Annotated in this window: 62 protein-coding genes and 4 pseudogenes (1 of these 66 cut by a window edge); 30 read left to right on the forward strand and 36 right to left on the reverse strand. The window is 58.1% G+C overall.

Going from position 1 to position 54,276, the window contains the following annotated elements; all coding sequences use genetic code 11:
- Positions 1-580: the 3' portion of a metalloprotease TldD gene (tldD, locus tag CGZ77_RS10035; RefSeq protein WP_036495424.1), read on the forward strand. The gene continues 911 nt to the left of window position 1, outside the view; the window shows 580 of its 1,491 coding nt (coding positions 912-1,491); its start codon lies off the left edge, out of view; its stop codon occupies positions 578-580.
- Positions 581-713: 133 nt separating this feature from the next.
- Here tldD and CGZ77_RS10040 read toward each other — a convergent pair whose 3' ends face one another.
- Positions 714-938: a sulfurtransferase TusA family protein gene (locus tag CGZ77_RS10040; protein ID WP_009424911.1), complete on the reverse strand. Its 225-nt coding sequence runs from the start codon at positions 936-938 to the stop codon at positions 714-716.
- Between the two features lie 133 nt (positions 939-1,071).
- Here CGZ77_RS10040 and CGZ77_RS10045 point away from each other — a divergent pair, with 133 nt between their 5' ends.
- Complete coding sequence (locus tag CGZ77_RS10045; RefSeq protein WP_009424910.1) at positions 1,072-1,674, forward strand: CNP1-like family protein; 603 nt, start codon at positions 1,072-1,074, stop codon at positions 1,672-1,674.
- Between the two features lie 576 nt (positions 1,675-2,250).
- Here CGZ77_RS10045 and CGZ77_RS10050 read toward each other — a convergent pair.
- From CGZ77_RS10050 to CGZ77_RS10085, 9 genes and pseudogenes are all read right to left on the reverse strand, one after another.
- Positions 2,251-3,292: pseudogene (locus CGZ77_RS10050) on the reverse strand (DDE-type integrase/transposase/recombinase); the annotation flags it as partial.
- A gap of 174 nt (positions 3,293-3,466) precedes the next feature.
- A complete protein-coding gene (locus tag CGZ77_RS10055) occupies positions 3,467-4,924 on the reverse strand; it encodes a dihydrolipoyl dehydrogenase (RefSeq protein ID WP_009425347.1) in 1,458 nt (485 codons plus the stop codon).
- 164 nt (positions 4,925-5,088) lie between these two features.
- Positions 5,089-5,844, reverse strand: a complete 756-nt coding sequence (locus CGZ77_RS10060) for a glutathione peroxidase (protein WP_009425346.1) — start codon at positions 5,842-5,844, stop codon at positions 5,089-5,091.
- Between the two features lie 164 nt (positions 5,845-6,008).
- Positions 6,009-6,797, reverse strand: a complete 789-nt coding sequence (locus tag CGZ77_RS10065) for a 1-acylglycerol-3-phosphate O-acyltransferase (RefSeq protein WP_009425345.1) — start codon at positions 6,795-6,797, stop codon at positions 6,009-6,011.
- Between the two features lie 12 nt (positions 6,798-6,809).
- On the reverse strand, positions 6,810-7,070 hold the full coding sequence (locus CGZ77_RS12145; RefSeq protein WP_157058104.1) for a hypothetical protein: 261 nt from the start codon (positions 7,068-7,070) through the stop codon (positions 6,810-6,812).
- A gap of 210 nt (positions 7,071-7,280) precedes the next feature.
- Entirely contained in the window at positions 7,281-8,039 is a 759-nt protein-coding gene (locus CGZ77_RS10070) for an ABC transporter ATP-binding protein (protein WP_094031157.1), read from the reverse strand.
- A gap of 107 nt (positions 8,040-8,146) precedes the next feature.
- Positions 8,147-9,109 (reverse strand): iron chelate uptake ABC transporter family permease subunit, encoded by a 963-nt coding sequence (locus CGZ77_RS10075; RefSeq protein WP_009425142.1) that lies wholly within the window; start codon positions 9,107-9,109, stop codon positions 8,147-8,149.
- Entirely contained in the window at positions 9,099-10,067 is a 969-nt protein-coding gene (locus CGZ77_RS10080) for an ABC transporter permease (RefSeq protein WP_009425143.1), read from the reverse strand. Before CGZ77_RS10080 ends, CGZ77_RS10075 begins: the two co-directional genes overlap by 11 nt.
- Before the next feature lie 240 nt (positions 10,068-10,307).
- On the reverse strand, positions 10,308-11,270 hold the full coding sequence (locus tag CGZ77_RS10085; protein WP_094031158.1) for a siderophore ABC transporter substrate-binding protein: 963 nt from the start codon (positions 11,268-11,270) through the stop codon (positions 10,308-10,310).
- Between the two features lie 315 nt (positions 11,271-11,585).
- Here CGZ77_RS10085 and CGZ77_RS10090 point away from each other — a divergent pair, with 315 nt between their 5' ends.
- The 11 genes from CGZ77_RS10090 (at position 11,586) to mutM (ending at position 19,293) form a co-directional block, all read left to right on the forward strand.
- Positions 11,586-12,056 carry a hypothetical protein gene (locus CGZ77_RS10090; RefSeq protein WP_157058125.1) on the forward strand — a complete coding sequence of 157 codons (471 nt, stop codon included), beginning with the start codon at positions 11,586-11,588 and terminating at the stop codon, positions 12,054-12,056.
- Between the two features lie 82 nt (positions 12,057-12,138).
- Positions 12,139-12,525, forward strand: coding sequence for a DoxX-like family protein (locus tag CGZ77_RS10095; RefSeq protein ID WP_036496105.1), 387 nt, complete (start codon positions 12,139-12,141; stop codon positions 12,523-12,525).
- A 39-nt stretch (positions 12,526-12,564) separates the two neighbouring features.
- Entirely contained in the window at positions 12,565-13,035 is a 471-nt protein-coding gene (locus CGZ77_RS10100; RefSeq protein WP_009751825.1) for a DUF2269 domain-containing protein, read from the forward strand.
- Positions 13,036-13,101: 66 nt separating this feature from the next.
- Entirely contained in the window at positions 13,102-13,539 is a 438-nt protein-coding gene (locus CGZ77_RS10105; protein WP_094031159.1) for a hypothetical protein, read from the forward strand.
- A gap of 340 nt (positions 13,540-13,879) precedes the next feature.
- Complete coding sequence (locus CGZ77_RS10110; protein WP_036496103.1) at positions 13,880-14,710, forward strand: NAD-dependent epimerase/dehydratase family protein; 831 nt, start codon at positions 13,880-13,882, stop codon at positions 14,708-14,710.
- A gap of 280 nt (positions 14,711-14,990) precedes the next feature.
- A complete protein-coding gene (acpS, locus tag CGZ77_RS10115; RefSeq protein ID WP_036496100.1) occupies positions 14,991-15,368 on the forward strand; it encodes a holo-ACP synthase in 378 nt (125 codons plus the stop codon).
- 49 nt (positions 15,369-15,417) lie between these two features.
- Entirely contained in the window at positions 15,418-16,206 is a 789-nt protein-coding gene (locus CGZ77_RS10120; RefSeq protein WP_009751821.1) for a PdaC/SigV domain-containing protein, read from the forward strand.
- A 94-nt stretch (positions 16,207-16,300) separates the two neighbouring features.
- Positions 16,301-16,792, forward strand: coding sequence for a 2-amino-4-hydroxy-6-hydroxymethyldihydropteridine diphosphokinase (gene folK / locus CGZ77_RS10125; RefSeq protein WP_036496122.1), 492 nt, complete (start codon positions 16,301-16,303; stop codon positions 16,790-16,792).
- A 115-nt stretch (positions 16,793-16,907) separates the two neighbouring features.
- A complete protein-coding gene (locus CGZ77_RS10130) occupies positions 16,908-17,555 on the forward strand; it encodes a deoxynucleoside kinase (RefSeq protein WP_009751819.1) in 648 nt (215 codons plus the stop codon).
- 64 nt (positions 17,556-17,619) lie between these two features.
- On the forward strand, positions 17,620-18,408 hold the full coding sequence (panB, locus tag CGZ77_RS10135; protein WP_009751818.1) for a 3-methyl-2-oxobutanoate hydroxymethyltransferase: 789 nt from the start codon (positions 17,620-17,622) through the stop codon (positions 18,406-18,408).
- Positions 18,409-18,471: 63 nt separating this feature from the next.
- Positions 18,472-19,293 (forward strand): bifunctional DNA-formamidopyrimidine glycosylase/DNA-(apurinic or apyrimidinic site) lyase, encoded by an 822-nt coding sequence (gene mutM / locus CGZ77_RS10140; protein ID WP_009751817.1) that lies wholly within the window; start codon positions 18,472-18,474, stop codon positions 19,291-19,293.
- 94 nt (positions 19,294-19,387) lie between these two features.
- Here the strand turns inward: mutM and argA are convergent, their stop codons facing one another.
- From argA to pyrE, 3 genes are read right to left on the reverse strand one after another with little or no spacing between them, the layout of a single operon-like run.
- Positions 19,388-20,731, reverse strand: coding sequence for an amino-acid N-acetyltransferase (gene argA / locus CGZ77_RS10145; protein ID WP_094031160.1), 1,344 nt, complete (start codon positions 20,729-20,731; stop codon positions 19,388-19,390).
- A 3-nt stretch (positions 20,732-20,734) separates the two neighbouring features.
- Entirely contained in the window at positions 20,735-21,205 is a 471-nt protein-coding gene (locus CGZ77_RS10150) for an MJ0042-type zinc finger domain-containing protein (protein ID WP_009751815.1), read from the reverse strand.
- A gap of 38 nt (positions 21,206-21,243) precedes the next feature.
- A complete protein-coding gene (pyrE, locus tag CGZ77_RS10155) occupies positions 21,244-21,891 on the reverse strand; it encodes an orotate phosphoribosyltransferase (RefSeq protein WP_009751814.1) in 648 nt (215 codons plus the stop codon).
- Positions 21,892-22,060: 169 nt separating this feature from the next.
- On the opposite strand from pyrE, the gene CGZ77_RS10160 reads away from it, so the two are divergent.
- From CGZ77_RS10160 to bioB, 10 genes and pseudogenes are all read left to right on the forward strand, one after another.
- Positions 22,061-22,837: an exodeoxyribonuclease III gene (locus tag CGZ77_RS10160; protein ID WP_009751813.1), complete on the forward strand. Its 777-nt coding sequence runs from the start codon at positions 22,061-22,063 to the stop codon at positions 22,835-22,837.
- Entirely contained in the window at positions 22,827-23,006 is a 180-nt protein-coding gene (locus tag CGZ77_RS12310; protein ID WP_009751812.1) for a hypothetical protein, read from the forward strand. Before CGZ77_RS10160 ends, CGZ77_RS12310 begins: the two co-directional genes overlap by 11 nt.
- A pseudogene (locus CGZ77_RS12150) lies at positions 23,007-23,114 on the forward strand (ABC transporter permease); the annotation flags it as partial.
- Positions 23,114-23,806: an ATP-binding cassette domain-containing protein gene (locus CGZ77_RS10170; RefSeq protein WP_198142886.1), complete on the forward strand. Its 693-nt coding sequence runs from the start codon at positions 23,114-23,116 to the stop codon at positions 23,804-23,806. The pseudogene CGZ77_RS12150 and the gene CGZ77_RS10170, both read left to right, overlap by 1 nt.
- A gap of 310 nt (positions 23,807-24,116) precedes the next feature.
- Entirely contained in the window at positions 24,117-24,731 is a 615-nt protein-coding gene (locus CGZ77_RS10175; protein WP_009751810.1) for a CadD family cadmium resistance transporter, read from the forward strand.
- A 46-nt stretch (positions 24,732-24,777) separates the two neighbouring features.
- Entirely contained in the window at positions 24,778-24,984 is a 207-nt protein-coding gene (locus tag CGZ77_RS10180) for a hypothetical protein (RefSeq protein WP_009751809.1), read from the forward strand.
- 216 nt (positions 24,985-25,200) lie between these two features.
- Positions 25,201-25,860 carry a hypothetical protein gene (locus CGZ77_RS10190; RefSeq protein ID WP_094031163.1) on the forward strand — a complete coding sequence of 220 codons (660 nt, stop codon included), beginning with the start codon at positions 25,201-25,203 and terminating at the stop codon, positions 25,858-25,860.
- 143 nt (positions 25,861-26,003) lie between these two features.
- Positions 26,004-26,327, forward strand: coding sequence for a PepSY domain-containing protein (locus CGZ77_RS10195; RefSeq protein WP_094031164.1), 324 nt, complete (start codon positions 26,004-26,006; stop codon positions 26,325-26,327).
- A gap of 63 nt (positions 26,328-26,390) precedes the next feature.
- Positions 26,391-26,924 carry an alpha/beta hydrolase gene (locus CGZ77_RS10200; RefSeq protein ID WP_094031165.1) on the forward strand — a complete coding sequence of 178 codons (534 nt, stop codon included), beginning with the start codon at positions 26,391-26,393 and terminating at the stop codon, positions 26,922-26,924.
- 243 nt (positions 26,925-27,167) lie between these two features.
- Positions 27,168-28,217 carry a biotin synthase BioB gene (gene bioB / locus CGZ77_RS10205; protein ID WP_036496096.1) on the forward strand — a complete coding sequence of 350 codons (1,050 nt, stop codon included), beginning with the start codon at positions 27,168-27,170 and terminating at the stop codon, positions 28,215-28,217.
- Between the two features lie 113 nt (positions 28,218-28,330).
- On the opposite strand, the gene CGZ77_RS12510 is transcribed toward bioB, so the two are convergent.
- Positions 28,331-28,978 carry a hypothetical protein gene (locus tag CGZ77_RS12510; protein ID WP_232504834.1) on the reverse strand — a complete coding sequence of 216 codons (648 nt, stop codon included), beginning with the start codon at positions 28,976-28,978 and terminating at the stop codon, positions 28,331-28,333.
- On the opposite strand from CGZ77_RS12510, the pseudogene CGZ77_RS10215 reads away from it, so the two are divergent.
- Positions 28,940-29,134, forward strand: a pseudogene (locus tag CGZ77_RS10215) (ABC transporter ATP-binding protein); the annotation flags it as partial. The gene CGZ77_RS12510 and the pseudogene CGZ77_RS10215 overlap by 39 nt on opposite strands.
- 342 nt (positions 29,135-29,476) lie before the next feature.
- On the forward strand, positions 29,477-30,796 hold the full coding sequence (locus CGZ77_RS10220) for an MFS transporter (RefSeq protein WP_094031166.1): 1,320 nt from the start codon (positions 29,477-29,479) through the stop codon (positions 30,794-30,796).
- Between the two features lie 178 nt (positions 30,797-30,974).
- Here the strand turns inward: CGZ77_RS10220 and CGZ77_RS12155 are convergent, their stop codons facing one another.
- From CGZ77_RS12155 to CGZ77_RS10250, 7 genes are all read right to left on the reverse strand, one after another.
- Positions 30,975-31,127 carry a hypothetical protein gene (locus CGZ77_RS12155; RefSeq protein ID WP_009751799.1) on the reverse strand — a complete coding sequence of 51 codons (153 nt, stop codon included), beginning with the start codon at positions 31,125-31,127 and terminating at the stop codon, positions 30,975-30,977.
- A 38-nt stretch (positions 31,128-31,165) separates the two neighbouring features.
- The gene (locus CGZ77_RS10225) at positions 31,166-31,816 is read right to left on the reverse strand and encodes a hypothetical protein (protein WP_009751798.1); all 651 of its coding nucleotides are present in this window, start codon (positions 31,814-31,816) and stop codon (positions 31,166-31,168) included.
- A gap of 23 nt (positions 31,817-31,839) precedes the next feature.
- On the reverse strand, positions 31,840-33,867 hold the full coding sequence (uvrB, locus tag CGZ77_RS10230) for an excinuclease ABC subunit UvrB (RefSeq protein ID WP_094031167.1): 2,028 nt from the start codon (positions 33,865-33,867) through the stop codon (positions 31,840-31,842).
- A gap of 89 nt (positions 33,868-33,956) precedes the next feature.
- Positions 33,957-34,220, reverse strand: a complete 264-nt coding sequence (hfq, locus tag CGZ77_RS10235) for an RNA chaperone Hfq (RefSeq protein ID WP_009426117.1) — start codon at positions 34,218-34,220, stop codon at positions 33,957-33,959.
- A 100-nt stretch (positions 34,221-34,320) separates the two neighbouring features.
- Positions 34,321-34,797 (reverse strand): transcription elongation factor GreA, encoded by a 477-nt coding sequence (greA, locus tag CGZ77_RS10240; protein WP_009426112.1) that lies wholly within the window; start codon positions 34,795-34,797, stop codon positions 34,321-34,323.
- Between the two features lie 183 nt (positions 34,798-34,980).
- Positions 34,981-35,490, reverse strand: coding sequence for a single-stranded DNA-binding protein (locus CGZ77_RS10245; RefSeq protein ID WP_009426111.1), 510 nt, complete (start codon positions 35,488-35,490; stop codon positions 34,981-34,983).
- Positions 35,491-35,494: 4 nt separating this feature from the next.
- Complete coding sequence (locus CGZ77_RS10250) at positions 35,495-36,877, reverse strand: MFS transporter (protein ID WP_036496092.1); 1,383 nt, start codon at positions 36,875-36,877, stop codon at positions 35,495-35,497.
- Between the two features lie 222 nt (positions 36,878-37,099).
- Here CGZ77_RS10250 and trpS point away from each other — a divergent pair, with 222 nt between their 5' ends.
- Positions 37,100-38,110 carry a tryptophan--tRNA ligase gene (gene trpS, locus CGZ77_RS10255; protein WP_036496089.1) on the forward strand — a complete coding sequence of 337 codons (1,011 nt, stop codon included), beginning with the start codon at positions 37,100-37,102 and terminating at the stop codon, positions 38,108-38,110.
- A 95-nt stretch (positions 38,111-38,205) separates the two neighbouring features.
- A complete protein-coding gene (locus tag CGZ77_RS10260) occupies positions 38,206-39,093 on the forward strand; it encodes a prephenate dehydrogenase (protein ID WP_009426106.1) in 888 nt (295 codons plus the stop codon).
- A gap of 328 nt (positions 39,094-39,421) precedes the next feature.
- Here CGZ77_RS10260 and CGZ77_RS10265 read toward each other — a convergent pair whose 3' ends face one another.
- From CGZ77_RS10265 to CGZ77_RS12520, 5 genes and pseudogenes are all read right to left on the reverse strand, one after another.
- Positions 39,422-39,832, reverse strand: coding sequence for a DUF2846 domain-containing protein (locus CGZ77_RS10265; protein WP_157058124.1), 411 nt, complete (start codon positions 39,830-39,832; stop codon positions 39,422-39,424).
- Positions 39,833-40,124: 292 nt separating this feature from the next.
- Positions 40,125-41,414 (reverse strand): annotated as a pseudogene (gene ligA / locus CGZ77_RS10270) (NAD-dependent DNA ligase LigA); the annotation flags it as partial.
- A gap of 145 nt (positions 41,415-41,559) precedes the next feature.
- A complete protein-coding gene (locus tag CGZ77_RS12515) occupies positions 41,560-43,038 on the reverse strand; it encodes a cell division protein ZipA C-terminal FtsZ-binding domain-containing protein (protein ID WP_009427457.1) in 1,479 nt (492 codons plus the stop codon).
- 84 nt (positions 43,039-43,122) lie between these two features.
- Positions 43,123-43,671, reverse strand: coding sequence for a 1,6-anhydro-N-acetylmuramyl-L-alanine amidase AmpD (gene ampD, locus CGZ77_RS10280; RefSeq protein ID WP_009427458.1), 549 nt, complete (start codon positions 43,669-43,671; stop codon positions 43,123-43,125).
- Between the two features lie 80 nt (positions 43,672-43,751).
- Positions 43,752-44,015: a hypothetical protein gene (locus CGZ77_RS12520; RefSeq protein ID WP_232504835.1), complete on the reverse strand. Its 264-nt coding sequence runs from the start codon at positions 44,013-44,015 to the stop codon at positions 43,752-43,754.
- Here CGZ77_RS12520 and CGZ77_RS12525 point away from each other — a divergent pair.
- Together CGZ77_RS12525 and mltG are read left to right on the forward strand one after the other, a co-directional pair.
- Positions 44,014-44,271: a hypothetical protein gene (locus tag CGZ77_RS12525; protein ID WP_232504836.1), complete on the forward strand. Its 258-nt coding sequence runs from the start codon at positions 44,014-44,016 to the stop codon at positions 44,269-44,271. The two genes, CGZ77_RS12520 and CGZ77_RS12525, sit on opposite strands and share 2 nt — an antisense overlap.
- 60 nt (positions 44,272-44,331) lie before the next feature.
- Positions 44,332-45,327: an endolytic transglycosylase MltG gene (mltG, locus tag CGZ77_RS10290; RefSeq protein WP_009427460.1), complete on the forward strand. Its 996-nt coding sequence runs from the start codon at positions 44,332-44,334 to the stop codon at positions 45,325-45,327.
- A 178-nt stretch (positions 45,328-45,505) separates the two neighbouring features.
- On the opposite strand, the gene CGZ77_RS10295 is transcribed toward mltG, so the two are convergent.
- The 10 genes from CGZ77_RS10295 to CGZ77_RS10340 all read right to left on the reverse strand — a co-directional run bounded on the left by CGZ77_RS10295 (position 45,506) and on the right by CGZ77_RS10340 (position 53,034).
- Positions 45,506-46,459, reverse strand: a complete 954-nt coding sequence (locus CGZ77_RS10295) for an IS110 family transposase (protein ID WP_009427462.1) — start codon at positions 46,457-46,459, stop codon at positions 45,506-45,508.
- Between the two features lie 469 nt (positions 46,460-46,928).
- Complete coding sequence (locus CGZ77_RS10300; RefSeq protein ID WP_009427463.1) at positions 46,929-48,065, reverse strand: zonular occludens toxin family protein; 1,137 nt, start codon at positions 48,063-48,065, stop codon at positions 46,929-46,931.
- Positions 48,066-48,077: 12 nt separating this feature from the next.
- Positions 48,078-48,356: a DUF2523 domain-containing protein gene (locus tag CGZ77_RS10305; protein ID WP_009427464.1), complete on the reverse strand. Its 279-nt coding sequence runs from the start codon at positions 48,354-48,356 to the stop codon at positions 48,078-48,080.
- Position 48,357: 1 nt separating this feature from the next.
- Positions 48,358-50,079 carry a virulence factor TspB C-terminal domain-related protein gene (locus CGZ77_RS10310; RefSeq protein WP_094031168.1) on the reverse strand — a complete coding sequence of 574 codons (1,722 nt, stop codon included), beginning with the start codon at positions 50,077-50,079 and terminating at the stop codon, positions 48,358-48,360.
- A gap of 14 nt (positions 50,080-50,093) precedes the next feature.
- The gene (locus tag CGZ77_RS10315) at positions 50,094-50,381 is read right to left on the reverse strand and encodes a hypothetical protein (protein ID WP_009427466.1); all 288 of its coding nucleotides are present in this window, start codon (positions 50,379-50,381) and stop codon (positions 50,094-50,096) included.
- 10 nt (positions 50,382-50,391) lie between these two features.
- Entirely contained in the window at positions 50,392-50,616 is a 225-nt protein-coding gene (locus tag CGZ77_RS10320) for a major capsid protein (protein WP_036496815.1), read from the reverse strand.
- Between the two features lie 73 nt (positions 50,617-50,689).
- On the reverse strand, positions 50,690-50,902 hold the full coding sequence (locus tag CGZ77_RS10325; RefSeq protein WP_009427468.1) for a hypothetical protein: 213 nt from the start codon (positions 50,900-50,902) through the stop codon (positions 50,690-50,692).
- A 3-nt stretch (positions 50,903-50,905) separates the two neighbouring features.
- A complete protein-coding gene (locus CGZ77_RS10330; RefSeq protein WP_009427469.1) occupies positions 50,906-51,217 on the reverse strand; it encodes a hypothetical protein in 312 nt (103 codons plus the stop codon).
- A gap of 12 nt (positions 51,218-51,229) precedes the next feature.
- Positions 51,230-52,582 (reverse strand): replication initiation factor domain-containing protein, encoded by a 1,353-nt coding sequence (locus CGZ77_RS10335; protein WP_083479461.1) that lies wholly within the window; start codon positions 52,580-52,582, stop codon positions 51,230-51,232.
- Positions 52,583-52,728: 146 nt separating this feature from the next.
- Complete coding sequence (locus tag CGZ77_RS10340) at positions 52,729-53,034, reverse strand: hypothetical protein (protein ID WP_036496817.1); 306 nt, start codon at positions 53,032-53,034, stop codon at positions 52,729-52,731.
- A gap of 188 nt (positions 53,035-53,222) precedes the next feature.
- Here CGZ77_RS10340 and argB point away from each other — a divergent pair, with 188 nt between their 5' ends.
- Positions 53,223-54,113, forward strand: a complete 891-nt coding sequence (gene argB, locus CGZ77_RS10345; protein WP_009427472.1) for an acetylglutamate kinase — start codon at positions 53,223-53,225, stop codon at positions 54,111-54,113.
- The last annotated feature ends 163 nt before the right edge of the window (positions 54,114-54,276 follow it).

Below are 54,276 nucleotides of genomic sequence, written 5' to 3' on the forward strand. Positions count from 1 at the left end.
CAAAGACGTAACCGTGGTCGATCAGGGCGACATCGCCCACCGTCGCGGTTCGCTCAACATCGACGACGAAGGCAACGAAACCGGCCGCACCACCCTCATCGAAGACGGCATCCTCGTAGGCTATATGCAAGACGAAACCAACGCCCGCCTGATGGGCGTTGCACCCACAGGTAACGGCCGCCGCGAAAGCTACGCCTCCGCCCCCATGCCGCGCATGACCAACACCTTTATGGAAAACGGCAGCTACGGGCCGGACGAAATCATCGCCTCCATCGGCAAAGGCATCTACGCCGTGAATTTCGGCGGCGGCCAGGTCGACATCACCAGCGGCAAATTCGTGTTTTCCGCCTCGGAAGCCTGGTGGGTGGAAAACGGCAAACCGCAATACCCCGTGAAGGGCGCAACCATCATCGGCAACGGCCCCGAAGTGCTCAAACACGTTTCCATGATCGGCAACGACACCGCGCTCGACAGCGGCGTAGGCGTGTGCGGCAAAGACGGCCAAAGCGTGCCCGTAGGCGTAGGCCAGCCCACGCTGCGTATCGACGCGGGCTTAACCGTCGGCGGCAGCGAAATTTAAGTCCGTCCCCGCCTACGCGGGAATGACGTTTCTGAAAAACAGTTTCGGCACAGCAAAACCCGTCCGACACAAAAACAAAGAGGCCGTCTGAAACCCCGCAACAGGGTTTTCAGACGGCCTCTCCGCATCCGCGCTACTTGCGCCGCAACACCATACGGAACACACCGTCCGCCTCGTCCGAAGCCAAAAGGGCATGCCCCGTCTGGCGGCAGAACGCGGCAAAATCGTCGGGCGCACCCGCATCCGTCGCCTCCACCGTCAGCACCTCGCCGCTCGCCAAAGCCGCCAGCGCCTTCTTCGCGCGCAAAATCGGCAGCGGGCATTTCAAACCCTTCACATCCAGATAATGTCCGTCCATCAAACGCTCCTCACACAAAAAAGCCGCGGATTATAGCCCAAGCCCCCGCGCGGCACACAGCCCGCCGCAAAACCGCCGCCCACCCTGCCGCCGGTGTTACAATCCGCTGCATTTCCCACCCCTAAGGACAGCCATGACCCGCACCCTCCTGCTCAGCCTCCTCCTCGCCGCCCCGCTGGCACACGCCAGCGAAAAAGAAACCGACTACAACACCCGCTACGTCGAAACCGAAGCCGACCGCCGCCGCGCCGCCTTCACCGAAACCGAAGAGCCCCTGCCCCTCTTCCCTGCCGCCGACGGCTGGACCGAACTCTACGTCTCCCCCACCTACCCCGGCCAACTCCTCATCGACCGCGACAGCATCCACCCCGCAGCCGACCGCACCGTGCGCTACGTCCTCAACCTGCGTCCGCAGCGCGGCGGCACCGACAACATCAGCGCTGAAGCCCTCTACTGCGCCGCCACCTCCCTCAACATCCGCGACAGCAAAAAAAGCGCCTACAAAACCTACGCCTACGGCGACCCCGTCAAACGCCGCTGGATAGCCGCCCGCAACGCCCGCTGGCAAAACCTCGGCGGCCGCCCCGACAGCGCCGCCGCCGTGCGCGAAACCCTCTACCGCATCTGGTGCCACGACGGCACACCCGAAACCCGCGAAGGACTGCTGCGGCGTCTGGACGAACGCGGCGGCAAAAACGCCGCATCCGGCAGACAAAACCGCAAAGAAAGCGACTGAGCCCGCCGCATCGGATAGGCCGTCTGAAAGCGAAGCTGCAACAAAGTCAAAAGCAGATTCAAGCGCTTTCAGACGGCCTTTTTGCAAACAGCAGATATTGAAACCTTTGCAAAACCCCAACTCCCTGCCAAACGGCATCATTCCCGCACAGGCGGGAATCTTGCTTAATGTCAAAACATTTCTGACAAAACCCTATATTGCTTAAACCCTGAAAAGACTCCCGCCTGCGCGGGAATGACGGAATTCATTGCCGTTCACGCTGTATTTGGGGTTTTGCAACAATTCCACATTAAACGCACACACCGCCGGGCGGCACACCCTACCGCCGTACCGCAAGCAGAGGCCGTCTGAAACCTGTCGGAGCAACAGAGTCCCCTCTCCCGCCAGTACCCTTCGGGGCATAAAAGGGAGAAGGCTAGGGTGGGGGCTTGCGATGCTTCGGCAACTTTTGCGGAAACGGCACAAAAGCAGTTCTGCACACTGCCACCTCCTCCCCAACCCTCCCCTGCGCCCCAGTGTACAGACCGGACACATAGGTAACACCTGTGCGGGGACATGGGTAACAGTTTTTCGGGCAGTTTGGCAGAAGTCGTTCAGGTCAATCCGGCCGAGGCGGTAGAAACAGAAATAGATTTCGTACACACCGTCTTCGCTTTGTACCGGACGGCAGGCTACGGTTTGTCCGACCAGCCCTTTGCCGATGCGTATCTGCCGACCCGGCAGGCTGATTTGGCCGTTGGTGTCCGTTTTGCGCACCAAGTCTCCCGGCAGGTATTCGACCGGTGCCAAGTGTTCGGGAAATTCCCTCGGGCTGCTGCGGTAGTGTTGCGGAGGAGTGTCCGATCCCGCCGAAGGTTCTGCCTTTGAGCACTTCGGCTTTCAGGCTGTGGTGGAAACGTTCGTCTTTGCCGTTGGTCTGCGGGTGCAGCGGACGGCTGCGGCCGGGACGGATGCCCAGTCGGATAAGCCATGCGGCCAGGCGGGTCAGTCCGCCTTGTGCGCTGTCGCCCCGGGGTGCGCCGTTGTCGGTGTTGATTCTGTCGGGCAGTCCGTATTGTCTGAATGCTTCGGTCAATGCTGCCTGTACGCCTTCCCTGTGCTCGTTTGCCGGGGCGCGCAGGATGATGTTGTAGCGCGATCGGTCGTCGATAACGGTCAGCGGGTGGCAGCGGCCGCCGCCGGTGGCGAAATGGCCTTTGAAATCCATCTGCCACAATGCGTTGGGGTAGGGATGCCCGAAACGCTGCCGGTTGTGTGCCGCATGGGTGTTTTCGTGAATGATGCGTCCGTTGCGGTGCAGTATGGAGGTGATGGTGCTGGGGGCGATGTGTATGCCGTGCTCGCGCTGCAGTATGCGGGCGATTTTGCGGCCGCCCCATGCGGGATGTTCGTCGCGTACGGCGAGTACCTGCTGTTCGGTTCGGCTGCCTGTCTGCTTCGGGCTGTTGTGCGGACGGCGGGATTGTTCTTGGGTGCTGTCGCGTTTGAGCCATTTGTAGGCGGTTTTGCGGCTGATGCCGAATTGTCGGCACAGACGGCTGATGTTGCGGTCGGGTTGTCGGGCTAGGGTTAAAAATTCCTGTCGTTCTCGGGACACGGTGGTTTCTCTCCAAGGCATGGTAGGGATTCCGTCTGTTGGGACGGGGGAAGTGTTACCTATGTCTTCGTACGGGTGTTACCTTTGTGTCCGGTCTGTACACTGTGGCGCAGGGGAGGGAGTAAAATGCCGATGCAGCCGAGAGGCCGTCTGAATGTGGCCTTTCCGTGTCGGCTGCGGACGCTGTGCGGGCGTTCAGTCTCCGGCGCATTCCTGACATTCGGTGTGGTGGTCGCCGCCGATTTTGAGTTTGGCCATGACGTCGCGCAGGGCGGTGCGCAGGCCTTCTTCTATCACGGGGTGGTAGAAGGGCATGTCGAGCATTTGCGGTATGGTCATGCGCATTTGGTGCGCCCAGGCGAGGAGGTGGGCGAGGTGTTCGGCGTCGGGGCCGACCATTTCGGCGCCGATGAAGCGGCCGCTGCCTTGTTCGGCATAGACGCGCAGGCGGCCGCGGTTGACGAGCATGACGCGGCTGCGGCCTTGGTTGCGGAAGGAGACTTCGCCGACGGCGACGCATTCGGGGTTTTTGTAGCGTTCGCGCATTTGGGCGTATTTCATGCCGACGGTGGCAATCTGCGGGTCGGTAAACACGACGCCGATAAGGCTGCGGCGCAGGCCGTTTTCGATGTGCGGGTAGCGGCCGGCGTTGTCGCCGGCGATTTTGCCCTGGTCGCTGGCTTCGTGCAGCAGGGGGAGCTGGTTGGAGGCGTCGCCGGCGATGAAGATGTGCGGGATGCTGGTCTGCATGGTGAGCGGGTGGGCTTGGGGCACGCCGCGCGCGTCGCGTTCGATGGCGAGGTTTTCGAGGCCGATGTTGTCGGTGTTGGGGACGCGGCCGGCGGCGGCGAGCAGGTATTGGGCGGTGAAGACGCCGCTCCCGCCGTTTGTGCGGTCGCGCCAGTTGACGACGACGTCGCCCGCTTCGTTGCGGCCGACTTCGGTGTCGGCATCGAGGTGGAGGACGAGTTCGCCACCGAAGATGTTTTTGGCTTCGGCGAGGACTTCGGGGTCGGAGATGCCGCCGAGGGAGCCGCTGAGGCCGAAGATTTCGACGCGCACGCCCAGACGGGTGAGCGCTTGGCCGAGTTCGAGGCCGATGACGCCGGGGCCGAAGACGGCGACGCTTTCGGGCAGGGTGTCCCATGAGAAGACGTCGTCGTTGACGATGAGACGGTCGCCCGCGGCTTCGCGCCATTGGGGCAGGACGAGGGGGCGGGAGCCGGTGGCGATGACGATGCGATCGGCGCGGATTTGTGTATGGTCGTCGATTTGCACGGTGTGTTCGTCGATGAAGCGGGCGTGGCCGATGATGCGTTTTTCAGACGGCCAGGCTTCTACGTCTTCGAGCACAAAGCCGACGAAGCGGTCGCGTTCGGTTTTGACGCGGTTCATGACTTCGCGGCCGTCGACTCGCACGCTGTCTTTATCGAGATGGACGCCGAAGGGGTCGGTGTGCAGGGCGTGGTAGCGGGCGTCTGCGGCGGCGATGAGGAGTTTGGAGGGCATGCAGCCGACGCGGGCGCAGGTGGTGCCGAAGGTGTGGCTTTCGATGAGGTAGGCATTGTCGGTGTGCATGAGGGCGTTGCGGAACGCGCCCATGCCGGCGGTGCCGCCGCCGATGACGACGACGTCTGCGGTGAGCTGTTTCATGTGGTTTCCTTTCAGACGGCCTGTGCCGTGGCGGCGCGGCCTGCGGGTGGGTGTGAAAAAGAGTTATCCGGGTAACGCGGCCTGTCTGCGGCGGCGTTACCCGGATAACCCTTGGCGGTTATCCGAGAGGGCTGTTATGGCGCAGCCCTCGGTTTCAAACGGTTTTATCGGTTTTTCGCCAGCCAGGCTTCCAAGTCGTCGCTGCCGCCGATGTATTGGCCGCCGATGAAGACTTGCGGTGCGGAGGTTTTGCCGGTGATGGCGCGCACGGAAGTGGTGGTGGCGTCGCGGCCGAGGACGATTTCTTCGTAGGCCAGGCCTTTGTCTTGCAGAGCCTTTTTCGCTTTGGCGCAGAAGGGGCAGCCGGGTTTGGTGAAGATGGCAACAGAGGGCTGCTCCTGCCAGGACGGATCGATATATTTGAGCATGGTGTCGGCATCGGACACTTCGAAGGGGTCGCCGTCTTTTACGGGTTCGATGAAGGCTTTGGTGACTTTGCCGTCTTCGACCAGCATGGAGTAGCGCCAGGAGCGGTCGCCGAAGCCCAGGCCTTCTTTGCTCACCAGCATGCCCATGCCGCGGGTGAAGTCGCCGTTGCCGTCGGGTACGACGGTGATGTTTTCGGCTTCCTGGTCGGCCAGCCAGGCGTTCATGACGAAGGTGTCGTTAACCGATACGCACAGGATGCTGTCGACGCCGCGGGCGAAGAATTCTTTGGCCAGCTCGTTGTAGCGCGGCAGGTGGGTGGAGGAGCAGGTGGGTGTGAACGCGCCGGGCAGGGAGAAGACGACGACTTTTTTGCCTTTGAACAGATCGTCGGTGGATACGTCTACCCATGCGTCGCCCTGACGGGTGTGGAATACGACGGAAGGAACGGTGCTGCCGACCAGTTCGGCTTCGGTTTTGATGTTGATGCTCATGGAAGTCTCCTGAAACAAACGGGTTGTAAAAAGTTTGGGCTGCGGCGCAGCCTCTGTATGAAAACGGAGTGAAAACACAAAACGGTATATGGGATGCCGCGCATTTTAACGGCGGCGGCATGATTTGTATAATTTATTGTTCAAATTTTTTTGATTGCAAACCGCTATTCATTGCCGCCGTTTTGCAGCGGCGGGGCGGATTGTACGCCTATCTTGTCCACCATGCTGCCGACGGCGGCCTCCACGCGGTCTTTCAGGGCGAAACGGTCGCCCTCGGGGGGGATTTGCGGCAGGAAGTCGACGCGGATTTGGATTTCGGGCATCGACACGATGCGCCACAGGGTGACGGGCAGGGAAACATCGCTGAACGCAGGGCGGTCGGTGCGGCGGTTGCGGCCGTCGTAATAGCGCAGCGCCAGAGGCTGCACGTTCACGCCCGCGTCGATGGCCGACTGGAACAGCGCGGCTTTGAAGGGCAGGATGCCGTCGCCGCTCGATGTGCGCGCTTCGGGGAAGAAGCAGACGTTTTGGCCTTTTTCCAGCGAGCGGACGATGGCTTCGTTGATAACGTTGATGTCTTTGCGGCTGCTGCGGTCGATGAAGACGGTGTCGGCGTTGCGGGCGGCGCGGCCGACAAGCGGCCAGCGTTCGAGTTCCTTCATGGCGATGAAGCTGCTCGGGCATTGCGCGGTGATGGCGAAGATGTCGAGGAGGGAAACGTGGTTGGCCGCCACCAGCACGCCCTGCGGCGTTTCAGACGGCCTGTCGCGCACGTCGAGCCGCACGTTGAGGATGTTGAGCGCGTTGTTGCAGATAGCGGCAAATTCGGCGTTGCGCACACTTTGCGGCGCACCGTCGAGCCTGCGGATGCGGCGTACTGTGGCAATCAGCCAGCCCGCCATTTTGAACAGGCGGCAGATGCGGGTGGCAAAGGGCGTGGGGCGGAGCGGCATGGCGGCGGGCAGTCAGACAAAAGGCGCGATGGTAATTTCAGACGGCCTGCCGTACCAGTGCTTTTGCGGTTTTTTGCACAGACGCGGGAGGCCGTCTGAAAACGGTTTTTCAGACGGCCTTTTTGTCCGCAAATAACGGCGTCGGGGTTTCGGACGGCCTTTCAGGCTGCTGTGCCGTTTGTGGCCGTCTGAAAGGCCGAAACCTGCCGCTGTGTGACGCTTTGCCCCTCCCCCGCGCTGGCGCGGAGGATCGGGGAGGGTGGCATTTCGCAAAAATGCTTTTGCTGCCGCAGTTCCCGCAAAAGTTTCCGCAGCGGCGCACCCTCCACCCTAGCCCTCCCCCGCGCGGGCGGGGGAGGGAATCAAGGGGCGAAAACGGCCTGAAAGCAAAAAGGGGAACCGTCTGAAAAGGGTGGCCGTCTGAAAAACCTGCTTCGCAGGTTTTTCAGACGGCCTTTTGCCGCGGGCTGCACAGTCGGCGGTTCAAATATGGTGGATAACGAGTTTCTTGCCTTTGTAGTCGAGCACGTCGACGTCCATGTCGAACAGTTCGCGGATGTTGTCGGGGGTGAAGATTTTGTCGGGGGTGTCGGCCATGAAAACCGCGCCGTTTTTCATGGCGACGACGTAGTCGGCGTAGGCGGCGGCCTGGTTGATGTCGTGCAAAACGACGACGGTGGTGCGCTTGTGTTCGTCGGTGAGGCGGCGCAGCAGGCGCATGAGGGCGCGGGCGTGGTACATGTCGAGGTTGTTGAGCGGTTCGTCGAGCAGGACGTAGTCGGTCTGCTGGCAGAAGACCATGGCGATCATGCCCCTCTGACGCTGGCCGCCGGAGAGTTCGGTGAGGTAGCGTTCGGCGAAGTCGCGCAGTTGGAAGGCGTCGAGGGCGTTTTCGACGATGGCGTAATCGTTTTCAGACGGCCTGCCCTGGTGGTAGGGGTAGCGGCCGAACATGAGCAGGTCGCGCACGCTGATGCGGCTGACGATGCTGTTGTCTTGGGTGAGGATGGAGAGGATTTTGGCCAGTTCGGCTGTGGGGGTGGCGGCGACGTCGTGGCCGCCGACGCTGATGCTGCCTTGTTTGAGGGGTTGCAGGCGGGCGGCGAAGGACAGGAGGGTGGATTTGCCCGCGCCGTTGGGGCCGATGAGGGCGGTGATGCCGCCTTGCGGGATGTCGAGGCTGATGTCGCGGAGGATGGGGCGGCCGCCTATGCTGTGGCCGACGTTGCGGATTTGTATCATGGTGGTTTTTTCGGGTCGGGTTGTTGGGGAGGCCGTTTCTGAACGGGTTTTCGCTTCGTTGAAGCTTCGATTTCAGACGGCCTTTCTGTGGCAGGCCGTTTGGAAGCCTATTTTTTCTTTTTCAGCACCAGCCAGAGGAAGACGAGGCCGCCGGCAAATTCGATAACGACGCTCAGCACGGCTTTCATGCCGAGGAGGTGTTCGAATACGGTTTGGCCGCCGACAAGCAACACGGCGGCGGTGAGGAAGACCATGGGCAGGCGCAGGCTGTGGCGGACATGTGGGCTGAAGCGGTCGGCCAGGGCGACGACGAGCAGGCCGAAAAAGCTCACCGGGCCGACGACGGCGGTGGCGGTGGCGGTGAGGGTGGCGATCCACAGCAGTATCCATAAGGTGTTGCGCGTGTAGTCTATGCCGAGGTTGACGGCCTGGTCGCGGCCGAGCAGGTGGACGTCGAGGCGGTGGCGTTCGCGCCAGAGGAAGACGGCGCTGGCCGCCGCAATCACAAAGCCGACGGCGAGCAGGTTGGTATGGATGGTGTTGAAATTGGCGAAGCTGTTGCTCTGCACGGCGGCGAATTCTTCGGGGTCGATCAGGCGTTTGAGCAGCGCCGAGAGGCTGCGGAAGAAAACGCCGAAAATCACGCCGATCAGTATCATCCGCGCCAGATCGCGGCCGCCCTGCCGCAGCAAAACGTTAAACAAGAGCAGTGAGCCGCCCATCATTGCCGCCAGTTCCAGCGCGAATTTGCCGTTTACCGGCAGCGCACCGTAGCCGACACCGCCCAGCAGCACCACCAGCAGGGTTTGCAGGAACAGATAGAGGGAGTCGAAGCCGAGGATGGCGGGCGTGAGGATGGGGTTGTTGGTGAGCGTTTGGAACAGCAGGGTGGACACGCCGACGGAGTAGGCGGCCAGAAGCAGCCCGGCCAGCGTCGTGCCGCGCCGCTGCAAGACGAAATCCCAGCTGCCGTGCACGTTGAGCATGAGGAACAGGGCGCAGGAGGCGATCAGCAGAATCAGGGCAACCCACAGCGGACGGCGGCTTGCGGACGGATTTTCAGACGGCATGGGCGGGTTTCCTCATCAGAAGATAGAGAAACAGCACGGTGCCGAGCACGCCGAAAACGGTGGACACCGGAATCTCGAAGGGATAGCGCACGGTGCGGCTGACGATGTCGCACAGCAGCACCATGCCCGCGCCGATCAGGGCGACGGCGGGCAGGCTGCGGCGCAGGCGGTCGCCCATCAGGCGGCTGACGATATTGGGCACGACCAGGCCGATAAACGGGATGTTGCCCACCGTCACCACCACCAGCGAGGTAATCAGCGCGACGATAATCAGCCCCGCCCACAACACCGCCGTGCGGTTCAGGCCGAGGTTGACGCTCACCGCCTCGCCCAGCCCGGCGATGGTGAGCTGGTCGGCAATCACATAGGCCAGCACGGCGACGATGCCGCCCAGCCACAAGAGTTCGTAACGCCCCTGCAAAATCCCCGAAAAATCGCCCGCCTGCCACACATCGAGCATCTGCATCATCTCGTTTTCATAGGCGACAAACAGCGTCAGCGACTCGATTACGCCGCCGAAAATAATCCCCACCAAGGGCACCATCAGCTGCGCCGTCGGCGGCAGGCGCGAAATCAGCGCCATAAACAGCAGCATGCCCGCCATTGCCGCAGCGGCGGCTGACGACATTTTCAGCATCACGCCCGCCGCCGGATAAACCAGCGTCAGCAGCACCAGCGCCAAGGCCGCGCTCTGGCTCGCGCCCACCATCGACGGCTCGACGAAACGGTTGCGCATCAGAATCTGCATAATCATGCCCGCCACCGCCAGCGACGCGCCGCTGAGCACCACCGCCAGCGTGCGCGGCAGGCGGCTCACCACCATCAGCATCATGCTGTCGGACGGCGAAAAAAGCTGCGACCAGCGGAAATCGGCCACGCCGATAGACAGGCTGAGGCCGAAGAGCAGCAGCAGCGCGGCAAAAGCGGCCGCATAAAGGGAAAAGGGATTTTTTATCATCGTATCAGAAGGGTTAAAGGGCTTTCAGACGGCCTCTGCCGCAACGGGAGGCCGTCTGAAAACACAGCTTCGGCGCAGCCGAAAACAAAACGGCAGTTGATGATTGTCTGCATCGCGCGCAAACGGTTGGGAAAACAGAAAACGCCGCCGCTTCGGGCGTCTTGTCCGTTACGGCTTTCCCTGCCGGAAAACGTTTTTCAGACGGCCTCCGCCAAGAGGAGGCCGTCTGAAAGCACAGATTTACTTCGCCGCGTCAAACGCGTCTTTAAGCTGCTTGGTCGAGTTCAGCAGCTCCTGCGCGCCGCCGGTGGCGAGGTAGGTTTCCGGCAGCAGATACACCACTTGGCCTTTTTTCCACGCCGTTGTTTCGGCAATCAGCGGGTTGTTCAAAACATCTTTCGCCGCCTGTCCCTCCTCGCCGATGGCGGCGGTGCGGTCGAGGACAAACAGCCAGTCGGGGTTTTTCTCTTTCACATATTCGAAGGAAACGGGCTGGCCATGCGAGCCTTCTTTAATCGCTTCGTCCACGGGCGGCACGCCGATGTCTTTGTGTATCCAGCCGCCCAGGCGCGATTGTGCGCCGAAGGCCGACAGTTTGCCGCCGTTCACCATCAGCACCAGTCCCTTGCCTTTGCCCGCAGCCGCCGCTTTGGCCGCTTCAAAGGATTGGTTGATTTGTGCTTTCAGCGCGTCGGCCTCGGCCTTTTTGTTGAAAATCGCACCGAAGGCGTCGATGCGCTCGTCGGCGCTTTGACGCATATTGTTGGAATCTATGCCCATTTCGATGGTGGGCGCGAGTTTGGCCAACTCGTCGTAAGCCTTGGCCATGCGCCCGCCGATAATGACGAGCTGCGGGTTGTAGGCATTCAGCGCTTCATAGTCGGGATCGAACAGCGTTCCTGCCTTCACCGCGTCTTTTACCGCAGGCTGCAAGTAGTCGAGGCTCAGCGTATTGGGCGCGGCGCCGACTTTCACACCCAGCGTGCTCAGTGTGTCGAGCGCGCCCAAATCGTACACGGCGATGCGCTCGGGATTTTGCGGCACGGCAGCCTCGCCGCGCATGGTTTTCACGGAAACCGAGCCTGCGGGCGCGGCCTGCTGCGCGGATGCGGGCGCCTGCGCGGCGGCACCTTCCTGCTGCCCGCCGCAGGCGGCCAGCGCGGCGGCGCAGCACAGGGCAAGTAAAGTGTGGCGGAATATCATCGAATCGCTCCTTATGGATAAACAAACACAATGCCGCAAATGCGGCAGGCCGTCTGAAACCGCGTTTCAGACGGCCGATAAAATTAAGAGCGATTTTCACATAAAACCGCCCGCGCTGACAATTCGCATCCTTTCGCAAACGCCATCCCGCGCCCATGTCTCCAAAAGGCATGGACGGATGGCAGACAACCCGTTTTCACACTGGCAGATTTATTTTAATTTCTGTATTGACAGAAATTTTAAAATACCAATAAAATGCCGCAAAACCGACCCGAGGCATCCGCCGCCACCGCCACCGCAACAAGGAAACCCGCCATGAATGAATCCGTCCGCCCCGCACCATCCCCCGCCAAACCCTATCCGCGCGCCGGTGTGTTTTGGATTTCGCTGTTGTGCGGCGCACCCTTGGGCGCGCTTTGGTTGGGAGGTGCAACCTTCTTCGCCGCGCTTGTTGCCGGCGAAATGTCGTTTTCAGAAACCTTTGCCGGCGTGCTGGTTCTGCCGTTTTTCCTGATTTTCGGCACGGTGCTCGGCTTCGTGCCCGCCGCCGTGCTGGCCTGCATTCTGACGCTTTGGCGGCCGTACCGCAGCGCGGCCAACACGTTTCTGACGGCGGCGGCGGGAGCGGCGGTGTCCGCGCTGTTCGGCTTTGTTCTGCCGTATCTCGGTTTTGGCGGAGACACTCCCTCAGCCGACAGCTTCGTAATCTATACCTTCGCCCTCGCGGGCGGCCTGAGCGCGGCGACGCTGGCGCGACTGGTGCTGCCGAAGCCGAATGACGAGTAGGCCGTCTGAAACGCCCGCCGCCGTCCCGCAAATTTTTTTGACCCGTTATTTCTGTTTTGACGGAAATTTAGAAAGACAAATAATGAACACCACCCCGCGCATCCCCGCTTATCTGCCCGCCTCACTCGGCCTGTTGTGGCTGTGGAGCGGCCTGCAACCGGTGCTGACCGCGCCGCAGCAATCGCTGGAACTGCTCGCGGCAGTGGGTTTTCAGACGGCCTTCCGCTATCCCGTTTTGCTGGCGGCTTCGCTGCTGGACATCGTCTTCGGCCTGCTCTGCTTCACCCGCGCCCGCCGCCTGCCGCTTTTTTGGGCGGCGCAGGCGGCGACGGTGACGGCATACAGCCTCATCACCGCCTTTGCCCTGCCCGCCATGTGGCTGCACCCCTTCGCGCCGCTGGTGAAAAACCTGCCGACAGCCGCGCTGATGCTGTTTTTGGCGCAGGCCGCACGGCAGAAGGCCGTCTGAAACCTGCCTGCCGCAACTCTTAAATAAAAGGAGTAAATCATGAACACTTATCTGATAGTCAAAACCCTGCATATCCTGTCGGCCACGCTGATGGTGGGCACGGGCTTCGGCACGGCGTTTTACCTGTTTTGGGCAAACCGCAGCGGCTCGGTGGCGGCACAGTCGGTGGTGGCCAAATGGGTGGTGAAGGCCGACTGGTGGTTCACCACGCCCGCCGTGGTTTTCCAGCCGCTGTCGGGCTGGTGGCTGATGTCGCAGGCGCATTTGTCCTTCGACACGCGCTGGATCGCCTGGACGCTCGGCCTCTACCTGCTCTGCGGCGCGTGCTGGCTGCCGGTGGTGTGGCTGCAGCTCAAGATGGCGAAAATCGCCCGCGATGCCGCCGCTGCGGGGGCAGAAACCATGCCGCCGCGCTATTTCCGCTATGCGCGGGCTTGGGAGCTGCTCGGTTATCCCGCCTTCTGCGCCACGCTCGTTATCTATTTTCTGATGGTGTTCAAACCGGCTTAGGCCGTCTGAAAACAACAAACCCGTCCCCGTCTTCATTTATCTTCATTTAAAGAAAGGAAACCCGCCATGCAAAACCTCACCATTATCCTGACCGCCGTTGCCGTCTCCCTCACCGTCTCCGCCGTCTGCTGGTTTGCCGTCGGCAGCGTCCTGCGCCGCGTCACCGCCTTTTTGTGCGACGACGGACGCGAAGGCGTGAAAGAAACCGGCGGCCTCTTCTGGCAGCGGATCTATGGAAGTCTCAGCGTCTTCGTCCCCCTGCTGTTCGTGTTGCTGTTCGCCCCGAACTTCGAACGCGGCCTTGCCGACAACCTGCTCTACGCCCTGCGCTGGTCGGTGTTCGGCGGCGTGTCGCTGCTGCTCGCCCTCGCCTATCAGGTGAGCCGGCAAATCCGTTTCAACAGCCGGGCCAAACAGCTGCCCTCCGCCGCGCCCTCCGCTTACCGCCTGCAACAGCTCGCCGAACAGAAAAACCCACCCGAAACGCCGCAAAAGGCCGTCTGAAAAACAAAGTACTCGGCTTTCAGACGGCCTCTAGGGCGCGTTGACATTCAGCTTGCGAAGCGGTTTTTTGAGGAAAAATTCGCGCCTGCAAGGAAAAAAGCGCAGCAAGATTGAACATCTTGCGAGCATTTTTGACGCGGCAGGCGTGGATTTTTACCAAAAATACCGCCGCAAGGCTGATTGTCAACGCGCCCTAGGAAACAAAAAACACTACGTCCCGCCGCAAACGCACCTTCAGACGGCCTCCGCCGCCCAAGCAGGGTGTGTTGCGCAGCAACGCACGCGGTTTGAACGTTCGCGGGAAACGCCCCTCCTCCAACCGTTGCAAAAGAAAGAACCCATGAACATCCTGCTCCTCGGCGGCAGCGGCTTTATCGGCCGCCGCGCCGCCCGCCGCCTGCGCGAAGCGGGTCACAGCGTCCGCACGCCGCCGCACGCCGAACTCGACCTGCTGCGCCCCGACAAAGCCGCCGCCGTGCCGCTGCTCGAAGGCTGCGGTGCGGTGATGAACTGCGTCGGCATCATGAGCCGCCATGCCGACATTTTGGAAACCGTCCACCACACCACGCCCGCCCTGCTCGCCGCCTGGGCGAAAGAAGCGGGCGTGCGCCGCTGGGTGCAGCTCTCCGCGCTGGGCGCAGACCCCGCCCATGCCGTCGCTTTTCTTGCGAGCAAAGGGCGCGGCGACGCGGCCGTGGCCGCCGAATTGGACAGCGCAACCGCCCGCCCTTCCGTCGTGTACGGGCGCGGCGGCACAAGCTGCGAACTGTTTGTCAAACTCGCGCGCCTGCCCGTGCTGCCCCTGCCCGCAGGCGGCGCGTTCGCTTTGCAGCCCGTGCACGCCGAAGACGTTTCAGACGGCCTCTGCCGCCTGCTCGATGCCCCGTCGGGCGCGGTCGTCAACATGACAGGCCGTCTGAAAACCACCCTCGCGGCCTATCTCGCCATCCTGCGGCAAACCCTGCACGGCAAACCGCCCGCCAAAGTCCTGCCCGTCCCCCTTGCCCTGCTGCGCCCCGCCCTGCCGCCGGCCAATATTCTGAGCAACGGTTTTCTCAGCCGCGACAGCATCCGCCTGCTGCAACAGGGCTCGTGCGCCGACTGCGCCGGCTTCGCCGCCCTGCTCGGACGCGAACCGCTCGGCGCGGACGGATTCGCCCGTTTGCCATAGTTTCGATTAAAATCTGCGGCCGTCTGAAAGAGAAGTAAACGCAGCAAAAACCTTTCAGACGGCCCCAACCGTTTTTCTATAGTGAAACAACACGAAAATCTACGGCGTTGCTGCGCCTTAGCTCGAAGAGGGCGGTTTGCTAAGGCATTAAAAATGCTTTGCTAAGGCATTAAAAATGCCAAGCAAACCTGCCCCGTATTACTCATACTGTCTGCGGCTTGCTGCCTTGTATCTTTCCGCGTTGTTTCACTATATTTGTCAAAAAACAAGGATAAACCCCATGATCTACGGCATCGGCACCGACATCGTCGCGGAAAAACGCATCGAAACCCTCTACAAAAAACACGGCCGCGCCTTCGCCGAGCGCGTGCTGCACCCGGCCGAGCTGCCCGAATTAGAGGCCGCCGCCCGCCCCGCCGCCTTCCTCGCCAAACGCTTCGCCGCCAAAGAAGCCGTTGCCAAAGCCCTCGGCACGGGCATACGCGGCGCCGTGTCCTTCCGCAATATCGGCGTCGGCCACACCGCGCAGGGCAAACCGGAAACCGTCTTCGCCCCGCCGCTGCAAGCCTTTCTCGACGAAATCGGCGTCGCGCGCGTCCACCTGAGCATCGCCGACGACAGCGGCACCGTTACTGCCTACGCCGTTGCCGAAAAATAATTTATCCCCGACAAAGGCTGTCTGAACAACCAAGCAAAAGGAAAACACCGTGAACAAAATCCTCCCCGCCCTCCTCGCCGCCGCCCTCGCCCTGCCCGCCGCCGCGCAGCCGCCGAAAATCAAAACCGCGGAATTCACCGCCAAATACTGCCCCAAACCCACGGCCGACAGCAGATGCAGCGAGTTCACCGTCTCCCGCCCCGTCTTCGCCGACCAAGCGCAAAACGCCTTTGCCGAAAACCTTATCCGCAAAATGTCGGTTACAGACGGCCTCAAAACCCTCAGCAAAGCCGCCGCCCTGCGCGAACTGAAAAAACGCGTCGACGAATTCCGTGATAACGAAGGCTACCCGCGCCACCAATACATCGCCGAAGTCTCCCTCGAAGGCTACACCCCCCACTACTACGTCCTCTCCACCACCGACTACGAATACTCCGGTGGCGCGCACGGCGCGGGCGACGGCGGCAGCTACGTTATCCCCCGCAGCGGCAAACCCGTCCCCCTCAAACTCGCCGACATCCTCCTGCCCGGCAAAAAAGCCGCCTTCGCCGCCCTGCACCGCCAAGGCATGCTCGACTACTATCTGCAAGAAGGCGGCAAAACCCGGCAGGAACTCGAAGCGGATTTCGACGACAAAAACAGCCCCCACCACCTCACCGACGAACACCTGGAAAACTGGACTTTCGACAAAAACGCCCTTTCCTATACCTACGGCACATACAGCTTCGGCAGCTACATCGACACCCCATCCTTCATCCTACCCGCCGACAAACTCCAAGGCATCGTCAAACCCGAAATCCTGCGCGAACTCAAAGCCTACCGCGAAGTGAAACGGTGATTTCCCGAAAGGCCGTCTGAAAGCGATGCTTCAACAAAACCAAAGCCTTTCAGACGGCCTCATCACCCCCTTCCATAACACCCGAAAGCCGCCCATGCCCGACACCCGCCCCGCCACCGCCGCCATCGCCTTCGGCAGCAACCTCGGCGCATCCGCCGACACCGTCGCCCAAGCCGCAGGCCGTCTGAAAGCGCACCCGCAAATCCTCTCCCTGCGCCTCTCCCCCCTCTACCGCACCGCCCCCGTCGGCTATACCGACCAGCCCGATTTCACCAACGCCGCCGCCATCATCGAAACCACCCTCGCCGCCCGCGAACTGCTCGATCTGCTGCAACAAATCGAGCATGACTTCGGCCGCGAGCGCCCTTTTGCCAACGCCCCGCGCACCCTCGATTTGGACATCATCGACTACGCGCACACCGCATCCTCCGACCCCGCCCTCGCCCTGCCGCACCCGCGCGCCCACCTGCGCGCCTTCGTCATGCGCCCCCTCGCCGACCTCGACCCTGCCTACCCAATCGGACAACACGGCACGGCAGGCGCGCTGGCCGATGCCCTCGGCAGCGACGGCATCCGTCTCCTATAAACAAACACAGACCCGCAGGCCGTCTGAAAACCTTTCAGACGGCCTGCCTGCTGTTGGAAAGCCCGCGCCCGAAGCCGTATAATCCGCCCCTTTGCCGACAAACAGGAAACAGGCGATGGATTACCGATACATAGTGGTCGAAGGCTCGATAGGCAGCGGCAAGTCCGAACTCGCGCGGCGGCTGGCGGGTTATTTCGACGCGCTCTACCTCACCGAAAGCCCCGAAACCAACCCCTTTCTCTCACTCTTCTACGAAAACGCCGCCAACCACGGCCTGGCCACAGAGCTGCATTTCCTGCTGCGCCGCGTGAAGGCCATCGACATCATCAACGCCGAAGAAGCCAGAGGCGGCCGCGTCGTTGCCGATTTCCTGCTGGAAAAAGACCAGATTTTCGTGCCCGTCGTGCTCGACGACGACGAAAACGCCAACGAACAAACCCTGTTTTGGGAAGCCAAACACCGCATCATGCCCGAGATGCCCGTTCCCGACCTCGTCATTTATCTGCAAACCGCCGACGAAGCCGCCGACAAACGCCTGATTTCGCGCGGCGGCGGCACATTCAACCTCTTCCCCGCAGGCTACCTCGGCCGCATCCACGAAGAATACCGCCGCTTTTTCCACCTCTACGACAACGCCCCGCTGCTCATCGCCAACAACGACGAAATGGACTTCACCGGCAACGACGATCATTTCGAGCTGCTGCTGCGCACCATCAGCCACATGCAGGGCAACCGCCACTACCTCAACCTCAAAGACATCTGATCCTTTTCAGACGGCCTCAAAACAACAGGCCGTCTGAAACACATACACACCACAAAGGAACACCGTGATTACCGTCAACACCCTGAAAAAAATGAAAGCCGACGGCGAAAAAATCGCCATGCTCACCGCCTACGAAGCCAGCTTCGCCGCCCTGATGGACGACGCCGGCGTCGACACCCTCCTCGTCGGCGACTCGCTGGGCATGACCGTGCAGGGACAAAGCTCCACCCTGCCCGTCACCCTTGCCGACATGTGCTACCACACCGCCGCCGTCGCACGCGGCGCGAAAAACGCCCTCATCCTCGCCGACCTACCCTTCGGCGCCTACCAGCAGAGCAAAGAACAGGCCTTCGCCGCCGCCGCCGAACTGATGGCTGCCGGCGCGCACATGGTCAAACTCGAAGGCGGCACATGGATGGCCGAAACCACCGAATTTCTGCAACTGCGCGGCATCCCCGTCTGCGCCCACATCGGCCTCACCCCCCAGTCCGTCCACGCCTTCGGCGGCTACAAAGTGCAGGGCAAGGCCGACGGCGGCGCGGCGCTGACGGCAGACGCAAAAGCCCACGACGCGGCGGGCGCGGCCATGATCTTGATGGAATGCGTGCCCGCCGCGCTGGGCAAAGCCGTTACCGAAGCCGTTGCCGCGCCCACCATCGGCATCGGCGCGGGCGTCGACTGTGACGGCCAAGTGCTCGTCATGCACGACATGCTCGGCGTCTTCCCCGGCCGCACCGCCCGCTTCGTCAAAAACTTTATGGCGGGGCAGGACAGCATCCAAGCCGCCGTCGCCGCCTACGTTGCCGCTGTGAAAAACAAAACCTTCCCCGCCGCCGAACACAGCTTCCTGTAAACCCCAAAGGCCGTCTGAAAACGCAAAACCCGCTTTCAGACGGCCTCAAACCAATCCCGAACCATGCCCGAACTGCCCGAAGTCGAAACCACCCTGCGCGGCGTCGCCCCGCACATCACCGGCAAAACCGTCGCTGCCGTCAGCGTGCGCCAAAGCAAACTGCGCCTGCCCGTGCCACCCGATCTCGCCGACACCCTGAGCGGGCAGACCGTGCTCGAATGCGGCCGCCGCGCCAAATACCTCCTCGTCCGCTTCGCCCACGGCATCCTCCTTATCCATCTCGGCATGTCGGGCAGCCTGCGCGTTTTCACCCCCGGCCAAGCGCCCGCAGCGGGAAAACACGACCACCTCGACATCGCCTTTTCAGACGGCACCCTGCTGCGTTTCCACGACCCGCGCCGCTTCGGCATCGTCACCTGGTATGCGGGCGCGGCCGAAACCCATCCCCTGCTGCAACACCTCGCCCCCGAGCCTCTGGGCGCAGCATTCACCGCCGACTATCTCCACGCCGCCCTTCAAAACCGCCGCAGCCCCGTCAAAACCGTGCTGATGGACAACCGCGCCGTCGTCGGCGTCGGCAACATCTACGCCAACGAAAGCCTGTCCGCCGCCCGCATCTCGCCGCTGCGCCCCTCCGACAGCCTCACGCGCGAAGAGGCCGCCGCCCTCACAGAAAGCATCCGCGACACCCTCGAGCGCGCCATCGCCAAAGGCGGCAGCACCCTGCGCGATTTCGTCGACAGCAGCGGCAACAGCGGCTATTTCCAACAGGAATACCGCGTCTACGGCCGCGACGGCCAAGCCTGCGCCGAATGCGGCGCACCCATTGTCAAAACCACCCTCGGCGGCCGCGGCACGTTCTACTGCCCCGTCTGCCAGCAATAACAGGCCGTCTGAAAGCGCGGCGCAGCAAAAAGGCCGTCTGAAAACACGAAACGGTGTTTTCAGACGGCCTTTTGCCTGCCCGACGGTTCGGCCTTTATCCCGCCTGTTCCGCCCCGTCCAAGCCGAGCACGAAAACGGCCGACTGCCGCCCGCTGCTGCGGTATTCGGCCTGCCGTACGGCGGGCAGGTCGGCGGGAGAGGCCGTCTGAAAGCCGCGTTCGGCAAACCAGTCGCCCGTTTGCGTGGAGAGGGCAAACAGTTTTTTCAGGCGCAGGCTGCGGGCGCGGCCGATCAGGTGTTGCAGCAGCAGCTCGCCGTAGCCGCCGTCCTGCGCCTCGGGCGAGACGGCAAGGCAAGCCAGTTCGCCGCTCTCGGGCGCGTCGGCAAAGGTTTTCAGGGCGACGCAGCCGTAGATTTGGCGGTCGTGTTCGAGCACGGAAAAACCGCCGATATGGGTTTCCAGATATTCGCGGCTGCGGCGCACGAGTATGCCCTGCGCTTCGAGCGGGCGGATAAGGGCGATGAGGTCGGGGATGTCGCTGCCCTCGGCGGGGCGGATGCGCATAAAGGGGGCTTGGGCAACGGTGGTGCCCGTGCCGCTGCGGGTGAAAAGTTCGCCGATCAAATCGCCGTCGGCGAGGCCGGAGAGGATTTGGCAGCGCTGCACGCCCTTGCCGACGGCGCTGAGGGCGGTGCGCAGCAGTTCGCGCTGCTGCGGCAGGATGCCGCCGTTTTTCAGACGGCCTTCGGCTTCTTCGGAAGACAGGTTGCTCAGGCGGCGCCCTTCTTCGTCGAGTATGCCTTCCTGCTCGATCAGGAAAACGAGTTTTTCCGCCTGCAAGGCGGCGGCGGCGGACTCGGCGATGTCGGTCATGGCGAGGTTGAAGGTTTTGCCGCCCAGCGAGGCGGCCAGCGGGCTGATGAGGACGACGGCGCCGCTGTCGAGGCAGGACTGCACGGCTTCGGCGTCGGTTTTGCGCACGCAGCCGGTGTAGCCCATGTCGATGCCGTCGATGATGCCGATGGGGCGGGCGGAAACAAAGTTTCCCGACACAACGCGCAGGCGGCGGCCGCGCTGCGGCGAGTGCGACAGGCCGACGGACAGCGCGGCTTCGATTTCGTAATTCAGACGGCCGCAAACCTGTTTGGCAATTTCGATTACGGTGTCGTCGGTGACGCGGCGACCCAGATGGTAGCGCGGCTCGATACCCTGCGCGGCGCAGGCGGCGCTGATTTGGCTGCGGCTGCCGTACACCAGCACCAGACGGATGCCCAACCCCGCCATCAGGGCGAGATCGGCGGCAATCGGGCGGAAACGTTCGGGCGTAAGCAGGCTGCCGGCAATGCCGGCCACCAGCGTTTTGCCGCGCAGATAGTCGATATAGGGCGCGGCTTCGCGGAAGTGGCGGATAAAGGCGGGCGTGTCGGCGGGCTGCATGGTTCAGACGGCCTGACGGCTGAGCAGGATGAAGAACAGCTGCAAAATAAGGACGGTGAGGGCGACCAGGGCGGCAAGCGTCCAGTTGGTGCTGCCGCTTTTGGCGGGCGCGGGGGATTCGCTGCGCGGCGGCGGCTCGGGCATGGGCACGGGCTGCGCGGCGCGATGTTCCTGATCGTTGGGCACGGCGGCAGGCTGCCCCGCTTCGGCGGGGTGTTCGAGCAGATAGTCGATCTGGCACTTGTCGAAGGAATTTCGCCCGCGCACATAAGTGCCCAGCCGCCGCACGAGATCGATGTCGCTGACGCCGTCGGGCAGCCAGTCGATGGAGGAAACCTGCTGTCTGGCAACGAAGTCTTTGGCTTTGAACAAGCCCTGGCAGTCGGTGCATTTGACAAAGCCCTGGGCAACGTTGAGCTGGCTTTCTTTGACTTTCAGATAGGTTTGGCAGTGGGGGCAGGAGCAGATGGGCATGATGGTGTTTCCCTTGTGTTGCGCGGCGCGGCGTGCGCTCAGCCGCGCGGGGCGCCGTAGCGTGCGCGGTAGGCTTTCACGGGTTCTAAAAAGCCGCCGAACTCGGCGCTGTTTTGCAGCAGGGCGAACAAGTCGTCCAAATCGGCAATCGGGACAACGGGCAGGCCGTATTGTTTTTCCACTTCCTGCACCGCCGAGAGTTCGCCCGTGCCTTTTTCCATGCGGTCGAGCGCGATGGCGACGCCTGCGGGCGTTGCGCCTTCGGCTTCAATCAGTTTCACCGATTCGCGCACCGAAGTGCCCGCCGAAATCACGTCGTCGATAATCAAAACGCGGCCTTTGAGCGGCGCACCGACCAGAACGCCGCCTTCGCCGTGGTCTTTGGCTTCCTTGCGGTTGTAGGCAAAGGGCACGTTGACGCCTTTTTCCGCCAGCATCATGGCGGTGGCGGCGGCGAGAATGATGCCCTTGTAGGCCGGCCCGAACAGCATGTCGAACTTCACGCCGCTCTCGATAATCGAGCGGGCGTAAAAGCGCGCCAATTCGAGCGTGGACGCGCCGTCGTCAAACAATCCGGCGTTGAAAAAATAGGGCGACTGCCGCCCGGCTTTGGTGGTGAATTCGCCGAATTTCAGCACCTTGCGGCTGAGGGCGAATTTTAAAAAATCTTGACGGAAATCGGACATAGCCGCGCTTTCTGTTGGCAAATTCAAAGCGCGGATTATAAATGAATGACGGACAAATGGGCAGGCCGCACACACAGGCAAAGACGGCCTTTGCACTCCCGCCGCCGACAGAGGCCGTCTGAAAAATCGGTTACAATGCCGTCCGTTTTTCTTAACCCGTTTTCACACCATGCTCAAAATCATCTCCGCCAATGTAAACGGCATCCGCTCGGCCTATAAAAAGGGTTTTCTCGAATACATCGCCGCTTCGGGCGCGGACATCGTCTGCGTGCAGGAACTCAAGGCACAGGAGGCGGATTTGTCGCCCGAAATGAAAAATCCGCACGGGATGCACGGCCATTGGCATTGCGCGGAAAAACGCGGCTACAGCGGCGTGGCGGTGTACAGCAAACGCGCGCCCGACCGCGTTACCACCGGCATCGGCGTGGAAGAGTTCGACCGCGAAGGGCGGTTTGTGCGCTGCGATTTCGGCAGGCTGTCGGTAATCTCGCTGTATCTGCCCAGCGGCAGCAGCGCGGAGGAGCGGCAGCAGGCGAAATTCCGTTTTCTCGACGTGTTTTATCCCATGCTCGCCGACATGAAGGCCGAAGGGCGCGATATTGTGGTGTGCGGCGACTGGAACATCGCGCATCAGAACATCGATTTGAAAAACTGGAAGGGCAACCAGAAAAATTCGGGCTTCCTGCCCGAAGAGCGCGAGTGGATAGGCAAGGTTATCAACGAGTTGGGCTGGACGGACATCTGGCGCACGCTCTACCCCGACGCGCCCGGCTACACATGGTGGAGCAACAGGGGGCAGGCCTACGCGAAAGACGTGGGCTGGCGCATCGATTATCAGATGGTGACGCCCGAGTTGGCCGCCAAAGCGGTAGCGGCGCACGTTTACAAAGACGAAAAATTTTCCGATCACGCGCCGCTGGTTGCGGAGTACGACTATGCCTTCTGACAAGCGCAAAAAAGCGGCGAAAAGGCCGTCTGAAAGCCAAACCGCGCAGAGGCCGTCTGAAAGGCCGTCTGAAAAACGCCGCCTGATCGGATTCACGCCCGTCTTCAAACGCGGCGTTCTCTGGATGGCCGCCGCCTTTGTGCTGCCGCTGGCTTTGTGGACGCTGTAGACTTCGACGGTGATGGCTTATGTGGTGCTGGTCATCGTGTTTGTGTCGCTGTTTGAATACCTGATTACCAAGCCTTTGGAAATTTTGTTTATGCCGTGGAGGAGATGATGCTCTGTCTTGAAAACGTGCGTTTTGAAATTCTCCGCGACCCCATCGTGCGCGATTTCAGTTTGAACCTGCAACATGGCGAAGTGAAAGCCTTGTTCGGGCCGAGCGGCTGCGGTAAGACGACGGTTTTGCGGCTGATTGCGGGCTTGGAAACGCCAAAATCGGGCACAATACGCAATACTTTCCACAAAACGGGTTTTCTGTTTCAGGAAAACCGCCTGCCGGAAAACCTGACCGCGATGCAGAATATCGCGATTTTTATGGACAAACCCGATGAAGGCGAAATCATCGCGCTGGCGGCGAAAGTCGGGCTGACTGCGGGCGATTTGAACAAATATCCGACCGAGTTGTCCGGCGGCATGGCGAAACGGGTGGCGTTTCTGCGCCTGCTGCTGTGCGGCTGCGACCTTGCCTTGCTGGACGAGCCGTTTGTCGGTTTGGACCGCGATTTGCGCGATATTTTGGTCGCCATGCTGGTGGAAAAAATCGAGCGGCAGGGTATGGCGTGTATGCTGGTAACGCACGACCGCTTTGAAGCCGCACGCCTGAGCCATGAAATCATGCTGCTTTCCACTAAGGGCATGAACGTGCAAAACGTGATTGCACTGCCCACGCCGTTGTCCGAACGCGATTCGGCTTTTGAAGAAGCCGTGGTGGCAAGGGAGTTTCAGGGGATTCATTATTATGAGTGATACGGGCATTTGAGTGTTTGACGAACCTTGCGGTTCGTTGCCCTCTCCCTAACCCTCTCCCACGGGGAGAGGGGAGCAGGTTGCTGAAAATTAGAGGGTGTAGGATTGAGAATCGGATGGCAGGCAAACCTGAAAATGTTAGGGTTTGGCAGCCCGATTCCCTCTCCCCGTGGGAGAGGGCTAGGGAGAGGGTAAGCAAGCCGCAGGCTTGCCTCTTTAGCGAAAGATACGAATCTGTTATCCGAACGCGATTCGGTTTTTGAAAAAGCCGTGGTGCCAAGGGGGCAGGGGATTCATTATGAGGTGCTTTATGTTTTCGACAGTGATTACTGCTGCTGTTTTATATATTGCTACAGCAGTAGATTTGTTGTTAATACTATTAATATTTTTTGCTAGAGCAAATACTAGAAAAGAATATCGAGATATTTATATCGGACAATATTTAGGTTCTGTAATTTTAATATTAGTTAGTTTATTTTTAGCTTTTGTTTTGAATTATGTTCCGGAAAAATGGGTGTTGGGTTTATTAGGTTTAATACCGATTTACTTAGGTATTAAAGTTGCTATTTACGACGATTGTGAGGGCGAAAAAAGAGCTAAAAAAGAATTGGATGAAAAAGGGTTGTCAAAATTAGTCGGTATTGTTGCTTTGGTTACAGTTGCTAGTTGTGGTGCAGATAATATTGGACTTTTTGTTCCTTACTTTGTGACTTTAGATCTTGTCGACTTATTAGTTACTCTTCTTGTATTTTTAATATTGATTTTTGTTTTAGTATATACAGCACAAAGATTGGCTAATATTTCAGGTGTTGGTGAAATTGTAGAGAAGTTTAGTCGTTGGATAATGGCTGTTATTTATATTGGTTTAGGGTTATTTATTATTATTGAAAATAATACAATTCGAACAATAATATCAATAATATGAATGATACGGGCATTTTACCGCCGCCACCTTCGCCGGCCTAATTCCCGTGTTCCGCCCGAATTGGGGCTGGGCAATCGCCTGGCTGCTGCTCGCCCTGCCCTGCCTCTTCAACGCCGCCCGCTGCTTCAACTGGCGCGGCTTTGAAAAATGGAGCTGGATGGTGTCCGCACTGGCCGGATTCGCCATCCTCACCCTGCCCGCCGCCATGCTGGTTTATTTCACGCTGGCGCAGTGGATGGGGGTGAAGCTGTAGGGGCTGTTGACAATCAGCTTGCAAGACGGTTTTTTGAGTAAAAAATGCCCGAATGCAAGGAAAAAAGCACAGCAAGGTTGGACACCTTGCGAGCATTTTTGACGCGGCAGGCGAGTATTTTTTACCAAAAACACCGCCGCAAGGCTGATTGTCAACAGACCATAAAGGCCGTCTGAAACTTCCGTCGGCCCGTTGTTTATATATAAGGAGTCTGCCATGAAAAAAACCCTCTTCGCCACCCTCGTCTGCGCCCTTGCCGCCGCGGCAACCGCCCAAGACTACGCCCTCTACGACAGCCCCACCGAGTCCGGCGGCATCAGCATCACGGGCAAGCGTTTTTCCCTCAACACCGCCAGCCAGCGCGGCAACATCTGCGACCTCGACGGCACCATCAAAAACAACCAATACCGCGACGGCAAAGGCTGCGTCGTCCGTTTCCATTTCTCCGGCAAAAACCTGGTCGAACTCGAAGTGCCCGAATCCGCACGGGAAGAGTGCAGCGAATATTGCGGCATGAACGCCCGCTTCGACAGCGCCTACGCCGTCCTCCCCGCCGCCTGCACCGAACAGGGCGAAAAGGCCGCGGAAAAACGTTTTCAGACGGCCTACCGCGCCAAACAATACCGCCAGGCCGCCCAAATCAAGCAGCAGTACATCGCAAGCTGCGGCAAATTCATCAGCTTCACCGATCGCATGCACGCAGCCAACGACCTGGCCGTCAGCCACAAAAACGCCGGCGACAAAGCCGCCTGCCGCCGCGCCCTCGCTACCATAAAAACCTGGCTCGACCCCGAGTTCGATCCCGGCTACATCTACGAACAAGACTACCAACGCGAAGCCGAAGCCGCCGCCCACAACCTCAAACTGTGCCGCTAACCACCCGCCGCCAACGGCAAAGTCCGTCTGAAAAGGCAAAACCGGTTTTCAGACGGCCTTTGCTGTTTACCCTTTCTTAACAAACCGCACCGCCAAACCGTGCTTAAATCGCGCCGCTTTACATTCACCACAAAGGAAACAACATGAAAAAACTCATCCTCGCCGCCGCCGTTACCCTGATGGCCGCCACCGCCACCGCCACCGCCCGCGACCGCCACGACTACCGCGGCATGGATCGCGAAGACCGTATCGAAGCGCAAATCTACGACGACCCCAACTTCGACGCCAACCTTGATAAAGCCGAAAAAATCCTCGAACGCCAAGGCTACCAAGTCCACGACATCGAACCCGACGTCTACCGCGGCAAACCCGCCCTCGACATCGAAGCCACCAAAGACGGCCGCGACTACGACATCAAAATGAGCTATCCCGCCCTGAAAATCCTGTCGAAAAAAATCGACCGCTGATTCCGAACCGAACACAGAAAAAGGCCGTCTGAAACCCATTCCGACGGCCTCCCTTTTTCCGCCATGCACAGCCACGACCTCGAAGACCTCACCCTGCTGCTGATACGCGACGAAGCCGAAAGCGAAATGTGGATAGACCGCTGGGCGCTCGGCTACCCTACCGTGCGCACCGCCGCCGCAGGCCGCAGCCAAAGCCCGCAGGAATGGCAGCGCCGCGTTCAGACGGCCTGGGAAGGCATACGCGGCCGCAACGCCGCCGTTGTCGCCCACGGCGCGGGCGTTTCCGCCTTTCTCGCCTGGCTCTACCGCGCCGACCTCGCCGCCCACCGCCGCCTGCGCAACATCATCCTCGCCGCGCCGCTGCAAAGCGCCTTCCCCGACGACGCCGAACACAGCCTGCAACGCGCCCGCTGCCCCTGCCGCGCCGCCCTCGTTATCGGCCGCGACGATCCCGAATGCCCGCCCGAATGGGCGGCGCAACAGGCAGCCCTCTGGCGCGCCACCCTCCTCACCGCGCCGCAGACAGGCCGTCTGAACACCCCCATGCAGGGCTGGCAGTGGGGCATGAAGCTGATGCAGGAAATGCTGCTTTCCTGAGCCTTATAGTCAAACAAGCCGAAAGAGGCCGTTCCCGCCTGCGCGGGAATAACGTTTCCGAAACCCTGTTTTCAGACGGCCTCTGTCCGTTGCCCGCCGTCTGCGAAACCGCTAAACTGCGCCCCGTCCGAAAGCCCTTTTCAGACGGCCTTTTTTTATCCGCAACAAGCCGCCGACGTCATTGCGACTGCGGCAGGCGGGTCAGCGTCATTACGCCGCTGCCGACATACGAAAGAACACAATATGACCCTCTCCCCCGTAGCCTTGCGCCGCAAAAGCGAGCCCAAGCCGCATCCGACTGCGCGTTATTGGAAAAAATGCGATGTCGAAGCCCTGTTTTCCCAACCCTTTCTCGAACTCGTCTTCCAAGCCGCCGAAATCCACCGCCAGCATTTCAACCCGCGCGAAATCCAGCTTTCCACCTTAATGTCCATCAAAACCGGCGGCTGCCCCGAAGACTGCGCCTACTGCCCGCAGTCGGCACACCACAACACCAACCTCGGCAAAGAGCAGATGATGGACGTGGACGAAATCGTCGCCAAAGCCCGCATCGCCAAATCGCGCGGCGCCAGCCGTTTCTGCATGGGCGCGGCCTGGCGCGGACCCAAGCCCAAAGACGTGGCCGCCGTGTCCGAAATCATCCGCGCCGTCAAAGCCCTGGGCATGGAAACCTGCGGCACATTCGGCATGCTTGAAGAGGGTATGGCCGAAGATTTCAAAAACGCGGGGCTGGACTACTACAACCACAATCTCGACACCGACCCCGACCGCTACAACGACATCATCCACACCCGCAAACATGAAGACCGCATGGACACGCTGGGCAAAGTACGCAATGCCGGTTTGAAAGTCTGCTGCGGCGGCATCGTCGGCATGAACGAAACCCGTGCCGAACGCGCCGGCCTCATCGCCAGCCTCGCCAACCTCGACCCGCAGCCCGAAAGTGTGCCGATTAACCAACTCGTCAAAGTCGAAGGCACGCCGCTTTTCGACGCCGAAGATTTGGATTGGACGGAATTCGTGCGCACCATCGCTGTTGCCCGCATCACCATGCCGCAAAGCTACGTGCGCCTGTCGGCCGGACGCAGCAATATGCCCGAAGCCATGCAGGCCATGTGTTTTCTGGCGGGCGCCAATTCGATTTTCTACGGCGACAAACTTTTAACCACCGAAAATCCCGATGAAGACGGCGACCGCCTGCTGATGGAAAAACTCAACCTGTATCCGCTGGGCTTCGATCCCGCCACCCATAACGATGCGCGGGAAACGCCGAAAATCCGTGTCGATTATTAGCCTGCGGTAGGGTGTGTTGCACAGCAACTCACGCGGTTTTTGGTTTTACGGAACACCGCGCGGACACACAAAGGCCGTCTGAAACCCGCCGCAGGTTTTCAGACGGCCTCAGACTATGATTGAGGCCGTTCCCGCCTATACCCCTTCGGGGCATAAACGCGGCAATGACGTTTCCGAAAACAAAAAAGCAGCCCGACAAGGCTGCTTTTTCCATGTCCAAACGCCGCATCAACACACGGCCGCGCGCGGCTCGGACAAGTTTTCACACCTCGGCATAAAGCGGAATAAACGCCGCCGCAACCACCGTCAGCAGCGACAGTGAAAAAATCCACTCCGCCAGCGTCACCCAAACGCGCGACATACGGGCGGCCGCTGTTTTTCTGCACGGTGTAGCCGACCACCACCACAAGCAGAAAGCCGATGGAGGAAAACAAAAACAAATCGTCGGAAATCATCTCGCTGGGCTTGAGCGACTGCTTGGCAGCAAGAATACCCACCAGCGCCAAACCCATGCCCGCGATTGTGCCGCTGGCGGAAATCAAGGTATTGAGGGAAGCGTCTGTCTGTTGCGACATGGCGCCAGTCCGTTTGTAAAAAAGCGCGATTGTATAGTGAAACAAAATAGGAAAGATACAAGGCAGCAAGCCGCAGACAGTACAGGTAGCAACAACCGTAGCAACTGTATTTTTCACCCCGTCGGGCAAAAATACAGTTGCTACACGCTGGTTCAAGTCGATACGCCGCAGGATATTCAAAACCATCCGGCGGATGATTATGTGCGCTCCCTGTTCGGCGCGGCGCAGCCGGAAAACACCGCCTCCGCCGACGAAGTCATCAATCTTTACCGCCGTTTGGACGCAGACGGCAAAGCGCGGGTAAGGAAGCATTGGGCAAAAGAAGAAAACAAAGAAGATTGAAAAGAGGTCGTCTGAAAACGGACATATTGGATTTTGTCCAATCGTTTTCAGACAACCTCAAACCATTTTTCAGTACACGCTCAAGCACCGGGTCTGCTTTCCGCTAACACCCAATTTCGCAAAAACTCTACTGTAAGTCCAAATCAAAAGCATCCATGCCGTCATTCCCGCGCAGGCGGGAATCCACTTTTGAATTTCGGCAACCGTTTTGCAGACATCTGTTGTTCAAAGTTTCCGACGGTTTTCCGCCTGCGCGGGAATGACGGCCGCTGGCAGGTACCGTATCAAAAATCAAGCGAATCTGCTATATATGCTTTCTCAAAACCCCAAAGGAGAATCAAGATGGACATTCTTTCCCGCCTGCAAGCATTGCCGCCGGGCAGGTTCCACTACAAATTACTGGTATTGGTCGGCATCGGTTGGCTGTTTGACGCAATGGATACCGGCATCGTGTCGTTTATATTGCCCGCATTGGGCAAAGAATGGGGTTTGCAGCCGGCGCAACTGGGTTGGATAGTCAGCATCGCCTTTATCGGCATGGCACTGGGGGCAGTATCGAGCGGCTGGCTGGCAGACCGCTTCGGAAGGAAAACCGTATTTGCCGCGACCATGGCGGTGTACAGCACGGCGACGGGCCTATGCGCCTTCGCCCCCGACATTGCAACACTGCTTATCTGCCGCTTCTTTGTCGGCGTAGGACTGGGCGGACAGCTTCCCGTCGCGGTGTCATTGGTCAGCGAATACGCCCCTCCGAAAGTACGCGGTCGGTTTATCGTGTTGCTGGAAAGTTTTTGGGGGCTGGGCTGGCTTGCCGCAGCACTCGCTTCCTATTTCTTTATCCCAAAATTCGGCTGGCACAGCGCGTTTTTAATCGGTGCGCTACCGATTTTGTATATCCCACTGGTGTTGAAATTCATCCCCGAATCCGTCCCATACCTGCTCTCGCAAGGCAAAACGGACGAAGCGCACCGGCTGGTCAGCCGCTTGGAAGAGGAAGCGGGGATTGCGCCCGCCGCAACAGCCGTAGCACCGCCGCAACAAGAAAAACAACGCATCCGTTTCATACAACTATGGCAACAGCCTTTCGCACGGCGCACGCTGATGCTGTGGCTGGTCTGGTTCGGCATCGTCTTTTCCTATTACGGCATTTTTACTTGGCTGCCGAAACTCTTGGTCGAACAAGGCAATACGGTGGTTAAAACCTTTGAATATGTGCTGGTGATGATAGTCGCGCAACTGCCCGGCTACATCGCGGCGGCGGCATTGGTGGAAAAAATTGGGCGCAAAGCGACTTTGGCAGGTTTTCTCGCCGCCTGCGCCGTCTGCGCGTGGTTTTTCGGGCAAAGCAGCAGCGCCGCCGAAGTCATGGCATGGGGCAGCCTGATGTCGTTCTTCAACCTCGGCGCATGGGGCGTTTTATACACCTACACGCCCGAACTCTACCCTCTCCGCTTCCGTGCCTTCGCCTCCGGCTGGGCTGGCGCAATCGGACGTATCGGCGGCATCCTCGCGCCTATGGTAGTCGCCCAAATGGTCGGCGGCAGCGGCGGATTCGGCAATATATTCATGATGTTCGCCGGCGTGATGATGCTGATTGTATTGGTAATTTTGGCTTTAGGCGAAGAAACGAAAGGCAGGACGCTGGAGGAAATCAGCTCTTAAACAACCGTATAGACAGCCCAAAATCAGCAAAAGGTCGTCTGAAAACTCAAAATTGGTTTTCAGACGACCTTTATGCTAGAGATTTTCAGACGACTTTTGAGGCCATCTGAAAGTTCGAAACAATGGTTTGAACGGCAAAGAACGCGTGCGTGCGTACCGCACACACCCTACGTCGGTTTTAAAGTTTGCGCTGCCCATAGGTGGGGGGGTGTGGTGAACCACACACGCGGTTGGCGGGGATGCAGGCTACGGCTTGCTCATCATCGCCCTGTTGCAGACAAGCGGGCAGTTTGGCGTAGTTTGGCGTAGGTCGGATTCTCGAATCCGACATTTTGGGCTACGCTTGCTTGTTTTTATTAGATATATTTATTAGATATGGTAATCAAGTTGTTGATTATTAAATTGTTTTAATTTAAGCCGTAACTTTTTTGCATTTTCGCATGGAATCGCCTGAACCCGTATGAATGCACTAAATATTAAAATAATTATTGCCGTAAGAAGTAATAAAAATCCACGCAAACTATGTTGCCAAGGTGCAAAAATGAACAAAATTAGCATAAACACACAAAGCATAAACAATAAAAAAGAAAATATATAGTATATAAATGCATCCATTAACCAATCAATAATTGAAATATTAATGGATAGTTTTCCATCTTTAAGTTTGATATATCTATAACTTTTTATAATTTGGTTAAAAGTAAACTCTCCATTTAAAAACTTATGGAAATCAATTAATTTTTCTATAAAAACAACTTCTGCATTAAATTTAAATACACGAACAAAATATTCTCTAATTAATTCATCTTCTAAGAATTTTTTTATTTCTGGCTTTTGTATTTTATTAATAATTTCCTCTAAAAGTTTTCGGCGAAAATTTTGTTTATTAGACCAGTATTCTAAAAAATCTTTGAGCTTAAATACAAAAGATAATACTATTAGGAACAATATGATTATTACTGCTGTTTTATAGTTTCCTTCTTCAAGGTATTTAATAATTATCTCTAAGATTTTATCCATTTTGATCACCTAAATTTGAAATATTACTCAGCCCCAAACAACAAATTCTCCTTAATCCCCCGAATCCTATCCCTCAAAACAGCCGCCTCTTCAAACTGCAAATCCCTAGCCGCCTGCTGCATAGCCTTTTCCAGTTTGGCGATTTCTTTAATCGCGTCTTCTTCGTTGTGAATCTCGCCGACTTTAACCTTGTTTTTGCCTTTCAGACGACCTTTGCCGCCGTCTTCTTCGTGGTACACGCCGTCGATGATGTCTTTAACCTGTTTTTTAATCTGCTGCGGCACGATGCCGTGTTCTTTGTTGAATTTCATCTGTTTTTCGCGGCGGCGTTCGGTTTCGTCGATGGCGGCTTTCATGGAGTCGGTGATTTTGTCGGCGTACAGGATGGCGACGCCGTTCACGTTGCGCGCGGCGCGGCCTATGGTTTGAATCAGGCTGCGGTGGGAGCGCAGGAAGCCTTCTTTGTCGGCGTCGAGGATGGCGACGAGGGAGACTTCGGGGATGTCGAGGCCTTCGCGCAAGAGGTTGATGCCGACGAGTACGTCAAACAGTCCGAGCCGCAAATCTCTAATGATTTCAACGCGCTCTACGGTGTCGATGTCGCTGTGCAGGTAGCGCACCTTGATGCCGAGTTCGCTGTAATAGTCGGTGAGTTGCTCTGCCATGCGTTTGGTGAGGGTGGTAACGAGCACGCGTTCGCCTTTTTGGATGCGGTCGTTGATTTCGCTCATTAAGTCGTCGACTTGGGTGGCGACGGGGCGGATGATGATTTGGGGGTCGACCAGTCCTGTGGGGCGGACGACTTGTTCGACCACTTGTCCGGCGTGTTCTTCTTCGTATTTGGCGGGGGTGGCGGAAACGAAGACGGTTTGAGGCATGACTTTTTCAAATTCGTGGAATTTGAGCGGGCGGTTGTCGCGGGCGGAAGGCAACCTGAAACCATAATCGACGAGGTTTTGCTTGCGCGATGCGTCGCCTTTGTACATGCCGCCGATTTGGGTAACGGTAACGTGGCTTTCGTCGATGAACATGATGGCGTTGTCGGGCAGGTAGTCCATCAGCGTGGGCGGCGGTTCGCCTTCTTTTTTGCCGGAGAAGTGGCGGGAGTAGTTTTCGATGCCTTTGCAGAAGCCCATTTCGTAGAGCATTTCGAGGTCGAAACGGGTGCGCTGTTCGATGCGTTGTTGTTCTACGGGGCGTTGTTCGCGGGCGAAAAACTCGATGCGTTCGCGCAATTCTTCTTTGATGGACTCGCAGGCGCGCAATACGGTGTCGCGCGGGGTAACGTAGTGGCTGGACGGGAAGACGGTGTAGCGGCCGACGCGCTGGATAAGGCTGCCTGAAAGCGGGTCGAACATATCGAGGCGGTCGATTTCGTCGTCGAACAGGCTGATGCGCAAGGCGTTTTCGGAGCTTTCGGCGGGGTACACGTCAATCACGTCGCCGCGCACGCGGAAGCTGCCGCGTTTGAAGTCCAAATCGCCGCGTTCGTACTGCATGGAAACGAGCGTGGCGATGATGTCGCGCTGCTCGATGGTGTCGCCTTCTTTGACGGACAACACCATTTGTTGATACTCGGTCGGGTCGCCGATACCGTAAATGGCGGACACGGTGGCGACGATAATCACGTCGTCGCGCGTCATCAGGTTTTTGGTGGCGGAAAGGCGCATCTGCTCGATGTGTTCGTTGATCGCGCTGTCTTTTTCGATGAACAGGTCGCGACTGGGCACATAGGCTTCGGGCTGGTAATAGTCGTAGTAGGAGACGAAATATTCCACCGCGTTTTCGGGGAAAAACTCGCGCATTTCGGCGTAGAGCTGGGCGGCTAGGGTCTTGTTGTGCGCCATGATGATGGCGGGGCGGCCGCTTTGCGCGATGACGTTCGCCATGGTGTAGGTTTTGCCCGAACCGGTTACGCCAAGCAGGGTTTGATAGGCTAGGCCGTCTGAAAGCCCTTCGAGCAAGCCGGCAATGGCGGTGGGCTGGTCGCCGGCGGGCGGGAAGGGTTGGTGGAGTTTGAAGGGGGAATCGGGGTATTGGATGATTTGCATGGCAATCGTTCGACAACGCGGGGAAAGCGGGCGATTATATAGCAAGAGGCCGTCTGAAAAGTTTTCAGACGGCCTCTTCTCTGCGCGGCTTATTCGGCGGCAGGCTGCTCGCTCTCGGCGGCTTTGTTCTCGTGTTGCAGGCTGACGGCGCGGGCGGGAACAATGGTGGAAATGGCGTGTTTGTACACCATTTGGGTCACCGAGGTATTGCGCAGCAGCACAACGTATTGGTCGAAGGATTCGACTTGGCCTTGCAGCTTGATGCCGTTTACCAGATAGATGGAAACGGGCACATGCTCTTTACGCAGGGCGTTCAAAAAGGGGTCTTGCAACATTTGGGCTTTAGCTGTCATTTTTTATACTCCACTTTCGGATGGTTTTGTTTATTAGAAAAACGGTGCGGATTGTAACGGTTATCGGCTGCCTTGACTACCTTTTAGGCAGGACGCTTTTTCAGACGTATTCCACCGCCACGATTTCGTACTCGCGCACGCCGCCGGGTGCCTGCACTTCGGCCACGTCGCCCTCTTCCTTGCCGATCAGGGCGCGGGCGATGGGGGAGCCGACGGAGATTTTGCCCGCTTTGATGTCGGCTTCGTCTTCGCCGACGATTTGGTAGCGGACATGGTCGCCGCTGTCGAGGTCTTCCAAATCGAGGGTCGCGCCGAAGACGACTTTGCCTTCGGCATGGATTTCGGCGGGGTTGATGACGTGGGCGTGCGAGAGTTTGTGTTCGATTTCGGCGATGCGGCCTTCGATAAAGCCCTGGCGCTCTTTGGCGGCTTCATATTCGGCGTTTTCCGACAAATCGCCGTGCGAACGCGCTTCGGCGATGGCGGCGATGACTTCGGGACGCGCCACGCTTTTGAGCTGTTGCAGCTCGTTTTTCAGCAGCTCCGCGCCGCGCACGGTCAGAGGGATTTTTTTCATTCGGCAGTTCCTAAAAAACGGGACGGCAGAGCGCCGCCCAAAAATACAAAAAGGCAAGCCGCGCGGTAAAACGGCGGCTTGCGGTGTTCGATGCGGCGGCATTGTACCAAAAACGGGTGTTTTGGCAATCTCTGTTTTCAGACGGCCTGCACGCATTCGGAGGCCGTCTGAAAACGCGGTTTGTCAGAACGGAATATCGTCGTCGATGTCTTCCACCGGCGCGGCAGGCGCGGGGGCGGGGCGGCGGGCAGGGGCGGCGGGCGGTTCGGAATACTGCTGTTGCGGCGCGGCCTGCTGGTAGGGCTGCTGCGGCGCGCTCTGTTGGTAGCCGCCTTCCTGATAGGGCGCGCCGCCGCCGCTTTGGCGGCTGTCGAGCATTTTCATTTCGTTGGCGATGATGTCGTAGGACGTGCGCTCGATGCCGTCGCGGTCTTGGTATTTGCGGCTCTGGATGCGGCCTTCGATGTAAATCTGGCTGCCTTTTTTCAGATACTGTCCGGCGATTTCGGCCAGGCGGCGGTACATGGTGATGTTGTGCCACTCGGTGCGCTCCTGGCGCTGGCCGCTCTGGCGGTCGTTCCACGTTTCGCTGGTGGCCATCGAAAAGTTGCAGACGGGCTCGCCGTTGGGCATATAGCGCACTTCGGGGTCGCGGCCGAGGCGGCCGATGAGGATTACTTTGTTTAAAGACATGGTTTTACTCTCCTGAAATAATGACTTTGGCGGCCGCCTCGTCAAAGCCTTTCTGCATGGCTTTGATGTACACGGTTTCGCCGTCGCTGCTGAAACTGATTTGCTCGACGCCCGCAAGTGTGCCGAGTGCGGCGGACAGCTGCTGCTGCCTGCCCGTCCAAACACTGCCGACGCGCAGGGCGACGGTTTTCACGGGCTTGGGCGCGGGGCTGGCGGCGGCCGATGCCAGCCACACCAGCGTCAGCACCACCACAAACGATAGCACGGCATACATGCCGTGGTGCTGGAACAGCCAGCCGCCGAGCCAGAAGCCGCTCATCAGGCCGACCGATTGCAGGGTGTTGTACACGCCCATCGCCGTGCCCTTCAAATCGGCGGGAGCGATTTTCGACACCATCGACGGCTGGCTTGCTTCGAGAATATTGAAGCCGACGAAATAGACAATCAGACAGGCGCCGATCAGCCACAGCGAATGCAGCGACAGCATCAGCGCGGCCACGGCGGCGGCGGTGAGCACGATGCCGATAACGAACACCTGTTTCAGACGGCCTCTGGTCTCGCCGACGATGATGGCGGGTATCATCAGAATCAGGCCGAGCAGCGTGGCGGGGAAATAGACTTTCCAATGGCCGGTTTTGTCCAGCCCCAGTCCTTCCATCACAAAGGGCAGGCTGGCAAACAGCGCCATCATGCCGCAGTGCAGGGCGAAAATACCGAAATTGAGGCTCATCAGGCGGCGGTCGGCAAACACTTCGCGCAAACGCGAGGGCTGCGCCTGCGCGTCTTCGTGCAGCTTGGAAACCTGCGGATCGGGCGTCCAAAACGCCACCACCAGAATGCTCGCCAGCGTCAGCACGCCCGTGAGCAGAAACAGCCCTTTCACGCCGATAACGCCCGTCAGCATCGGCGACAAAACCAGGCTGGCGGAAAAGGTGATGCCGATGCTCAAACCAATCATCGCCATCGAACGTGTGCGCACTTCCTCGCGCGTCAGGTCGGCCAGCAGCGCCGTTACCGCCGCGCTCACCGCGCCCGCACCCTGCAAGGCACGTCCCAGCACCAGCATTGCCCAAGTGTCGGCGGCGGCGGCGGTGAAGCTGCCGGCGGCAAACAGAATCAGGCCGAAATAAATCGTTTTCTTGCGGCCGAAGCGGTCGGAAGCGATGCCCAGCGGCAGCTGCATCAAGGCCTGCGTCAGCCCGTACATCCCCGCTGCAAAGCCCGCCAGCGCGGCGTTGCCTTCCGCGCCGGGCAGACCCGCCGCATACAGCGACAGCACGGGCAGCACGAGAAACATCCCCAGCATACGCAGCGCGTACACGCCCGCCAGCGAAGTGCTGGCGCGCCATTCGTCGGGGAACATTTGTGTTTGGTTTGCTCTTGCCATGCTGCCGCCTTTATTGCTGTTTCCGGTTGTGTGTGCCGTTGTTTTGAGTGACGGAGGCCGTCTGAAAGGCCTGAAAGCGGCGGATTATACAGCATCGCGCCGCCGCCGAACGATGCGCCGCCAAACTCTGCTAAAATCGCCGCCTTCCCTTGTCCGCAACCGCTTTCAGACGGCCTCAAGCGACAAAAAGGCCGTCTGAAAACACCAGAAAGCACCCGCACCATGACTAAAAAACGCGTTCTCACCGGCGTAACCACCACCGGCATTCCCCACCTCGGCAACTACGTCGGCGCCATCCGCCCCGCCATCCGCGCCGCGCAAAATCCCGACACCGAATCCTTCCTCTTCCTTGCCGACTACCACGGCATCATCAAATGCCACGAGCCCGAGCGCATTCATGAGTCCACCCAAGCCGTAGCCGCCACCTGGCTCGCCTGCGGCCTCGACCCCGAGCGCACCACCTTCTACCGCCAAAGCGACATCCCCGAAGTGATGGAGCTCAACTGGATACTCACCTGCATCACCGCCAAAGGCCTGATGAACCGCGCCCACGCCTACAAAGCCGCCGTGCAGGCCAACACTGAAAATAATCAGGAAGACCCCGACCACGGCGTAGAAATGGGCTTGTACAGCTACCCGATTCTGATGACCGCCGACATTCTCATGTTTAACGCAGAGGAAGTGCCCGTCGGCCGCGACCAAATCCAACACGTCGAAATGGCGCGCGACATCGCCGGGCGCTTCAACCACCGCTTCAGCGAACTCTTCACCCTGCCCGAAGTGAAAATCGACGAACAGGTCGAGCTGCTGGTCGGCCTCGACGGGCGCAAAATGAGCAAAAGCTACGGCAACACCATCCCCCTGTTTGAAACCGAGAAAAAGCTGCAAAAATCGGTAAACAAAATCATCACCAACCTGAAAGAACCCGGCGAGCCCAAACAGCCCGACGAAAGCCCGCTGTTTGAAATATACAAAGCCTTCGCCACGCCCGCGCAAACCGCCGAGTTCACCCAAATGCTCTCCGACGGCCTCGCCTGGGGCGAAGCGAAGAAACTCCTCGCCGCCAAAATCAACGCCGAGCTCGCCGACAAGCGCGAACGCTACAACAAGCTGACCGCCCGCCCCGCGCAAATCGAAGAAATCTTACAGGCCGGCGCACAAAAAGCCCGCCGCGAAGCGCGCGAGCTTTTAGACAAAGTACGCGACGCCGTCGGCATCCGCGCCTTGAAGTAAAACCGAAAAGGCCGTCTGAAAGCGCAGCTTCGGCGCAGCCAACACCGCTTTGCCCGCTTTCAGACGGCCTCAAACCATCCGACAGAGGCCGCACCATGTCCGCCATCGAACCCATCCGCCAGCTCACCCTGATCGGCGTCGGCCTGATCGGCGGCTCGTTCGCCCTCGATTTGAAACGGCTCGGCCTGGTGCGCCACGTTGCGGGCGTCGACACCGATGCCGCCAACCTCGAACGCGCCCTGGAGCGGCGGGTAATCGACAGCGCCTCCTGCGACATTTCCGCCGCCAACGTCGGCAAAGCGGAACTGGTGCTCATCGCCACCCCCGTTGCCGCCCTCGCCGCCGTTTGCAGCGCCGCCGCCCCCCTGCTGCGTGCCGACGCCATCGTCAGCGACGTCGGCAGCACCAAACAGTCCGCCCTCGCCGCCTTTGCCGAACACCTGCCGCAGCACTTGCCGCGCTGCGTCGCCGCCCACCCCATCGCCGGTTCCGACCGCCACGGCGCACTGGCCGCGCAATTCGGCCTCTACCGCAACAAAAAACTCGTTATCTGCCCGCACGAAGGCCAGCAGCCCGCCGCCGCCGGACGCATCGCCGCCCTATGGAAGGCCGTCGGCGCACAGGTGCACCGCATGGACGCGGCGGAACACGATGCCGTTTTCGCCGCCGTTTCCCACCTGCCCCACCTGCTCGCCTTCGCCTACGTCGGCCAGATCCGCGAACATCCCGACGCGCAAACCTTCCTCGACTTCGCCGCCAGCGGTTTCCGCGACTTCACCCGCATCGCATCCAGCCACCCCGCCGTCTGGCGCGACATCGCCCTCGCCAACCGCGGCTTCCTGCAACAGCTCGCCGCCGCCCAGCGCGCCCAGCTCGAACGTTTGGAAACCATGCTGCAAAACGGCGACGCCGACGGCCTCTACCGCTACTTCGCCGCCGCCAAACAAACGCGCGACGAATGGCTGGACAAGCAGGACGGCTGAGGCCGTCTGAAAACTTGTGCATGCAAGGTTTTAGATGGCCTTCGGGCGGATGGCGGATATCACATGGAACACGTGCATCGTTTGGGCAACATCCCTATCTATAACCCGTACAGCGTTTGCCGCCGACAACCGCCACCGACGGCATTCACGACACGGATTATTTGTATGCGAAAAATTTGAGCAAGAACGTTTGGAATCAGAAAAAGGCCGTCTGAAAACCCTGTGAATTCAAGGTTTTCAGACGGCCTTTGGGAATTTTGAAACCGCGTAAGCGGCAAAGCCTTACACTCTACGCTTCGCCTGTTAGGGTGTTGACAATCGATACACCCTAGAAACTTTGTTTTAAACCCTGAATGCCTTTCTTACATTCGTTGAGCGAAACAGTTTCGAAATGCGGGCGTCCGACCCATACGCCCATATCTATACTTGCACGTACGCAGCGCGTTTCATTTGGTTTTAGCTCAACCAAGGTGCTGCGTTTTGCTTCCGTTTGCGCCCAAACATCATACTCTCCGGGCGGCAGTTCTTTTTCCACGTAGCCCCCGTTGCGCAGGCGACCGATAATTGTATCGTTTGCTGCAACTTTAAAATGTGTACCACCACCTACAAACGCTTTCGGCCGGTAGACATAGAGCATTGCCTGGCCTTCGGAAGGCTGTTTGAAGCTGTCAAATTGCGTTCCGGTTGCGGCACAGGCCGAAAGCATTAAAGCGGCAAGAGACATGGGTAAAAATTTCACAATCTATTTCCTTTTGTTAAATGGGTTTAAAGTTTGATAATTTTACACATTCATTTTTAAACTATCAATGATGCCTGACCGATTTATACTGCGCCGATTACTTAGGTTGCAGAATGCAGGCACTCACGCGGGTTTTGGGCTTTGCAGAAACCCGTGTGGGTAGATAAAAAAGGCCGTCTGAAATGGCCGTCTGAAATGGCCGTCTGAAATGGCCGTCTGAAATGGCCGTCTGAAATGGCCGTCTGAAATGGCCGTCTGAAATGGCCGTCTGAAATGGCCGTCTGAAATGGCCGTCTGAAATGGCCGTCTGAAATGGCCGTCGGGAGGCTTCGCACTCTGAAGCGGCAGCAGACGGCGCGGTCTGCACCGGCCGCCGCTCGAAAATCACGCGCACCACTTCGGGAATCACGTCGCCCGCGCGGCGCACCACCACGGTGTCGCCCACGCGCACGTCTTTGCGCGACACTTCGTCTTGGTTGTGCAGCGTGGCGTTGGTTACGGTAACGCCGCCGACAAACACGGGCTGCAAACGGGCAACGGGCGTTACCGCGCCGGTGCGGCCGATCTGCACGTCGATGGCTTCCACGGTGGTGAGGGCTTCTTCGGCGGGGAATTTGTGCGCAATCGCCCAGCGCGGCGCGCGCGAGATGAAACCGAGTTCGCGCTGCTGCGCCAAACTGTTTACCTTGACGACCATGCCGTCGATTTCATAGGGCAGGGCGGGGCGTTTTTGCTGCATTTGTTCGTAAAATGCCAAAACTTCGGCGATATTGCCGAAACAGCCGTAATTGCCCTCGGGCAGGCTGAAACCGAGTGTGCCGCAGTATTCCAGTTCCTGAATATGGGATTCGGCGGCAAAACCGCCTTCCTGCCGCGCGATGCTGTATGGGAAAAAATGCAGTTTGCGCTGCGCGGTAATGCGCGAATCGAGCTGGCGCAGGCTGCCCGCCGCCGCGTTGCGCGGGTTGGCAAAGGGTTTTTGGCCGGCTTCTTCCTGACGGCAGTTGAATGCGGCGAAATCGGCTTTGAGCATTAACACTTCGCCGCGTATTTCGATCAGCGCGGGCGTGTTTTCTCCGTGCAGCCGCAGCGGGATGTTGGAGACGGTTTTCACGTTTTGCGTAACGTCTTCGCCCGTTGCACCGTCGCCGCGCGTGGCCGCCTGCACCAATACGCCGTCGCGGTAGAGCAGGCTGATGGCGAGGCCGTCGAACTTGGGTTCGATGACATATTGCGGATTGGCGCCACCCAAGCCGCCGCGCACGCGCTCGTCAAACGCCAGCATTTCGGCATGGTCGAACGCGCCTTGTGCGTCTTGCGGCGAAAAGGCGTTGGTAAGCGAAAGCATGGGGACTTCGTGGCGCACTTCGTCAAAGCCCGATAAAGGCGCGCTGCCGACGCGCTGGGTGGGGCTGTCGGGCAGTTTCAACTCGGGATGCGCCGCTTCGAGGGCTTCCAGTTCGCGAAACAGGCGGTCGTATTCGGCATCGGGCACGCTGGGCGCGTCGAGCGTGTAGTATTCGTAGCCGTAGCGGTTGATAAGGTCGGTTAATTCACGGATTTTTTGTGCGGTGTCGTTCATGGCGTGATGGTATGGGGGTTTCAGACGGCCGTCTGAAAGCGCGGATTCGCAATGATTGGGGAAAGGCGTTTTTTTACGGGCTGCTCAAAGGCCGTCTGAAAACTTTTCAGACGGCCTTTTGCGTTCAGACGGCCTGCGGCGGCGTTTACGAAAACAGACGCTGCGCCAACTCGCCGCCGGGTTCGATGCCGACTTTCAGCATTTCGTCCTGACGCGCGGCAACGTAGCGGCCGACGTCTTTGAGCCATTCCATCGACAGCTCTTCCAGTTTGTCGTTCACCAAATCCAAGCCCAGTTCGCTGGAAAAACGCACGGTCAGATCCATGAAGCGGTCGAAGTTTTTGCTGCCTGCGGGCACGTTGGGGATGTCGAACAGGATGCTGAAGCCTTTATAGGGTTGTGAGGCCAAAAGGGCGGCGGTGAAGGCGCTGCCGTCCATGGTGACAATGCTGAACAGCGTGCGGCCGTCGCCGCCGTCGAGATGGAAGGCGCCGTCGTGGCCGAGGGCGAAGCCTGCGCGTTCCACGGCGGCACGCAGTTCACTGCCGCTGACGGAAGTACGCGAAATCAGGTGCATGGCGATGGTTTGGTCGACGCGCTCGCACAATTCGTCGAGCGGGCGGGCGGTTTCGAGGAAAGCGGGGATGTCCATCAGTTTCATGCCCGCATCGAGTTTGCCGGCAAATTCGTCCACCTGCCGGCCGAAATCTTCCAACTCCTGCGTGGTGGCCAGCCCCTTGCGCGAGATGGCCTGCATGGCGACGATAAAGCCCTGGTAGTAAACGTTGGGCACGGGTTCGACTTCCTGCCACAGGCCGTCCATGGTGCAGCCGGCGATGCGGAAGCGGTGGCGGCCGGAGAAGCGCGGCAGGGTGCGGAATTCCTGCGGCTCGCGCAGGGCGATGTAGGCCATGTAGTCGAAGCGGGGCTCGAACCAGGGCAATTCCTGTTTGACCATGTCGTCCAAGTCCATCAGCAGGCGGCCTTTGCGGGCGGCTTTTTCCTGCGCGTGTTCGGGGCTACCGACAGTGGCGAAGGCGTAGGCGTTTTCGGCCGTGCCCTCTTCTTGCAGGACGGGCTCGTTTTCTTCGGCTTCGGGTTTGCGGTCGGAGAGAATCTGCGCCATGACTTTGGCGGCTTTTTCGCGGGCGAGGCGGCGTTCGCGTTCGAGTTTTTCGGCAAAGGAGAGCGGGCGGCGCTCTTCTTCGCTTTCTCCTTCTCCATCTTCTTCGTTTTCCGCCACGGCATCGGCGTTTTCAGACGGCCTCTGTGCTTCGTCGAACAGGTCGGCGGCATTCGGCTCGGGCTGCGGCACGGCGGGTTTTTCGGACGGCTGCGGCGCTTCGGCGGCGGGCGTTTCGATTTGGGAAACGTCGGCTTCGCGCACGACCACCAGCGGCCTGCCCTGTCTGCCCTGCTCCTCCTGCCGGATGGCGGCCGCGCCGTGCGTTTTGCCGTCGCGCACCGAATTGGTGTGGCTTTCCATCAGGGCGTCTTTGTCGGAACTGCCGAACTGCTCGCGCATACGGCGGCGGTATTGGTTTTCCTGATACATGTTGTAGGCGATCACGCCCAGGATAATCAGCAGGCCGAATGCCGCCGCAATCCAGATTTTTCCGTCCATATGTTTGTCTGCGGGTTGTGAATCAAACGGCGGCGATTATAACGGAAAACCGCAATCTTCATCACTTTTGGCCGCCGCCCGGTTTCAGACGGCCGTCTGAAAGCCCCATGCGGCAACGGCGTCCCAATCGAAAAAACGGCCGGGGTCGCTTTTGCGGCCGGGGGCGATGTGCTCATGGCCGGTAACGGCTTCAATCGGATACTGCGCGCAAAGGGCGGCCAGCAGGCGGCGCAGGCTTTGGTATTGCGCGTCGGCAAACGGCTCGAAGTCGCAGCCTTCCATTTCGATGCCGACGGAAAACAGGTTGCATTTTTCCCGCCCGCGAAACGACGACACGCCCGCGTGATAGGCCGTGTCGTCGCAGGAAACAAACTGCACTGTCTCGCCCGTGCGCGCGATAAAGAAATGGCTGGACACGCGCAAGTCTTTAATCACGCTGAAAAACGGGTGTTCCGCTTCGTCAATTTGGTTGGCAAACAGCTTTTCCACCACGCCCGTGCCGTATTCGAAAGGCGGCAGCGAAATATTGTGTATCACCGCCAGCGTGACGCGCTCTCCTGCGGGGCGCGGCTCGCAGTTGGGCGAAAATGCCTGCCGCGCGCCCTGCCAGCGGCCTTGGTTCCATTCGTTCATCGTTTTGCTCCAATGTTCGTGCAGGCCGTCTGAAAAAGCATCTGACGGCCTGCACGGGGAAGATTGGTTTTCAGACGGCCTCACATCAGCCAGCCGTCGGGCGTAACCGGGCGGTTGTCGAGCAGGCGCACAATGCCGACGACAACGCGGAAGAGATACCACAACGAAACCAGCCAGAGTATCGGTATGCCGATAAGAATAACGGACAGCACGCCGCCGACGGCAAAGCCCAGCAGCGTGCCCCAAAACGTGCGGATCAGAAAACGGATATGGTCGGCATAAAACGTGCCCGCCATATCGTCGCCTTTGACATAGGCGATGATAACGCCGATCAGCGCCGCCATGCCGCCGGTGAACACCGCCGCCGGTGAACACCGCCGCCGCATACAGGCCGTAAATCACATACATATAGTTGCGCCGCCGCTCCTCAGCCGCATCGGGCACGCCGTCCTGCCGCGTTTCCACGCGCACAGGTTCGACATCGATCACATCATCGCGCGCATTGCCGTTTTGTCTGTCCATTGCCGCTCCTTCGCCGCACAAAATGTCAAAAGCCGCACTTTACCCGCGCCGCGCCGACGAAGCAAACAGGCCGTCTGAAATTGCCCGCCGCAGCCGTTGCCTTTATACTGCCGCCCTTTGTTTTGCGCCTATCCCGTTATGAAAAAAGTGTTTTATACGGTTTTCGCCGCCCTCATATCGGCAGCCGCCGCCTTTGCCGCCCTGCTGTTCGCGCCGAAAACCCGCCCCGAACCCTACCGCCTCAAAATCGGCAGCGGGCAAGGCATCTCCGCCGTCGGCAGCCGCCTCGAAGCCGACGGCGTTATCTACAGCCGCCACGTCCTCACCGCCGCCGCCTACCTCACCGGCACCCACAACAAACTGCGCGGCGGCAGCTACAAACTGCCGCAAACCGCCTCCGCCTGGCAGATTCTGCAAAAACTCAAACGCGGCGACACCGACACCGTCACCATACGCATCATCGAAGGCACACGTTTCGCACAAATGCGCAAAATCATCGACAACACCGCCGATCTGCAACACGACACCGCAGGCTGGAGCGACGAGCGCCTGCTCAAAGAAATCGACCCCGAAGCCCCCGCCGCGCACGCCGAAGGCCTGTTCGCCCCCGACAGCTACGAAACCGACGCCGGCGGCAGCGACCTGCAAATCTACCGCCTGGCCTACCGCACCATGCAGAACAACCTCGCCGCCGCCTGGGACGAGCGCCAAAGCGGCCTGCCCTACAAAACCCCCTACGAGCTGCTCACCATGGCCAGCATCATCGAAAAGGAAACCGCCCACCCCGACGACCGCCGCCACGTCGCCGCCGTCTTCGTCAACCGCCTCAACAGCGGCATGCGCCTGCAAACCGACCCCGCCGTTATCTACGGCATGGGCGACGCCTACGCCGGCCGCATCCGCAAAGCCGATTTGCAGCGCGACACCCCCTACAACACCTACACCCGATCCGGCCTCACCCCCACCCCCATCGCCCTGCCCGGCAAAGCCGCCCTCGAAGCCGCCGCCCACCCCTCGGCGGAAAAATACCTCTACTTCGTTTCCAAAATGGACAACAGCGGCAAAAGCCAGTTCAGCCACACCCTCGACGAACACAACGCCGCCGTGCGCCGCTACATTCTGAAACGCAAATAGGCTTCGGCGCAGCCAAAACGTGAGATGATATATTGCGGCGTCAACAGCGTATTTTAAAAATAGTTCTAGTATGTTGTTTTTGTTTGTTATTTAATCTTGACTTTTCATCCGTTTTTGTTTTTGTAAACGACAACGGCGGCCGTCTTTTTCAGATGGCCGCTTACTTGTCCCGTGTGTGTCAAGCCGTTTGGTAGCGCGTTTTGTCAAACGGTTTGCCGGTCTTGTAGAGGTAGTAGGCTATTTTGGCGAGTTTTCGCATGATGGCTACGATAATGACCATTTTCGGCTTGTTTGAAAGGTTTGCCGTCAATTTGCCGAATGTGCCTATACGGTAGGCAACGACCGCAGGCATGTAGAGGGCGGATTTCAGGCGTCTGTTGCCGTAGCGGCTCAGGCGGCCGCGTTTGTCTACGCTTGTTCCCGACTGTTCGATTTTTGGGCTAAGCCCCGCATAAGCGACAAATTTGTTTGCGGTTTCAAAATCCTTGCCGGTAAGGTGCGCAAGCAGGGCGGCGGCGGTCTCTTTTCCGATGCCCGGAACGGTTTGCAGGTTGTCATAGTGGGTTTTCAGGTTGTTTTGCTGCCTGATCAGCCTTTCTATTCGTGTGGCCGTTTGGCTGATTTTTCGCTCTATCAGCAGGATGATTGCCTGATGGGTTGCTTTTATGTACTCGTCTGTTGCGGCATGCAGACGGTTGCGGCTTTCTTGCAGCTGCCTTTTCAGCTGGTTTTTCAGGCTGTTGAGCTTGTGCAGTTCGTCGGCTGCCTGATTGGGGCGGTAGGGCGTCAGCAGGTCTTGATGGCGTTTGGCGTAGTCGGCGATTAAAGCGGCGTCGGTTTTGTCGGTCTTGGTGTGGCTGAATCTGCTTTTGGCATACTCTTTAATTCTCAGCGGGTTGATAACGTACACGGTTTGATAAGCGGTCAAATACTCGGCTGCCCGTTCGTAGTAGATGCCGGTAGCTTCCATGGCGATAACGGCTTTTCTGACTTTGTGGCTTTTCATCCACTTTGTCAGTTCTTCAAAGCCTTGTGTGTCATTCCTGATTTTCAGGTGGTACGTTTGGCCGTCTGATTTCTCCAATACGGCATCTATGGTTTCCTTCGAGATGTCCAATCCGATTGTGTTCAAGGGACTTTCCTTATTTATGCAGCCTGCTTACGCGGCTAAGATGATATTCAATCTTGATTTTACGGGTTGGGCGGTTCGGCAATTCTCACGTACAGCTTTCTAAACTCAGGCCGTTTTGCTGCCTGAACCGCCCCGGCTTTCTTTTGCGCAAACAAAAGCCTGTAAACCGTCTGGGTGCAAAGGGTTTACAGGCTGCTGCTCGGTTTGACGGGTGGGGGCTACTTGCCTGCAAAAGACACTGTGCAAACGCTTGGGCGTTTACACAGTGTCTTTCACAGTCAAGCAGCTGGATTTTTTGCTCATCAAAATCCATGTACTTTTAAAAAAATCAAACCCACAATTATCAAAATAACGATTACAAAGAAAGGCCAACGGATTTTAAGACCTTTCCATCCCTTTCTTTCATAAACTGTTGCTACCAATATTCCTAAAAAAAATGCTAAAAAAGGATGCATAAATTCCCCACTATCTACTGAGCCGGCGGCCCATCACTAAACTTTGTCGTCTCGTACTTGTCTTTGCCGGTCATGGCCAGCACCTGCGGATGTTCGTCAGGTACGGGCGCGGGCGCGGCCTCTGCCGTCTGTGCCTGATTTTGTGCCGTTTGTCGGCGGTAGGGATTGTACAGCCCGTCGCGGACGTACTCAAGGCATAAGTCTTTGTCAAAACCGCTGATACGTGTTCCCTGGTCGGTGTAGCAGTTGCAGCGGTTTTTGGCTTTGACGCAGGCCACAGGGTAAGGCATGGTTTGGACGGCTTTGTTCAAACCGTCGTAGATGGGCGCTGTGTGCGGTTGGCCGTCTATGGCAGGACGGTAGTCTTGGGCGCTCAGGTGCGGTTTTTGCTCTTTTTCCACGGGTTGGCTTGGTATGTCTGCCGCCGTTGCGGCGGCGGGTTGGCCTGCCGGCGCTTGCGCTTGAGGGCTTTGCTGCGCAAAGCCCGAATTCTGCGGCTGCTGTGCGTCTTTGTTGAATTTCTGCCATCGGTTGTATGAAGACCATGAGGCGGCTACGATAATCAACAAAACGACGGGGAAAATGTAGACGGTACGGCTCAGTTTGGTGCGGATTTTTGTGTGTTCTTCGGCACTTTTGTAGACGCCAAAGGCTTTTTTGTCGAGGGTGTAGACGCTTTTTACCGCGCCCTCAACGTCTGTCCTGCTTGTCGGGTCTCCGCAGCGCTCCCACTCGAACATGCGACGTACGCCCAGGTTTGTTTTGCTGATGTGGCAGTGGTGGCCTATCAGGCTGCGGACGTTGATATCTACCAGGCGCGGATGTTGGGTCAGCAAAAAGATGTCTATGCCTCTGTGTCGGTGGGTTTCGAGTTCGGCTACGTAGTCGGGGACTTTCGAGCCGCTGGGGCGGGGTCTGAATACACGCTGGCATTCGTCTATCACGAGGATTGCGCCGGGCGGAGCCCACTTGTGCCACGTCTGCATCGTCTCGCCTTCGGGTATCGGCAGGTTTGGGATAATCTTGCCGTCTACTTCGGGGATACCGTCGAGATACAAGGGGCGGTCTTTGAGGTCTTTACGGGTCATCAGGTCTGAAATCATTTTCAGGGTCTTGCCCGACCCGGGTACGCCTGTTATCAGATACAGCATTGCGTTGTCCTTCTATTTCTTTCCTACGCCTGCCGAAAGTTTGGACAGGCTTTTGATTGAGGTAATAAAAGCGAATGTGCCGAATATCCAGTTTAGACAAACGCCCAAGCCTGCGATATAGGCCAGTTGCAGGCCGTCTTGCGGAAGGCCGCCGATTTGTTTTTGCACGGCGTCAAGCAGGTATTTTTGCAGTTCGTTCAGCCCGACATAGGACACGAAAGACAAGCCCAGTGCTGCAATGACTTTGCCCGCCACCGTCATCAATACGCTGGTAATCAGTCTGCCCCACATATTAAAGCTCCCTGATGGCGGCAAATGCGGTGAACGAGCAACTTATCATTGTGCCGAGTATGGCAATAGGCCTAATCAGACGGGCAACTTTGCATAAAAAATCGTAACTTATCTCAAATTTGCCCAATGGTCCGAACTCAAATGACAGAGGCGCGGGACAAGTGCCGTCGGTGCTGAATATGTCCAGGGGGCGAAGGGTCATATCTATTGCGTTGGTCGGTATGCTCAAATCCTCATAATCAGTGTTGCCCAAATCTTGACAGTAAGCAGATGTCGGGTTCTGTTTGCAAAACTCTTGCCGTTGCTGGTTCTGTTCGGGCGTGCTTGGATTTTGATTTTGGCCGTTGGGGTTCTGCGGCACGTTCTCGCCCGGGGTGTTCGGCACAACCTGTTCCCGCGTTGGCGCTTGGCTGGAATCGGGCTTGAGGTCGGGACGCGGGATAATGTTTGTTGTGATGCTACCATCTGAATTAATGGTTACCTGCGTTTGCTGGGCTTGGCCGCTGCCCTGCGGGGTGTAGGGGGCGGATTTGGCGGTGGTCTGGTTGTATGTAATGTTGGTTGTGGACTCAGATACAACGTTGCCCATCATGGACAACTGGCGCATGAGTTCTGCGTGGTTGGTTTGGTTGCTCTCAAGCATGCGGCGCAGGATGTCGGCTATTTCGGATTCGGTCAGTGGCAGATTAGAGGTGTCGGGTTTGTATTCGGGATAAGATTCTCCATCCCATTTTTTAAATGACAAGAATGCTGGTACAAAAGACTTATCAGGGATGGTTTTAGGGGCGTATTTGTTAAGGCTGCTTTCCGGTTGATGATAACTGTATAATTTTCCATCGTTATAACTGAGTGATACCGCTATGTCTGTCGGTCGCTGGTCTGTATATAAGAGTGCGGTCTCATGACCTCCGACTCCGTGATAATTAAACGTTAAAACCCATATCGTTTTTCCTTCCGCCTGCTTTTTAACGGCTTCTTGTTGTTGTGTTTCTCTTGCCGCAGCTTGGGCGGCTTCTTCGGCAATTTTTTTAGCTTGGGCGGCGGACAGTGCTTCGGCTAGTTTGCCTTCTCGTTCGGCTTGGGCTTGGGCGGCTTCGATTTGCTCGGTCATTTTTTCCATGTTATAGGCTTGGTGGTCGGCTAGACCTGTCTTGTCCAAAAACCGATTAATTCCATCTCCAACCCCGAAAGTTACAGAAGATAAGCCAGTTAAAACAGCACCAAAAGCATTTTCAAATCCCGTTCTAAAATCACCGTTTTTAAAAGAGTTATAAGATTTAATCGAATAATTAGACCCTAAAGCCGAATCTAACGCGGTAATGGCGGATAGTGCCACAGTGCCTTTTTTTACTAATTTATCGACAGCAGACGTCTGACTGACAGACGTCTGCAAGTTGACCTTTTCGCCGTACTTACCCGTCACGGTGACATTTCGCCCCTGCGTCCCCGTGATGTTGCCGCCGTCTTTCTTGACAGTCGGTTTGCCTCTGTTGGTTTCTTGGACGCGCCACACGCCTGTTTTGGGGTCATATCCCATGTTCTTCAGGGCGTTTTCGCTCGGGAATCCCGCGCTGTGCGGGGCGGTCGGCGGCGGTGTGGGGACGTCTGCCCATGCCGCCAGCGGGCTCAACGCAATGCTTGCACCAGTAAATACAAGGACAGCGAGATGATGAGGTTTGGCAATGCGCCTAGTAAAAATTCGGTTTCGGGTGTCATTATTCATTTCCGTATTCCCGCCTATCTGATTAGGCCGATGGCTTTGATTAAGATGATGATGCAGACAAGGACTACTGTGGTTTCCAGTATGTACGCGCCTGCGGCTTTGCCCATGTCGTAGTGTTGGCCGTATTCGCATTTAGGGAGGTTTAGAGCTACTGTCTGCCCGTCGTATTCCCAGCGGTTGCCGTTAAAAACGGGGTGTTTGAGCACCCCGTCTTTGTCTATGGCCGGTACGACTTGGGTCATCAATTCGTTTTCAGCTTCTGCTTTCGTTTGGTAGCAGATGCGTCCTACCTGATAACCCATGCCGATGCCTCTACGCTTGGTTAGATCCGCGTTTGCCAATGCGAACGATTGCAAAGGCAACAGCGATACCGACGACGATTGCGCCGATTTCCAAAACGCCGGATTTCAGACCGCCCAATTCGGTTTTGACCTGAGATAAAAGCGAGTTCTCCTCGGCCATTGCCAGCGCGGGCATCACGGTCATGGTTGCCACGGCGAGACCGTGGCGGTACTTGGTTTTAAGGGTTTTCAACATAACGTTGTCCTTTTGGTTTGTTAAAAAATTTGCGGGCTGTGTGAAAGGTTCTAAAGACCGCCCGCCGAGCCTTTTAGCTTTTATCGCCATCCTCTTTAACAAAGAATGCGAATATCTGGAATCCGCCGCCTATTTGGTCCGTTCCCGCATTAAAAGCGTCTTCGTAGCTTTCAAACTGTCCGGCCGATTTCAGGTTTTGTGTAAAGCCCAAATCGCCGAAGGGGTCAGGGTAGATAAAATCGTGCGATTCCAAGTCCTGCACGATGAATCTTTCTAGGTATTTCATGACTCAGCCTTTCGGCGCGAGTTGCACCTGAAAATCTTTCAATACGGGAACCATGCCTTTGCCGGTGGAGGTCATTTCTACGGTTATCATGACTTCGCAGGGGTATTTGAGGCTGACCAGTTTGTCGAAATTGGCGCTGTCGCCGAATTTCATTTGTGCGGCAGTAAAGCCTACGGCGTTGCCGGTCTGTCCGGGCAGCGGTGTTGCCACCAGTACGGAACAGCTGTCTATTTTCGAGCCGTCGATTTCGCCTTTGAATTTTTTCGCGCCGAGAAATGTGGCGGGGTAGGTTACGACCTGATTTTGATTGAACATGGGTTTTCCTTTCTAAAAGAAACAGTGGTTAAAAACTTCGGGGGTTTTGCGGTAGGTGACGAATCTTCCGTAAAACCATCTGTATGGGGCGTTCATTCTCCTGATACGCCGCATTCTTTCGGCTTCCTGCCTTGCGATACGGTCAAGGCGTTTTTCCAAGGGTTCTAATTCTTGCAGCTTTCTTTCAACAAATGCTTCAAAGTCGTCTGCTTCCTTTCGCTGTCGAGAAATATCGCCCTCAATATCTAACAGGCGTTTGTTCCGGTCGAAATCGGAAGAAACCCTAAAATCCAGCCAGTCGGTATTCAGTTCTTCATCAATGCTGATATTGTCGTGGAGATAGCCGCCTCTTTCGGCATAACGCAGTTCGTCGAGTGAGTAGCGTTCGGGCTCTAATCCCGTGGGGTAGCCGTTTTCAGCTTTGAGCATCTCTACAATCTCTTCGGCGCTGAGTCCGACGTCCACCATGAAATTAACGAGTTTGCCGACGGCGTTTTTTCCGTGTTTCAGTTTGTGGTCGAACGTTTGGTTTAATACTTTCTTAACGGTTTCAAACCGTTTGGCTTCGGGCATGTTGTGAAAGCTGGCGCAGATGGGGAACGCGCCGCAGAAATAAGACCCTTCGTCAATAAGAATTTCATTCGGTATGTCAATGTCGCCATAGTTGAACTGAATTTCGAATCTAACCCACTTGCTTTCTTTGTCTCCCAACTGGCGGCCTTTTTCATAGACACGGACATAGCGGGAATTTTTCAGACGGCCTATGTAAAAGGTCTTGCCGGTGCCGTCTTCTTTTCTCCATGCGGTGCCTTTACGTTCGGACTTCGGCCTCATATTGTGGTTATCGAAAAAGCCGTTATCGTGGTCTAGCTCTGCCTGTTCGGGCGTGTACTCGCCATTGAAAAAATCAATCGCCAGGTCTATGCGGGTGATGCGGGGACGGATGGCCTGTTGCAGAAAATCAAACATCCGTGCTTCCCAGCCCTCTTTTGCCATGGAACAGCCTACGCCTTTGAGTTCGATTAATACCGTGCCGCGCTGCCCGCCGTAGTGGACTTCTCCGTAATCAACCGTTTCCGAGCCAAGTCGGAACATCATTTCGTAAAATTTGTTACCTTTGGACTTGCATTTTCGGGTAATGCCGAATCCGAGTATTTCTTCCAGTTTGCGACTGAGGACGTACATGTATTCGTTGTCGGATACCAGCGGATGGCCTGCCGCTTTGACTAGGGTGTCTTCGTGAAAAGTGACGGTCAGCCAGTCGATAAATACTCCGTCTGTTTTTCCCCGTCTTTGCAGGACTTCCCGCAGTTTGCCGTTTCCGTCGGTGATGAAATGGGAAAAATATTCCACTTCTTCGCTCATTTGCTCCCTCCGCATGGGATTCGGGGCTTCGGTTTTTTTGCTCCCCCCCTGTTAGTCTAGGGGGGGGGCTTTCGGCGTTGGCCGCCGACGCGCAAGGGCGCGTCTGTCGGCCTCCGCCCGAAAGCCCCTTCCTCTCTGTCAGTCAGTTAAAGAACATCCGCAGCCGCATCCGTGCTGTCGGGGAACAAATCCATGCAGGCCGTGTTTTCGGCTTCGCCGCCCTCACTCAAAAACGGCAGGCCGCAGCTTGTGAGAATGACGGGATAATGAAGACGGTTGTCGTCGATATGGCGGAGTGCGGCGGGAAAATCGGGAAATTCGCAGCGGAAAACCAAGTCATGCGTTTGGTTGTTCCATCGGTACAGGCACAGGACGCTACAGTCTGCGAGGCGGGAAATCCGCCAGTAGGATGAAGCGAAAACGACGTTTGCGGTATCTTGATTTTGTGACATGAAAAAGCCCCTTTCACTTGGCTGGGTTAAGGGGCGTTAAGGATTGTTTGGATACCCCCTTGAATGGGGCGCAATATATAAGGCCGTCTGAAAACCGCATTCGCGGTTTTCAGACGGCCTCCCTCCGCTGTACCGCGGCCTGCGGTACAATCCGCAGCCTGCCAACGACAACAATAGAGGATTCCGATATGCACAAACCCACCGACAAGGTTTCTCCGCAGCTCAAAGCCGACATCCTGGCCGAAGCCCTGCCCTACATCCGCCGTTTCTCCGGCAACATTTTCGTTATCAAATACGGCGGCAACGCCATGACCGAGCAACACCTGAAAGAGGGGTTCGCCAAAGACGTGGCCTGGCTGAAACTGGTCGGCATCCATCCCGTGATCGTCCACGGCGGCGGGCCGCAGATTAACGAAATGCTGGAAAAAATCGGCAAAAAAGGCGAATTCGTCCAAGGCATGCGCGTCACCGATGCCGAAACGATGGACATTGTGGAAATGGTGCTCGGCGGCCATGTCAACAAAGAAATCGTCTCGCTGCTCAACCAAAACGGCGGCAGCGCCATCGGCATCACCGGCCGCGACGGCCACTTCATCCGCGCCAAAAAGCTGCTGCTGGACACGCCGCAAGGCCGCGTCGATATCGGCCAGGTCGGCGAGGTGGACAGCATCGACACGGCGCTGGTGCACACCGTTATCGAACGCAGCGGCATCCCGGTCATTGCCCCCATCGGCGTCGGCAGCGCGGGGGAGGCGTTCAATATCAATGCCGACTTGGTGGCCGGCAGACTGGCCGAGGAATTGGGCGCGGAAAAATTGCTGATGATGACCAACATCACGGGGGTGCTGGACAAATCCGGCCGCCTGCTCACCAAGCTGACACCGAGCCGCATTACCGAGCTGACAGCCGACGGCACACTGCACGGCGGAATGCTGCCGAAAATCGCATCCGCCGTAGACGCCGCCACCAACGGGGTACGGGCGGTGCACATTATCGACGGCCGCATCCTGCACGCCCTGCTCTTGGAAGTGTTCACGGACACGGGCATCGGCACAATGATTTTGGGTCGGGAAGATTGAGCAAAGCGCCGTCCCTACCCGAATTGGCGGAACAAAGGCCGTCTGAAAGCGCAGCTTCGGCGAAGTCAAAGCCGCGCTTTCAGACGGCCTCTTCCGTTATCCGCTAACCAACCGCGTGCCATTTATGTGGCCAAAGCATCTACGCACACAAAAAGCCGAACGG

It is taken from the genome of Neisseria sp. KEM232 (assembly GCF_002237445.1).
Lineage (GTDB): Bacteria > Pseudomonadota > Gammaproteobacteria > Burkholderiales > Neisseriaceae > Neisseria.

Excerpts from the sequence above, each read along its gene's own strand:
- CGZ77_RS10110 (WP_036496103.1), top strand. The coding sequence starts at position 13,880 with ATGAACATCCTGCTCCTCGGCGGCAGCGGCTTTATCGGCCGCCGCGCC.
- argA (WP_094031160.1), bottom strand. The coding sequence starts at position 20,731 with ATGCAGCCCGCCGACACGCCCGCCTTTATCCGCCACTTCCGCGAAGCC.
- bioB (WP_036496096.1), top strand. The coding sequence starts at position 27,168 with ATGACCCTCTCCCCCGTAGCCTTGCGCCGCAAAAGCGAGCCCAAGCCG.
- CGZ77_RS10325 (WP_009427468.1), bottom strand. The coding sequence starts at position 50,902 with ATGAAATACCTAGAAAGATTCATCGTGCAGGACTTGGAATCGCACGAT.
- CGZ77_RS10105 (WP_094031159.1), top strand. The coding sequence starts at position 13,102 with ATGCAAAACCTCACCATTATCCTGACCGCCGTTGCCGTCTCCCTCACC.
- acpS (WP_036496100.1), top strand. The coding sequence starts at position 14,991 with ATGATCTACGGCATCGGCACCGACATCGTCGCGGAAAAACGCATCGAA.
- CGZ77_RS10305 (WP_009427464.1), bottom strand. The coding sequence starts at position 48,356 with ATGTGGGGCAGACTGATTACCAGCGTATTGATGACGGTGGCGGGCAAA.
- CGZ77_RS10300 (WP_009427463.1), bottom strand. The coding sequence starts at position 48,065 with ATGCTGTATCTGATAACAGGCGTACCCGGGTCGGGCAAGACCCTGAAA.
- folK (WP_036496122.1), top strand. The coding sequence starts at position 16,301 with ATGCCCGACACCCGCCCCGCCACCGCCGCCATCGCCTTCGGCAGCAAC.
- trpS (WP_036496089.1), top strand. The coding sequence starts at position 37,100 with ATGACTAAAAAACGCGTTCTCACCGGCGTAACCACCACCGGCATTCCC.
- pyrE (WP_009751814.1), bottom strand. The coding sequence starts at position 21,891 with ATGTCCGATTTCCGTCAAGATTTTTTAAAATTCGCCCTCAGCCGCAAG.
- CGZ77_RS12155 (WP_009751799.1), bottom strand. The coding sequence starts at position 31,127 with ATGTCGGATTCGAGAATCCGACCTACGCCAAACTACGCCAAACTGCCC.
- CGZ77_RS10250 (WP_036496092.1), bottom strand. The coding sequence starts at position 36,877 with ATGGCAAGAGCAAACCAAACACAAATGTTCCCCGACGAATGGCGCGCC.
- CGZ77_RS10060 (WP_009425346.1), bottom strand. The coding sequence starts at position 5,844 with ATGAGCATCAACATCAAAACCGAAGCCGAACTGGTCGGCAGCACCGTT.
- CGZ77_RS10195 (WP_094031164.1), top strand. The coding sequence starts at position 26,004 with ATGAAAAAACTCATCCTCGCCGCCGCCGTTACCCTGATGGCCGCCACC.
- CGZ77_RS12515 (WP_009427457.1), bottom strand. The coding sequence starts at position 43,038 with ATGGACGGAAAAATCTGGATTGCGGCGGCATTCGGCCTGCTGATTATC.
- uvrB (WP_094031167.1), bottom strand. The coding sequence starts at position 33,867 with ATGCAAATCATCCAATACCCCGATTCCCCCTTCAAACTCCACCAACCC.
- mltG (WP_009427460.1), top strand. The coding sequence starts at position 44,332 with ATGAAAAAAGTGTTTTATACGGTTTTCGCCGCCCTCATATCGGCAGCC.
- CGZ77_RS10260 (WP_009426106.1), top strand. The coding sequence starts at position 38,206 with ATGTCCGCCATCGAACCCATCCGCCAGCTCACCCTGATCGGCGTCGGC.
- CGZ77_RS10095 (WP_036496105.1), top strand. The coding sequence starts at position 12,139 with ATGAACACCACCCCGCGCATCCCCGCTTATCTGCCCGCCTCACTCGGC.
- CGZ77_RS10310 (WP_094031168.1), bottom strand. The coding sequence starts at position 50,079 with ATGAATAATGACACCCGAAACCGAATTTTTACTAGGCGCATTGCCAAA.
- ampD (WP_009427458.1), bottom strand. The coding sequence starts at position 43,671 with ATGAACGAATGGAACCAAGGCCGCTGGCAGGGCGCGCGGCAGGCATTT.
- CGZ77_RS10065 (WP_009425345.1), bottom strand. The coding sequence starts at position 6,797 with ATGCCGCTCCGCCCCACGCCCTTTGCCACCCGCATCTGCCGCCTGTTC.
- CGZ77_RS10075 (WP_009425142.1), bottom strand. The coding sequence starts at position 9,109 with ATGCCGTCTGAAAATCCGTCCGCAAGCCGCCGTCCGCTGTGGGTTGCC.
- CGZ77_RS10080 (WP_009425143.1), bottom strand. The coding sequence starts at position 10,067 with ATGATAAAAAATCCCTTTTCCCTTTATGCGGCCGCTTTTGCCGCGCTG.
- mutM (WP_009751817.1), top strand. The coding sequence starts at position 18,472 with ATGCCCGAACTGCCCGAAGTCGAAACCACCCTGCGCGGCGTCGCCCCG.
- CGZ77_RS10070 (WP_094031157.1), bottom strand. The coding sequence starts at position 8,039 with ATGATACAAATCCGCAACGTCGGCCACAGCATAGGCGGCCGCCCCATC.
- CGZ77_RS12510 (WP_232504834.1), bottom strand. The coding sequence starts at position 28,978 with ATGGTTTTGAATATCCTGCGGCGTATCGACTTGAACCAGCGTGTAGCA.
- CGZ77_RS10055 (WP_009425347.1), bottom strand. The coding sequence starts at position 4,924 with ATGAAACAGCTCACCGCAGACGTCGTCGTCATCGGCGGCGGCACCGCC.
- CGZ77_RS10245 (WP_009426111.1), bottom strand. The coding sequence starts at position 35,490 with ATGTCTTTAAACAAAGTAATCCTCATCGGCCGCCTCGGCCGCGACCCC.
- CGZ77_RS12525 (WP_232504836.1), top strand. The coding sequence starts at position 44,014 with ATGCCGCCGGTGAACACCGCCGCCGGTGAACACCGCCGCCGCATACAG.
- CGZ77_RS10175 (WP_009751810.1), top strand. The coding sequence starts at position 24,117 with ATGTTTTCGACAGTGATTACTGCTGCTGTTTTATATATTGCTACAGCA.
- CGZ77_RS10160 (WP_009751813.1), top strand. The coding sequence starts at position 22,061 with ATGCTCAAAATCATCTCCGCCAATGTAAACGGCATCCGCTCGGCCTAT.
- CGZ77_RS10315 (WP_009427466.1), bottom strand. The coding sequence starts at position 50,381 with ATGGGTTATCAGGTAGGACGCATCTGCTACCAAACGAAAGCAGAAGCT.
- greA (WP_009426112.1), bottom strand. The coding sequence starts at position 34,797 with ATGAAAAAAATCCCTCTGACCGTGCGCGGCGCGGAGCTGCTGAAAAAC.
- CGZ77_RS10220 (WP_094031166.1), top strand. The coding sequence starts at position 29,477 with ATGGACATTCTTTCCCGCCTGCAAGCATTGCCGCCGGGCAGGTTCCAC.
- CGZ77_RS10225 (WP_009751798.1), bottom strand. The coding sequence starts at position 31,816 with ATGGATAAAATCTTAGAGATAATTATTAAATACCTTGAAGAAGGAAAC.
- CGZ77_RS10340 (WP_036496817.1), bottom strand. The coding sequence starts at position 53,034 with ATGTCACAAAATCAAGATACCGCAAACGTCGTTTTCGCTTCATCCTAC.
- CGZ77_RS10085 (WP_094031158.1), bottom strand. The coding sequence starts at position 11,270 with ATGATATTCCGCCACACTTTACTTGCCCTGTGCTGCGCCGCCGCGCTG.
- argB (WP_009427472.1), top strand. The coding sequence starts at position 53,223 with ATGCACAAACCCACCGACAAGGTTTCTCCGCAGCTCAAAGCCGACATC.
- CGZ77_RS10170 (WP_198142886.1), top strand. The coding sequence starts at position 23,114 with ATGCTCTGTCTTGAAAACGTGCGTTTTGAAATTCTCCGCGACCCCATC.
- CGZ77_RS10335 (WP_083479461.1), bottom strand. The coding sequence starts at position 52,582 with ATGAGCGAAGAAGTGGAATATTTTTCCCATTTCATCACCGACGGAAAC.
- CGZ77_RS10330 (WP_009427469.1), bottom strand. The coding sequence starts at position 51,217 with ATGTTCAATCAAAATCAGGTCGTAACCTACCCCGCCACATTTCTCGGC.
- CGZ77_RS10090 (WP_157058125.1), top strand. The coding sequence starts at position 11,586 with ATGAATGAATCCGTCCGCCCCGCACCATCCCCCGCCAAACCCTATCCG.
- CGZ77_RS10100 (WP_009751825.1), top strand. The coding sequence starts at position 12,565 with ATGAACACTTATCTGATAGTCAAAACCCTGCATATCCTGTCGGCCACG.
- CGZ77_RS10200 (WP_094031165.1), top strand. The coding sequence starts at position 26,391 with ATGCACAGCCACGACCTCGAAGACCTCACCCTGCTGCTGATACGCGAC.
- CGZ77_RS10150 (WP_009751815.1), bottom strand. The coding sequence starts at position 21,205 with ATGCCCATCTGCTCCTGCCCCCACTGCCAAACCTATCTGAAAGTCAAA.
- hfq (WP_009426117.1), bottom strand. The coding sequence starts at position 34,220 with ATGACAGCTAAAGCCCAAATGTTGCAAGACCCCTTTTTGAACGCCCTG.
- CGZ77_RS10040 (WP_009424911.1), bottom strand. The coding sequence starts at position 938 with ATGGACGGACATTATCTGGATGTGAAGGGTTTGAAATGCCCGCTGCCG.
- CGZ77_RS10320 (WP_036496815.1), bottom strand. The coding sequence starts at position 50,616 with ATGTTGAAAACCCTTAAAACCAAGTACCGCCACGGTCTCGCCGTGGCA.
- CGZ77_RS10190 (WP_094031163.1), top strand. The coding sequence starts at position 25,201 with ATGAAAAAAACCCTCTTCGCCACCCTCGTCTGCGCCCTTGCCGCCGCG.
- CGZ77_RS10130 (WP_009751819.1), top strand. The coding sequence starts at position 16,908 with ATGGATTACCGATACATAGTGGTCGAAGGCTCGATAGGCAGCGGCAAG.
- CGZ77_RS12520 (WP_232504835.1), bottom strand. The coding sequence starts at position 44,015 with ATGGCGGCGCTGATCGGCGTTATCATCGCCTATGTCAAAGGCGACGAT.
- CGZ77_RS10045 (WP_009424910.1), top strand. The coding sequence starts at position 1,072 with ATGACCCGCACCCTCCTGCTCAGCCTCCTCCTCGCCGCCCCGCTGGCA.
- CGZ77_RS12310 (WP_009751812.1), top strand. The coding sequence starts at position 22,827 with ATGCCTTCTGACAAGCGCAAAAAAGCGGCGAAAAGGCCGTCTGAAAGC.